We start from the raw sequence: 57,671 nt of genomic DNA, 5'->3' as shown, positions 1-57,671 counted from the left end.
CGGCCTGCTTGAGGTTGTCGTGCAGCCGCACCGCGACGTCCCCGATCAGCACCCGCTCGGCGGTGTGCTCGATCGCGTACTGGAACCACCCCGGCCGGTCCGGCGAACCGGCCGCGAAGTTGCGCACCGCCACCTCGGCCTTGTCGGCCGGGAACGGCGCGTCCCACGACTGGTACCGCGCCACCCCGGGATCCGACCGGTACTCCGACAGCCGCCCGGCGTCGGAGGCCCGGAACCGCCGCAGGATCAACCGCTCCGTCGCCATCAGCACCCGCCGAGGATATGTCAGCGCCTCGCCACTGACGCTCACGCCCGTCCGGCACCGCTTCGGCGGCGCGCCGCGCCGCCGGGACACGCCACCATCGGACGACCGGTTCCTGCGGCCCGGGAGGAAGCCGGCGCGGGAACCGGTCCGCGATCGTCGTGATCTGCCGGAATCCGGGCTCCGGAGTGCGGGCGCGCCCCGGAGCCCGGACCGTCAGGAGCCGAGCAGGATGTCGTCGACGACGATGTTGTCGCCGACCGACGGGGTGCCGCTGCTGGCGAACGCGTAGCCGAGCAGCCCGGTGACGCCCGCCGACGACGGCTGCACGCCGCTGGCGACCACCACGCCGTTCACGCTGATCGTGGCGCTGGTCAGGGTGGCCTGGACGCGGATCGTGCTCCACTTGCCGACCGGCACCAGGCCGGCCCCGGTGATCGAGGTCCAGCCCGAGGCGTCATGCCGGCTCAGGCCGCCGTCCGGGCGTACCAGCAGGTGGTACGCGTCCACCGCCGTACCGCCGCTGTTGCGTCCTTGAACGTCGAACAGGAAGGCGTTGGGCAGGGTCACCGGGTTGACCCGGAACTCCAGCGAGCGGGTGGTGGCCGCGGTGCTCACCGGCCACACCGCCTTCGCGATCAGCTCGGTGGAGGTGTCGTTGAGGCGCAGCGCGCGGCTGCTGCCGTTCACACCGCTGCGGGTGACCCAGGTCTGGGCGAGCTCGGTGAAGCCGCGCGGCCGGTTGTTCACCGGGTCGTTCTCGAACGAGTTGACAGTCGAGTACAGCTCCAGCTCGTTCAGGTAGGGGCCGTCCGCCACCACCTTGAGGTAGCGGGCGCGCACCGAGGAGAGCGGGAAGTACTCCAGCGCCAGATGCGTGCGGTTTGCCGCGTCGAGGATCGGGTTGCCCCAGTTCACGCCGTCGGTGGAGGCGTAGATCCGGGCACTCTCCGGGGCCCCGTTGCGCAGGCTCAGGCCCAGCCGGGTGAGCTGGTACTCGCGGTCCAGTTGCAGGGTGTACGTGCCGGCGCCGCCGTCCTCGCGGACCGCGCTGGACAGGTGGTCGGTGCTGCCGTCGAACGCGGCCTCCGGCCGGGTGGTCATGTCCGTGGTCACCTGCACCTGGCCGAGACGGTACTTGGTGGCCAGGTCGATCTTGCCGACGTCCGGGGTGAGGACGTCGATGAAGCGGCGCCAGATCCGGTGCCCCGCGTCGATCGTGTACCCACTGTCCCCCGCCGGGCAGGACCAGGTGATGTCGCAGTTGTCGCCGACCTGCAGCAGCCGGTTGCTCTCCACGCCGGCCACCGCGGTGTTGCCGGTGGAGCCGTGCGAGCGGTACCCGGTGGTCGGGCAGTTGCGGTAGGTCAGCTGGCCGACCCAGCCGGTGCCCTGCCCGTTGGTGGAGATGGCCACCCAGTTGTCCGGCCGGCCGCTGCTGAGCACCATCACCCCGTTCGGCATCAGCAGCAGCTGCGGGTACACCCCGAGCAGCTTCGGCTTGGCGTCGTCGAACTGGTCGTAGCCGTACGGGAAGCTGACTGCAAGATCCTGCAGAGGCGCCCAGGTGGCGCCGTTGTCGCTGGAGGTGGTCCAGCGCGGCGTGTCCAGGTTGTTGAAGTTGGAGCCGTTCCACACCTGGTGCCGGACCACCGAGAGCAGCTTGCCGCTGGGCAGCGCGGCGATGGCGGCCTCCGGGTAGCCGTTGGACCCGGTGCTGTCGTAGGCGATCCGGCCGCGCGTGCTGAAGCTGAGCCCGCCGTCGGTGCTCGCCGCCACGTACGAGGTGTGCTGCTGGTACCGCCCCGGGGCCTGATGACTCGCGCCGAAGATGGTGTAGTAGCTGATCAGCACGGTTCCGTCGCCGAGCTGCAGCGGCGCGCCGTGCGTGCGGATGCCGCCGTCCAGGTTCGGGCTCAGACCGATGACCGCCGGCGTGGTGGTCCAGGTGGCGCCGCCGTCGGTCGAGCGGTGCACGCCGAAGGTGGCAGTGGTCGTGGTCAGCGAGGTGGGGATGAAGTCGATCCCGAGCAGCGTGCCGTCCCGCAGCTGGGTGGTCGGGACGGCCGGGTCCTCGGTGTACGACGCCGCGGGGAACGTCACGCCCCCGTCGGTCGAGGTGACCTGCCCGGGCGGGGTCCGGTCGTCGCCCTCGTCGCGGCCCCGGGCGAAGGTGGTGACCACCGTCCGGCCGGTCGCCCCGTCCCGCGCGCTCACCTTGGGGAACGCGGCCTGCGAGCCGTCCCTGGTCTCGTAGACCGTGCCCAGCTCGCCGCCGGTGCCGACGTTGAGCACGTAGCCGGTCGCGCTCGGGCCGGTGCCGGTGACCGGCGACCCGTTGACAGGCGTCTTGCAGGTCGGGTCGTTGGAGGTGGCGGCCAGGGCCGCGGTCGGTGGGAGCGTCATCCAGCCGGAGACGGCGGCGACCACCGCGACCGTCAGCACTCCCGTGATTCTGCGTGGCATCGCCCGACCCTAGGGGAGTCGACCAATGCCGCGCACCTAGAGCTCCACCACATCCGCGATGATCACCGTCACGTTGTCCGGAGCGCCGTTCTCCAGCGTCCGGTTGATCAGCTCCGCGGCGCAGGTCCGCCGGTCCGCGTTGTCCCGCAGCGTCTGGGCGATCACCGCGTCCTCCACGTAGTCGGAGAGCCCGTCGCTGCAGAGCAGGTAACGGTCACCGACCCGGGCCGGGATCATCCGCCCCGCCGGGCGGAACGGGCCGCCCTGCACGGCCTGCGTGACCAGCGCGCGCTGCGGGTGCCGGCGGGCGTCGTCCGGGGTCAGCACGCCCTGGTCGACCAGCGCCTGCACGTACGTGTCGTCGCGGGTGAGCTGCTGGAAGTCACCCTCCCGGAGCAGGTAGCAGCGGGAGTCGCCGACGTTGAGCGCGGCCAGCCGCTCGCCGGAGAGCAGCAGCGCGGTCACCGTCGTGCCCATGCCGTCGCGGGCGTCGTCGTCCGAGACCGCCTTCTCGATCTGCTTGTTCGCCGTCTGCAGCGCCTCGATCAGATCCTGCAGCGGCTCCCCGGTGTCCGGTTTGTGATCGACCTCGCCGAGGGTCTGCACCAGGATCTCGCTGGCCAGCTCACCGGCGGGCAACCCACCCATGCCGTCCGCGACCACGAAGAGGCGATTACCGACGAAAACCGCGTCTTCGTTGTTGGACCGGACCAGGCCCTGATCAGTGGCGGCGACCGCCCGGACAGCAAGCGTCATGTAGCAAGAGTGCCAAAGCCGGAAAGGGTTGTCTCTAGTAAACGTGCACCTCCGCGTCCGGCGCGTCCAGGAATTCAGCGTTTCCGCAGGTGGCGACGGTGCACCCGGTCGGGCGGTTCACCCGCGGGCCGCGCGCGCCGCGAAGGGCCGGGGAAAACCTCGAACGGAGCCTTCCTGCGGGGCGGCGCGACAAGTCCCGGCGGCCTCGGTCACAATCGTCGGCGTGACGACAGCGATCCATCAGCGCATTGCCTCCGAACTCGGGGTCCGCGAAGGGCAGGTCACCGCGGCGGTCGAGCTGCTCGACGGCGGGGCCACCGTGCCGTTCATCGCCCGCTACCGCAAGGAGGTGACCGGCACCCTGGACGACACCCAGCTGCGCACCCTGGAGGAGCGCCTGGGCTACCTGCGGGAGCTGGAGGACCGGCGGGCCGCGGTGCTGGAGTCGATCCGCGCACAGGGCAAGCTGGACGACGCGCTGGAGCGGCAGATCCTGGAGGCCGACACCAAGGCCCGCCTGGAGGACATCTACCTCCCCTTCAAGCCCAAGCGTCGGACCAAGGCGCAGATCGCCCGGGAGGCCGGTCTGGAGCCCCTGGCGGACGGCCTGCTGGGCGACCCCACCGTGGACCCACGGGCGGCGGCCGAGGCGTTCGTGGACGCCGAGAAGGGGGTCGCCGACGGGCAGGCCGCCCTGGACGGCGCCCGCGCCATCCTGATCGAGCGCTTCGCCGAGGACGCCGACCTGATCGGCGACCTGCGCGAGCAGATGTGGACGCGGGGCCGCCTGGTCGCCAAGGTGCGCGACGGCAAGCAGACCGACGGCGCGAAGTTCTCCGACTACTTCGACTTCGCCGAGCCGTACACCAAGCTCCCCTCGCACCGCATCCTGGCCATGCTCCGCGGCGAGAAGGAGGAGGTCCTCGACCTCACCATGGAGCCGCACCCGGAGGAGGACGAGGGCTACTTCGAGGGCCGCATCGCCGGGCGCAACGGCATCTCGAACCAGGGCCGGCCGGCCGACAAGTGGCTGATCGACACGGTGCGCTGGGCGTGGCGCACCCGCATCCTCATCCACCTCGGCGCCGACCTGCGGGTCCGGCTGCGCGAGGCGGCCGAGGACGAGGCGGTCCGGGTGTTCGCCGCCAACCTGCGCGACCTGCTGCTCGCCGCGCCGGCCGGCACGCGCGCCACGATGGGCCTGGACCCCGGTTTCCGGACCGGCGTGAAGGTGGCGGTGGTCGACGCGACGGGCAAGGTGGTCGCCACCGACACGATCTACCCGCACGTGCCGCAGAACAGGTGGGACGAGTCCATCCACCGGCTGGCCGCGCTCGCCTCCAAGCACGACGTCGAGCTGATCGCGATCGGCAACGGCACCGCCTCCCGGGAGACCGACAAGCTCGCCACCGAGCTGATCAAGAAGCACCCGGAGGCGAAGCTCACCAAGGTCGTCGTCTCCGAGGCCGGCGCGTCGGTCTACTCCGCCTCCGCGTACGCCTCGCAGGAACTACCCGGCCTGGACGTGTCGCTGCGCGGCGCGGTCTCGATCGCGCGCCGCCTGCAGGACCCGCTGGCCGAGCTCGTCAAGATCGACCCGAAGTCGATAGGCGTCGGCCAGTACCAGCACGACATCTCCGAGGTGAAGCTGGCCCGCTCGCTGGACGCGGTGGTCGAGGACTGCGTGAACGGCGTCGGCGTCGACATCAACACCGCCTCGGCGCCGCTGCTCACCCGGGTCTCCGGGATCACCGCCGGCCTGGCCGAGAACATCGTGCTGCACCGCGACCAGAACGGCCCGTTCAAGAACCGCAACGAGATCAAGAAGGTGGCCCGGCTCGGCCCGAAGGCGTTCGAGCAGTGCGCCGGCTTCCTGCGGATCCGCGACGGCGAGGACCCGCTGGACTTCTCCAGCGTGCACCCCGAGTCGTACCCGCTGGTCCGCACGATCGCGGCGGACGCCGGCGCGGACGTCCGGACGCTGATCGGCAACAGCCCGCTGCTCAAGGGGATCCGGCCGGACAGGTTCGTCACCGACACCGTCGGCCTGCCGACCATCACCGACATCCTCAAGGAGCTGGAGAAGCCGGGCCGGGACCCGCGGCCGGCGTTCACCACCGCCACCTTCGCCGAGGGCGTCGAGAAGATCGCCGACCTCAAGCCCGGCATGGTCCTCGAGGGCCAGGTCACCAACGTGGCCGCGTTCGGCGCGTTCGTCGACATCGGCGTGCACCAGGACGGCCTGGTGCACGTCTCGGCGCTCTCCGAGAAGTTCGTGCAGGACCCGCGCGAGGTGGTCAAGTCCGGCGACGTGGTCAAGGTCCGCGTCCTCGAGGTGGACCCGGTCCGCAAGCGGATCTCGCTGACCATGCGGCTCTCCGACGAGCCGGGCAAGGGCCGGCAGCCGCGCGAGGACCGCGACCGCGGTGGTCGCGGCGGGCCGGGCGGCGGCCCGCGTGGCGGTCAGGTCGGACAGGGCGGCCAACGCGGCGGCCAGGGCGGCCAGCGCGGCGGTCAGCCGCGCCAGGGCGGCGGCCAGCGCGGCGGTGGGAACTCGTTCGGCAACAGCGCCATGGCCGACGCCCTGCGCCGCGCCGGCCTGGCGAAGGACTGAAGAATCCAGAACCGAGGGGCTTCCTTTCGTCGTACGAAGGGAAGGCCCTCGGTCAGGCCCAGATCTTGAGGTCGCTGAAGGCCACCTCGTACGGCCCCTCCTTGGGCGCCGCGGGATCGTTGAAGACGCCCAGCACCACCCGGCCCTGGGTCAGGCCCGGCTCGGTCAGCGCGGCCGTCCCCACCGCGGCGCCGTCCTGGGTCAGCTCCACCGAGCCGCCCCGCACCCGCAGCCCGATCCGGGTCGGCGCCGCGTACAGCGGGATCGGCCTGGCCAACGGCAGCGTCTTCTTCAGCGTCACCCGGTCCGCGCTGTGCACGGACAGATACGCGTCCTTCTCGCAGATCCGCACCTGGTAGCCGCCCTTGGCGTCGTCGAACCGGAACCAGATCGCGGCACAGCTGAACCGGGTGTCCAGGCGCACCCCGACCTCGGCGGACAGGTCGGCGAGCGGGTCGCGCGGCCCGCGGCAGCGGAACGTCCCGGTGGTCTCCCGCCGGGCCACCAGCGCGCCCTGGGCGAACGCGCAGCTGGCCTGCTCGTCGCTCTGCGCGGTGGCCTGCCAGAGCCCGGTGGCGGCCAGCTTGTCGGCCAGCAGCGGCGTCTGCCCGGACCCGGTGGCCGCCGCCTCCGGCGACCCGGCCGGCGTGGGCGTGTCCTCGCGGAAGTGGTCGCGCAGCAGCAGGCCGATCATCCCGACGCCGGCCGCGATGACCAGCACGGTGATCGCGGCGAGCAGCGCCGGCAGCACCCGGCGCCGGGGCCGCCCCGGCGCGCCCGCCCCGGCCGGCGCCGCCTCCGGCACGGCCTCGATGGGCACCGTGACGATCGAGTTCTCGCTGTAGCCGACCAGGCCGGGCGGGATGGCCAGGACCGGCGCCGCGGGTTCGGCGCCGGCCGGCGGGACCGGCCGCGCGTACCCGGTCACCGCCTGCGCCTCGACCGCGGCGGCGCGCAGGTCGGGCTGGTCCTCCAGCGCGGCGGCGGAGGCCGCCGGGCGGTCGCCGGAGATCAGCAGGTCGAGCAGTTCGCGGGCGCTGGGCCGGTTCGCCGGGTCCTTCTCCAGGGCGTGCGCCACCAGGTCGTGCAGCGGCTTGCTCAGACCGTCCAGCTTGGGCGGCTGGGTGAGGATGCGGGCCGCGGTGGCGGTCGGCGAGTCGGCGTGGAACGGCGTCCTGCCGGTCCCCGCGTAGGTCACCACGCTGCCCCAGGCGAACACGTCGGCGGCCGGGGTGATCGGGGTGTCCGCCTCGGAGTCGAAGCGTTCCGGCGCCATGTAGGCCACCGTGCCGACCATCTGGTCGGGGCGGGTGTTCCCACTGGTCGCGGTCATCGCGCGGGCGATCCCGAAGTCGATCACCTTGGGACTGCCGGGGGCGAGCAGCACGTTGCGCGGCTTGAGGTCACGGTGGATCACGCCGGCGCCGTGGATCGCGGTGAGCGCGGTGGCCACGCCGATCGCCACACTGTGCAGATTGGCCGAGGTCAGCGGGCCGCGCTGCTCGACCACGTCGGCCAGGGTGGGTCCGTCGACGAATTCCACGACGAGATAGGGCTGCTCGTGCTCGGGGTCGGCGTCGAGCACCTCGGCGGTGCAGAACGGCGGCACCTGCCGGGCACGCTCCACCTCGCTGCGGAACCGGCGGCGGAACTCGTCGTCGTGCGCCAGGTCCAGGCGTACCACCTTGACCGCGACCAGCACCTTGCTGTTCTGCTTGCGGCCGAGGTAGACAGTGCCCATGCCACCCTCGCCGAGGCGGCCCAGCAACTCGTAGTCGCCGAGCTCGCGCGGATCGTGCGGACGCAACGGTTGCGTCCGTTCGCCCGGCACCGTGCTGTCGACCATAGTCCTCGAGTCCCCCCAGTTCCCGCTCGCAGCACTGTATCGGGCGGGTTCACTGCCGAGTAGGCCCGGTGGCCGTCATGGCCGACCCTGAGAGCGGGTATCGGGGTCGGATCCGGGCGGTGCCGGATGGAAAGTGTCGTACCCGGGTAGCACTCTTGAGGCATCACCTCCCCACCCGGGAGGGCAACCAAGGAAAGTGGGAGACCCGCCATGAACGCCGTACACGACACGATGGCTCGCCAAGGCCTGGTCCGCCCGCGTGACGGCCGCATGCTCGGTGGCGTCTGCGCGGGCCTGGGGCGGCGCTTCGGGCTCGACCCGTGGATCGCCCGCCTGCTGTTCGTGCTGATCCTCTTCGTGATCCCGGGCAGCCAGATCCTGGTCTACCCGATCCTCTGGATCGTGATGCCGGCCGAGGAGCGCGCCTACCAGCCGCAGACCCCGCCGACCACCTGGTGACCCCCGAAGCCGGGGCGGCCCCGCCGCCCCGGCTTCCGCCTTCCCCCGGGAGCCGCTTCATGACCATCGTCGGCACGCTCATCGTCGAGGGGCCGCCGCGGTCCCTGACCACCCTCGCCCGCACCGTCACGATCACGGTGGACGGCGCGACGAAAGGCCGGGTCAAAGCCGGCAAGCGGCTCACCCTGGCCCTCGCGCCCGGCACGCACTCGGTGCGGGCGCAGGACGGGCCGCCGCTCCCGGTCCGCCTCGGGCCGGGGCTGATCACCCGGGTCCGGGTCGAGCGCGACGCCGCCGGGCGGACGCACCTCACCGAGATTGACCCGGGGTGACCGCGCGCCCACGATGGGCTCATGGCCAAAATTCTGCTTCTGACCGGTGACGCGGCCGAAGATCTCGAGGTGATGTACCCGTACCAGCGCCTCCTCGAGGAGGGGTACGAGGTGGACATCGCCGCGCCGGCCGCCAAGAGACTGCAGTTCGTGGTGCACGACTTCGTGGACGGCTTCGACACCTACACCGAGAAGCCGGGTCACACCTGGAGCGCCGACCTGGGATTCGCCGACGTGGATCCCGGCGGGTACGCGGCTCTGGTGCTGCCCGGCGGCCGCGCCCCCGAGTACATCCGCAACGACCAGGACTGCCTGCGGATCGTCAGACACTTCTTCGAGTCGGACAAGCCGGTGGCCGCCCTGTGCCACGGTCCCCTGGTCCTGGCCGCGGCGGGTGTCCTCGACGGCCGGACGGCGAGCGCCTACCCGGCCTGCGCGCCGGACGTCCGGGCCGGCGGCGGCACCTGGGTGGACAGCGCCGCCCAGGTCGACGGGGTGCTGGTGACCGGGCGGGCGTGGCCGGACCACCCGTACTGGATGCGCGAGTTCCTCAACGTCCTGCGGGCCAAAGCCCCGGCCACCTGAACCCCACTCCGCGACCGGCCGGAGGCGCCTCCGGCCCCGCGAAAGGCCCCCGGGCGCCGGCCGCGACCGCGCGGCTGGCAGCCAGGGGCGCCCCCGACCCCCTCACCGACCACAGCACGGCCGGCTTCCCGGCCAGCCGGGCCGCGTCGTAGGGGGCGCCGTCCAATGTCGTACCGGAGGATCTCGAGCTTTCCGGAATACCCGGCGCGGCAGCCGGTGGCGGCCCGGCGCACCGGGCCGCCAGCCGGGCCGGCGGCAGCGTCAGCAGACCGCGCCGGGTCGTCATCAGTGCGCCGCCGCGGCCGGGTCGATCAGGCGCAGGGCCAGCGCCGGGCAGACGTTCACCGCCTTGCGCGCGCCGTCCTCCAGCCACGGCGGCAGCGGCGTCTGCGGGAACGCCGGGAAGCCGTTGTGGTCCAGCCGGATGATCTCCGGGGCGACCGCCGAGCAGAGCCCGTGCCCGTCGCACCGCGACCAGTCCAGGGCCAACTTGCGGGCGCCCTTCTCGGCCGTGTAGGGCAACGGCAGGATGCCGCGGACCTGCTTGCCGCAGCCCTCCCCGTTGGCGTGCGCCTCGACGTCCTTGTGGAACACCTCCAGCGCGGAGAGCGCGAACCGCGACGTGCCGTCCGGGTGGCTGCACGCGCCCCGGCCCTTGACCAGGCCGGCCGCCTGGCGCACCTGCTCCAGCGCGGAACCGCCGAGCGACACCAGGGTGACCGCCCGGGCCAGGTCGGGCAGGCCGAGCCGGCACGGGCCGCACTGCCCCGCCGACTCACCGGCCAGGTACTGCACGACCTGGGCCACCTCGCCGAGCGGGCAGGTCTTGGAGCCGATCGGGATCAGCATGCCGGCGCCCAGCGTGCCGCCGACCTTGGCGAAGCCCTTGCGCGAGATGGTCACCGTCTTCGCCTGCTCGGCGCTGATCCACTTGCCGTGGTATCCGCCGACCAGCAGGCCTGGACCGATGTCCGCGCCGCACATGGTGAGCACGTCCATCAGCGGGGTGCCGCTGGGCGCCTCGACCACCGCGGGCGCGGTCGCCGAGCCGCCGACGGTCAGCATGACGGTGCCCGGCTCCTCCGGGATGCCTACCGAGTTGTACTCCCACGGCCCGAGCCGGGCCGCGATCGCCAGCTGCGAGTACGTCTCGGCGTTGGAGAGCAGGGTGGGCAGCCCCATCACGCCGTTGTCGCTGGACCGGACCTTGCGGCCGGGCGGGATGTGCGCCTCGCCGTTGATGCCGCGGACCAGCGCGCCGCCCTCCCCGGAGATGAACCGGTGCGGCACCGTGACGATCCGGGTCGGGCAGGGCATGTTCCGCTCGGCCAGGGCGGCGGTGAGCGAGTTCTGCCCGATGCCGTCGTCGGCGACGCCGATCACGATCTCCTCGGCGTCCAGGGCGGCGGCGGCCAGCGCCGCGCCGTCCAGGATCAGGTGCGGGCCCCGGGTCAGGATCGCCTTGTCCTTCCAGGACGGCGGCTCGCCCTCGGTGGCGTTGACCACGATCACCGGGGGCAGGTCCTGGCGCTTGCAGGAGTCGATCACGGCGCGCACCTTGCGGGCGAACGGGAACCCGGCCCCGCCCCGCCCGCGCAGCTCGATGCGGTCGGTGAGCCCGATCAGCTCACCCGAGGAGAGGGCCGCGAACCCGCCGTGCACCTCCTGGTGCGCCTGCAGGTCGAGGCGGCCGTACTCCTCGTAACCCGCGGTGATCCGCGGGACGCCGATCGAGGTGACCGGAGGAACCTGTGCGGTGCTCAATTCCGGTCACCGCGCAGCTGCGAGAAGTACGACTCGTCGTCGTCGCGGCCACGTCCCCGGCTGGCCGGGGCGGTGTCGCCGCGGGCCAGGTCGGCGGCCGGCCGGCGGCGTCGGGTGCCGGTGTCGACCAGGGCGTCGTCGTCCTCGCTGAGGTCGACGAACTGGCTGCGGCTGTGCCGGCCGTCGGCGCGGCGGCCGCGGGGCTCGTCGTCCTCCTCGTAGCGCGGGGCGCGCTGGCGGGGGACGTCCTCGTAGCGCGGCTCGTCGTCGGCGCGCCGGCGGCCCCGGGGACGTTCGTCCTCGTAGTAGTCGTCGTCGGCGTACCGGCGCATCCGGGTCTGGGTGTCGTCCAGGCGCATCCGGGTGCCCGTCTCGGTCAGCTCGTCGCGCCGCATCCGCGTGCTGGTGTCCTCCAGCGGGGCACGCGACATCCGGGTGCTGGTGTCCTCCAGCGACGACCGGGACCGGCGCGGGCGCGGCTCCTCGTCCTCGTCCGCGTACCGGCGGCTGCGCGGGCGCGGGCCGTCGTCGTAATAGTCGTCGTCACGGCGCCGTCCGCGCGGGGCCGGCTCGTCGTACCGGTCGTCGTCGAAGTCGCGGCGGGGCATCGCCCTGGTCGGCTCGTCGAAGCGGTTGTCCTCGGCCGGGCGGCGCTGGCGCGGGGCGGGCGCCTCGAAGTCGCGGTGGTCGGCGACCGGCGCCGGGCTGATCGGGGCCACCGCGGGGCTGACCGGCACGGGCGCCGGCGGCTCGGGCGCCACCGGGGGCGCGGCCGGGACCCAGTTGTTCACCGGCGGGGCGGTCTGCACCGGCGGCTCGGCGAGCTGCTGCTCGCGGCCACCGCCCCAGCGGTTGCGCGGCGCGCTGGAGGTGGGCACCACGTTGCCGGAGGACTTGGCCGCGCCGACGCCGGCCGCCGACGAGAAGTCCTTGCGACGGTTGAGGCTGACCGAGAGCCGGACGGCCAGGCCGATGAGCACCGCGAGGACACAGATGACGTAGCTGACGATGACCCAGGTGGCCGCCGCACGGCCGGCGCTGAGGCCGTGCACCAGGGCGATAGGCCACATCAGGTAGGACACCGAATGGATGGCGCGCCACATCCACGGCTTGCCGCGGCCGATGAACTTGGCCCGGATCAGGCCGCTCCAGGTGACCAGCACCATGATGTAGCCGGAGATCTGGCCCAGGCCGATGTAGAGCGTGTTGGTCGGCGTGATGAACGGGATGAAGATGTCGATCACGCGGATGTGCGACTCGACGGTCTTGGTCCACAGGTGGAACGCCAGCGCCGAGATCGCCATCACGCCGGTGGTCCGGTGGGTGGACTGCAGGAAGACCCGTTGCCTGATGGAGAGGACCAGGCGGTCGGTGGAGACCAGGCCGACCATGATGGTGATCGAGAGTGACACAAGGGTGAGGACACCCATGTAGTACTCCGCGTAGACGAAGAAGTAGTAGTACCCGACGCGGCCGGGCGCGGTCATCATCGCCACCGCCCAGACTGCCGCCAGGACACACACCACTAGCAGGATGATCGCGCCCGTGGGCACGGCGCCCTTACCGGTGGAACCGATTTCAACCGCCACCCTACTGGCGGGGCGCTCATTTTTCTTCGACCGGGCCATTGACTCCTCGTTTTCCGCAACGGTCACGTCCCGTGGGCGGTGGGACGCCGGCGTCCGTGGGGAACGCCCCGTGCTCAAGTTGTTCCGGACCCGTCCGTGGCGTGCTTTCCCCTGCGATGCCCCGGCCGCGTCCTCCCCGGATTACGTGCCGGGCGGGGCTTCGGATGAACGCGTGCGAAATTTCTGCGCGACTCTTTTGCGTGATCGACTCGCTACTTTTCGCATCTGCCGTGTGAGCTGGGCGAATGACGGTTTTCCCGATCTCTTAAGCAAGAAATAAGGTGCGCCGCCGAGTGACCGCCGCCACCGGGTGAACCATTCGGCCCCGTCCGGCGAACTTACTCCTGAAGGGGACGCGTCCGAAGGGGGATCGACGTGCGGCATCTCACCGCGCTGCTCTGGGCCACACTCGCCGGCGCCGCGCTGGGCGTGACCGGCGGAACGGCGTCGGCGCTGGCCGACGTACCGGGGTTCGGTGTGCGGGTCGCCGCGCCGGCCACGGTCAAGGCCGGCGGCACCACGAAGACCCTGACCGCGGTGGCCACCTCCGAGCAGCGCCGCTGCCAAAAGGTGCGGTGGACCCTGGTGGTACGCGGCGGCGACGTCCCGCTGGACCGGATCCGGGTGACCCGCTTCGAGGACACCGGCGAGTTCCCCACCCAGGTCAGCATCGACGGCGACACCGCGACAGTGGTGGACCGGCAGCTCGACCCGGGCTCGCTGTGCCGGGGCCGGACGGTGACCGGCAGGTGGCGGATCGGCGTCGCCGGCCGCGACGGCGGGCAGGTCCGGTTCGAGGTGCGGGCGGTCGACGTGGCCGGCACGGTGCTCGGCTCGGGCGCGGCGGCCAGCGAGGTGACCGGCGTGGTGGCGACCTCCTCCCCCAGCCCGAGACCGTCGAGGACCTCGGCGTCGCCGGAGCCCACCGAGGAGGAGGAACTCGCCACGGCGGGGCCGGGCATCCCCACCAACGAGACGACCAGCGCCGCGGCGCTCACCCCGGCGTCGTCGAACGACAGCAACCTGCTGGGCCCGGGTCTGATCGCCGGCGGCGTGTTCTTCTTCCTGGGCCTGGTCCTGCTGCTGCGGCTGCGGGCACGGACCCGGGAGGCGCGCCGCCGGGAGCGGACGGCGCCGACCGGGTTCTACACGATGCCGTAATCCGTACGGTTATTTCCATATCTGTTGGGTGATTTCCTCCCCGGACCTGACTTTTCGGACTACGGTGCCGCTACCGTGATCCACAACGTCACCGTCCACAGGGGAGGACTCTGTGACTCGTACCGCCACATTCGCGGGCGCGGTCGGCGCGCTCGCCCTGGCGTCCGTCGCCGTGCCCGCCGGCGTGTCCTTCGCCGGTCGCGCCCCGCAACCGTCCGTCTCCGAGTCGGCGCGCTCCCAGGAGGAGAGTTTCCTGGGTGGTGTGCCGCAGGTGCCGGCCGTGCTGGAGCCGCCCGCGGGCAACGTCCTGCGCGCGGTCCTCAAGGCCCGCGGCGTCCAGGTCTACGAGTGCAAACGCAGCACGTGGCAACCGCTGGAACCGGCCGCGGCGCTCACCGGCGTCACGATGAACCCGGTGAAGAAGGTGACGGCGGTCCACTTCCGCGGGCCGGCGTGGGTCTCGGACCAGGATGGATCGATGGTCGAGGGCCTCGATCCGGTGTCGGTGCAGGGTCAGGACGCCGCGGACGTTCCGCAGATGCTCTACAAGGCCTCCGGGAACCGCGGGGCCGGCCTGTTCGGGCCGGTCACCTACATCCAGCGCATCGACACGCACGGCGGCGCGGCGCCGGCGCCCTCGTGTGGCGGCGACGCCCCGATGGCGGTCCCGTTCCGCGCCGTTTACCGATTTTTCACGAAACAATAGGACTGAGCCACTTTCGTCGGCCCGAGCCCGACCAGCGCCGACTGAGCCCCTTTCGTCGGCCCGAGCCCGACCAGCCGCGACTGAGCCCCTTTCTTCGGCCCGAGCCCGACCAGCCCTCGGCAGCCCGGCGGCAGCGGCCCACCGTCACCTCCCGCACCCGGTTCGTCGTGACCGGCGCGGCGCCCTGCCGACTCCGGGCGCCAGCGCGCCGCCAACCCCCGGCTGGCACCAGGGTCCCTCAACCCCGTCGAAAGACCCCTGAATGCCAGCCGCCAACCGCGAGCCGCGCCACCACCCGGACCAGCCGTACGCTCGCGCCTCCGGCTGGTCGTGGACGGTGGTCCCGGGGGCGGCGAGACGAGGCTTCAGGTGACGGTCAGGACGATGGCTGTGGCGTTGTCGTGGCCGCCGGCGGCCAGAGTGGCCGACAGGAGAGCGCCCACCGGTTCCGGGATGGCCAGCAGGCGCGCCATCGAGTCGTAGTCGAGCTGGCCGGAGACACCGTCGGTGCACAGCAGCAGCCGATCGCCCGGACGCAGGGCCACGTCCAGCACATCGGGGTCCGGGGACCGCGGATGACCGGCGTAGCGGGTGAGGCGGTACCCGTCGGCGTGCGCGCGGGGGTCGGAAGCCGGATACCACCCGTGGACCAGGCCGAGCCAGGCGACGGTGTGGTCGACGGTGAGGAGTTCGAGCAGGCCGTCGCGCAGCCGGTAGGCGCGGGAATCGCCGAGTTGGACGATCCGCACCGCGTCACCGGACGCCCCACCCAGCGCGGTCAGGGTGCATCCGGTCAGTTCGGGGAGGGTACGGGCCACCGCCCGTACCTCCGCGTGCACCTGAGCGACGGCGGCCCGCAGCGCGGCCGGAGCCGGATCCCCGGACTCCCGCGCGAACGTCTGCACCGCGATGCGCCCGGCGGCCGCGCTGCCCTCCCCCGCGCCCATCCCGTCCGCGACGATCGCGAGTGGCCGCGCGGCGTCGAGGTGCAGCCGGTCGTAGTTGCGGTCGTAGCGGTTCCCGGTCACGCTCCCGGCCACGCCGGTCACCGTGCGCTCCCCGAGCCGCCACCGCGTCGTGCTCACGCCGGGCCGCCCGACGGTGAGCGGACCGCGACGCCGGTCATCCCGCGCTCCCCGAGCCGCCACCGCGTCGTGCTCACGCCGGGCCGCCCGACGGTGAGCGGGTCGCGGCGCCCGGCCCGCCGACGTTGGTCCGATTGGCCATGGTCGTCCGATTCGCCATGGTGGTCCGACCGGCCATCCCGTGTACTCCAGCTGGTGGTGACCGCCCGGCGGCAGGTCGAGGGCGACTCACGCTACTGCACCCCGCCGCCCCCGCGCCAGGAAGCGAAGCGGAACCCCCGCCCCGGGCATGATCGGGGCGGGGGTTCCGGTCTGGTGCGTTACAGCGCCGGGTACGCGTTCGCCATCAGCTGCTGGAACTGCGCCGAGAACCAGGCACCCGAGATCGGGGCGTTGGGCAGGGCGCCGCTCATGCTGTTGCCGTTGCGGGCGTTACCGGTGTAGGTCGGGTCGCACATCCGGTCGAAGCCCTTGCCCTCGTCGTTCGGGATGAGCGAGGAGGAGCCGTCCGACTCGCCCGGGGGCTTCACCCAGACGTAGGCGTCGATGCCCGAGGCCGGGGCGGCCTTGGGACGCTCGCCGAGGCCAGCACCGGACTGGTTGCACCAGTTGCCGGCGTGGATGCGGCGGTCGATGCGCGACTCGTTGACGTAGGTGTCCACGGTCGTCGAGGTGCTCGCCTTGGTCGGCCGCGCCGAACCGCCCCAGCCGTTGCGGGAGGTGTCGATCAGCATGCCGATGTTGCTGTTGAAGCCGACCGAGACCAGCTTCTGCCGGAACGCCTGGGCGAACGTCAGCTCATCGGAGTACTGGTTCCAGTCGAGCCACTTGGACTGCCGGATGTTCTGGCCGCCGACAGTGACGGTCGGCTGGATGTACGGCTCCTGCAGGGCCGAGTAGTTCGCCGTGTTGGTGATGAAGCCGGTCACGTTGTTGACGCTGCCGGAGGCCTGCGCGGCCTGCAGCATGATGTCCGCGGTCGGGCCGAAGTTCGAGTCCCAGCCGATCCAGCCGTGGTGGGCGGCGTCCACGTAGTTGTAGACGTTGCCGATCGCGCCGAGCTTGTTCAGGGCGTACCCGACACCCTGGACGTACCCGCCGTTGGCCTTCATCGTGTCGCACATCGCCGTGCCGCCGGCCTGGCCGGAGGTGTTGGTGACGATGTTCGGCAGCGAGTCGATCTCGACGATGTTGATGATGCGCAGGTTCTTGTACTTCGCGTCGCCCTCGATCGCGGCGATCGGGTCGATGTACTCGCTCTTGTAGCGCGGCAGGTCGTTCGGGCCGAGCTCACCGTTGGAGGCGAGCGCGGAACAGTCACGACCGGGCAGGTTGTAGATGACCAGCTGGATGTAGCCGGCGCCCTGGGCGACCGCGGCGTCCAGGTGGTCACGCAGGCCCATGGAGCCGTTCGAGCTGCTGTTGTCGGTGCCCTCGATGGCGGCGATCCGGTCCAGCCAGACCGCTGTCGGGTTGTTCGAGACGCGGCTGCCGCCGGGCTCGGCGTCGGCCTTCGCCTTCCACTCCGGGTTGACGTAACCCTTCGCCCCCGCGTACGGGTTGTCCACCTTGGGGCCCTGGTTACCCGGGTTCGACGGGCTGGTCGACGGCGAGGTGCCCGGGTTCGACGGCGAGGTGCCGGGGTTCGACGGCGAGGTGCCCGGGTTCGACGGCGACGGCGAGCCACCCACGCTGCCCGTGCAGGCGACGCCGTTCAGCTTGAACGTGCTGGGCGTGGCGTTGGTGCCGGAGTAGTTCGCGTTGAAGCCGAAGGTGGCCGTCGCGTTGGTGCCGAGCGAGCCGGCCCACGACGGGCTCGTCGCGGTGACGTTCTGGCCGGACTGGGTGACGGTGGCGCTCCAGCCCTGCGTGATCGTCTGGTTCCCGGAGAAGGTCCAGGTGACGTTCCAGCCACCGGAGATCGGGTCACCCAGGTTGGTGACCGTCACGTTGCCGGTGAAGCCGGTGGACCACTGGTTCACCGAATAGTTCACGCGACAGCCGGCGGCCGCGCTGGCCTCGGTCTGCATCGCGACCGCGCCGGCGCCGGCCAGCACACTGACGGCGGCCGCCGCCGTGAGGGCGCGGGCCCGGGGGGAGATGGGTCTCATGAGGACTCCTCGAGACGTACGGCGGCGCAATTGATCAGCGCCAATGGGAGCGGCGCCCAACGTATCGGTGGGGATCGTTGGCCGACGCGGACAGCATTACATGGGAGCGCTCCCAGCGCAATGATCCCGAAACAGCGGGGCAATGGAGAATTCACCCCTGCTGACAGCCGTCCGCGAGCCGCTCCGCGGCTCCGCCACCGTCACTCCGGCCGGGCATACCGGGCGCCGGCTCACACCGCGCGGACACGTTCCCGTCGCGGGAGACCGGCGTGCCGCGCCGCCGCTCCGGCCGCCGCGTTTGCGGCAGCCGCCGGGCTCGCGGTTGGTCGGCGCGATCGCGGTGGTACGGCCCCGGCCCACCGTCCTCTGGACGAGCGCCGCCACCGCCGACCGGACGCGCCGGCCGGCAGGGCCGCTCCGGCGCCCGCCCGGACGACCGGGCCGACCGCGACGTCCCGGGCCCTGGGGTCACCGGCACAGCGAGATCACCGTGAGCGGGGCGGCCACCAGGTGGATCAGCGGATATCCCGATCAGCACGGCGACCGGGAAGAGGCGCACGCCGACCACGAACCCGATCCGCACCGGGATCAACTCGGATCGGCGCCGCCACGCGAGCAGTCCCGCTCCCGGCGCGGACGCGCCGGGAGCGGGACGACGAGCAGAAGGCCAGGTGGTGCGGGCAACCCGTCAGGCGGTCAGGTATACCCCGCCGCCGGAGCGCTTGGCCTGGTACATCGAGGCGTCGGCGTCCTTCATCAGGGTGCTGAACTCGATGGCGTGCCGGGGGAACAGCGCCACCCCGATGCTCGCGCCGATCCGCACCGGACGGCCGTCGATCTCGAACGGCTCACGCAGCCGCTCACAGATCCGCTCGCCGACCCGGACCGCGCCGTTCTCGTCCGGGTTCGCGGTGACCAGCACCGAGAACTCGTCGCCGCCCAGCCGCGCCACCAGGTCGGGCTTGCGGATCAGGTGGTCCAGCCGCTTGGCGACCAGCTGCAGCAGCACGTCCCCGGCGTGGTGGCCGATCGTGTCGTTCACCTGCTTGAAGCCGTTGAGGTCGAGCAGCAGCAGCGCCATCCGGGTGCCGGTGGCCATAGCGATCTCCACCGCCTGCTCGCCCCGGTCCAGCAGGTGCTTGCGGTTCGGCAGACCGGTCAGCGAGTCGTGGAACGCCTGCCGGGTCAGCTCCTGCATGTGCTGCTGGTTGGCCTCACGCATCCGGGCGCTGTCCATGATCAGGGCGCCCTCGGCGGCGAGCTGCTGGGCCAGGATACGGTCCCGGGCGCTCCACTCACGGGTGCCCGTCGAGTCGCCGCACATCACCATGCCCACCGGGCCGAAGCCGGTCATCAGCGGCATCGCGATGAACGAGCCCAACCCGAGCGTCTGCGAGATGCCGCCGGTCCGGGTCTTGGCCGTGGCCGTGTTGGCCACCAGCACCGGCTCGCCCGACTCGACGGTGCTGCGCCAGACCGGCGACTCGATGGCGGACTTGCCGACCAGGTTGTCGCGCAGCTGGGCGAGCCGGTCGTCGTGGCAGCCGACGCCGTAGACGTACCGGATCCGGCCGTCGTTGTCGATCAGGTGCAGAGCGGCGTGCTCGGCGCGGAACGCCGTGGCGCAGGAGTGGGTCAGCAGTTGCGCCGCCTCCTCCACACTGCCCGCGGTCATGCCCTTCTCGAACAGTTCCTGGATCGTCGAGCTGGTGTGCGCCACGAACTGGCGGGCCTTCTCCGCGAACAGCGCCTGCAACGTGGTGGCGAAGTGCAGCGCGATCGTCGAGATGGTCTCCGGCCGCAGCTCGGCCAGCCGCTCGCCGGTGAGCAGCAGCACGCCGACGGTCTGCCCGCCGATACGCAGCCGGGCCGCCATCTGCTTGCCGCTGACCACCGGCGGCCCACCGGCCGCCGCCCGGAACACCTTGCCGGCGACCATCTGGTCACGCCGGCCGGGCTCGCCGAACTGGGCGGTCGCGGTCATCATGCCGCTCTCCGAGTCCAGTTCGAAGACGGTGGCCGCGGTCAGCCCGGCGATCTCCCCCAGGTGCGGGGTCATCACGTCGAGCACATGCTGCACCGACGGGGTGTCCTTGGTCATGAAGCCGACCAGTTCGGCCAACAGCAGCGCCTGCCGGTCCGGCGGCGCGGCCGTACCGCCGGTGGCCTCGTCGATCCGAGGACCGGCTGGGTGCAACTCGCTGCCCACGCTCATGGTCCTAGTGGTCGGCACCGGCGGGGCGGGGTTGAGCCACGCGGGCCCGGCGCCAGGTCGCAGTTCGGTTGCGGGACCCGCACAAGCCCTCATCCAGTACGACCCGGACGGCTGAAACTGGCGTATGACCTGGTAATCGACCTCGTGTGCGGTTAGCGTCGGTGGCGACCCGCGCGCCGGACGAGCCCCGCCCGCCTCCGGTCTGGGCCTGGCCATCGTCGACCCGCGCACCAAATGAACCAGAGGGCCCGTGGACGCGTACCGGAAGGCCGTGACCGTCGCCGCGGTCGCGCTGATCGTCTCGGCCGCCCTGGCCGCCGTCTTCCTGTCCCGGTTCGGCAGCGGCTCCGTCGCCGGCCGGTCCCGCCCCGGGCAGGACCCGGCGCCGGCCGCGCGGCCGCACACCGGTCTCGGGGCCCGGCCGGAATACTGGCCGGGTTCGTCCGGTCCGGAGGCGGAGCTGGAGTTCACCCACCGCGACGACCTGACGGCCCTGGAGCTGACCGGGCAGTACGCCGCCGAGCTGGCCACCGGTCGGTCCGGCGCGGGGCGGGTGCTGGCCGAGCATCAGCTGTTGCGGCGCTCGCTGGCCAGCGACGAGCATCCGGTGGTGCTGCTGCGGAGCACCGATCTGGCGCATCCGGCCGGCGAGGCCGGGTCGTGGCTGACGGTGGCGCTCGGCGACTTCCCTGATCCGCGGTCGGTGACCGCCTGGTGCGACACGGTCAGCGCGCCGCACTGCGTCCCCCGCCGCCTCGACCCACCACGCTGACCGGTTCCTCGGCCCCCGGCCCAGCCGCCCCGGGCCCCGACGCTCCCGCCCACTCCGCTGAGCGGCTCACCGTCGTTCCGGGCTCTTCCGGTGATCGGCGATACTGCCTGCGTGGCAATCGAGGCGCTGATCTTCGACTTCGACGGTCTGCTGATGGACACCGAGAGCACCCTGCTGGACAGCTGGCGCTGGGAGTGGCGCCAGCACGGCCTGGAACTGGACGAGACGGGCTTCTTCGCCGACCACGGCGGGGACGTCAGCGAACTGCGCTACGCCGCGCTGGCCCGAGCCGTCGGCGTCCGGTTCGACCGCGCGGCCAGCCACGCCCGCCGGATGGCGTACCGCGAATCGGTCCACGCCGGGCTCGGCCTGTCACCGGGCATCGCCTCGTGGTTGAACGAAGCCGCACGGCTGGGCCTGCGGCTCGCGGTGGCCAGCAGCTCACCGGCCTCCTGGGTCCGCGCGAACCTGGCCCGCACCGGCGACCTGACCCGCTTCGAGATCCTGGCCTGCGGCGACGAGGTGGCCGCGCACAAGCCGGACCCGGCGGTCTACCACCTGGCGCTGGCCAAGCTCGACCTGAAGGCGGACCAGGCGGTGGCCTTCGAGGACAGCCCGCACGGCGTCACCGCGGCCCGGACGGCCGGCCTGCGCTGCGTCGCGATCCCGAACCTGTTCACGCCGGAGTCCCGCTACGCCCACGCGGACGTCGTGCTGCCCAGCGCCGCCACCACGATCCTCAGCGAGGTCCTCGCCCGCGCCGCCCGCTTCTGACCGCCGGCCCCGGCGCCGGCGGGCGAGCGCAGGCGACAGCCGGCGACCAGCAGGCGCAGGCGGCGTCCGCGGACAGCAGTGCCTGAAACCCGGAGAGATCTACATTCCCCGGGACGCGCCGGACCCGATCGCTTACCGTGCGTCGAGGAGCGCGTCCTAGACTTCGGCGCATGCTCACCATGCAGGAGGCTCTGGCCCGGTTGACGGCGTACTGGACGGATCAGGGCGCTCTGATCGTCCAGCCGATGAACACCGAGGTGGGGGCGGGCACCCTGAACCCGGCCACCTTCCTGCGTGTGCTCGGTCCCGAGCCGTGGCGGGTCGTCTACGTGGAACCCTCGGTGCGCCCCGACGACTCGCGGTACGGCGAGAACCCGAACCGGCTGCAGACGCACACCCAGCTCCAGGTGATCCTCAAGCCCGACCCGGGCAACCCGCAGGAGCTCTACCTCGGCAGCCTGGCCGCGCTCGGCATCGACGTGGCCGCGCACGACGTGCGGTTCGTGGAGGACAACTGGGCCTCCCCCGCGCTCGGCGCCTGGGGCCTGGGCTGGGAGGTCTGGCTGGACGGGCTGGAGATCACCCAGTTCACCTACTTCCAGCAGGCCGGCGGGATCAACCTCGACCCGGTGTCCGTGGAGATCACCTACGGCATCGAGCGGATCATCATGGCGCTGCAGGACAAGCAGCACTTCAAGGAGATCGAGTACGCTCCGGGCGTCAGTTACGGCGAGGTCTTCGGCCAGTCCGAGTACGAAATGTCGCGTTACTACCTGGACGACGCGGACATCGAGGCGAACCGCCGGCTCCTGGAGCTCTACGCTGGCGAGGCGCAGCGGATGATCGACGCGGGCCTGCCCGTGCCCGCGCACAGTTACGTGCTGAAGTGCTCGCAGGCGTTCAACGTGCTCGACTCCCGCGGCGCGGTGTCCACGGCCGACCGCGCCGCCGAGTTCGGCCGGATGCGCCGCCTCGCCGGGGAGGTCGCCAAGCTCTGGGTGGCCCGCCGCGCCGAGCTCGCCCACCCGCTCGGCACCGCCGACGCCCCGTCCGCGGCCCAGCCGCCGGCCACGGTGCGGACCGGCGACCGGCCGCGCACGCTGGTCTTCGAGATCGGCACCGAGGAGCTGCCGCCGGCCGAGCTGCGCAGCGCCCGGGAGCAGGTGCTGCGCCTGGTCACCGAGGGTCTGGCCGGCACCCGGCTGGCGCACGGGGAGGTCCGCGTCTTCGGGACGCCGCGCCGGCTGATCGCGGTGGTGCCCGGGGTGGCCGCGCGCGAGGAGGACCACGTGCGCACGGTCAAGGGCCCCAGGGTCGGCGCGAACGAGAAGGCGATCGAGGGGTTCGCCCGCGGTCACGGGGTCACCCCGGACGCTCTGCGGACCGAGGAGTTCAACGGCGTACCCCATCTGGTCCTGCACAAGCAGGAGGCCGGACGCGCGGCGCCGCAGGTGCTCGCGGACGTGCTGGCGAAGGCCGTGGGTGGGCTGCGGGCCGCCAAGAACATGCGGTGGAACGACCCGAAGCTGGCCTTCAGCCGCCCGGTCCGCTGGCTGACCGCGCTCTGGGGCGGCGACGTGGTGCCGGTCGCGGTCTCCACGCTGGCCGCCGGCCGGCGGACCCGCCTGCTGCGCACCGCGAACCCGCCGGTGGCCGACATCGCGTCGGCGGAGACGTTCCTGGAGACGCTGGGCGTGAACGGCATCGTCGCCGACCACGACGACCGCCGCGAGCTGATCGTGATCGGCGCGCAGGACCTGGTCTACCCGGACGGGACGGTCGACGTGCGGGGCGAGGCCGCCCTGATCGACCAGATCACCGACCTGGTGGAGCAGCCGCTGCCGCTGCTCGGCACGTTCGACGAGGGTTACCTGACGTTGCCGGACGCGGTGCTGACCACGGTGATGCGCAAGCACCAGCGCTACCTGCCGGTCCGCGACGAGGACGGCAAGCTGCTGCCGATGTTCGTCACGGTGGCCAACGGCCCGGTCGACGTGGAGCTGGTCCGGGCCGGCAACGAGGCGGTGCTGCGAGCCCGCTACGAGGACGCGCGCTTCTTCTACCGGGCCGACCTGGACACCCCGCTCGCCGAGATGCGCGCCCGGCTGTCCCGGCTCACCTTCACCGACAAGCTGGGGTCGATGGCCGACCGCGCGGGCCGGATCGGCGCGCTGGCCCGTCAGCTGGCCGACCGGCTCGGGCTGGGCTCGGCCACCCTGGACCGGGCCGCCGAACTGGTCAAGTTCGACCTGGGCTCGCAACTGGTGACCGAGATGACGAGCCTGGCCGGCGTGATGGCGCGGGATTACGCGCTGCGGGCCGGCGAGTCGCGGGCGGTGGCCGAGGCGGTCTTCGAGGCGGAGCTGCCGCGCAACACCGGCGACTCGCTGCCGCGCACGGTCCCGGGCGCGCTGCTGTCCCTGGCGGACCGGCTCGACCTGGTCGCCGGGCTGGCCGCCACGGTGGGGCTGCCGACCGGCTCCAGCGACCCGTTCGCCGTCCGGCGCGCCGTGCTCGGCCTGCTCGCGGTGCACCGGTCCACAGCCGAGTTCGCCCCGCTCGACCTGCTGTCGGCGCTGCGGCTGGCGGCGGACGCGCAGCCGGTGCCGGTCTCCGAGGACGTGCTCACCGCGGTCGGCGACTTCCTGGCCAGGCGCCTGGAGCAGGCGCTTACCGAGGAGGGCCAGCCGGTGGACCGGGTGCGCGCGGTCCTGCCGCACTTCGCCCGGCCCTCGGTGGCGGACACGCTGCTGGCGCAGCTCGCCGACGCGGTCGAGGACACGGCGTTCACCTCGGTGGCGGCGGCGATCCAGCGGGCCCGGCGGATCGTTCCGGAGGGAACGGCCGCGGCCTACGACGTGAGCCTGCTGAAGGAGCCCGCCGAGCTGGCCCTGCACCAGGCGGTCAGCGCGGTGGTCCGGCCCGCCGTGCCGGACCTTCCCCAGTTCGTGGCGGCGACCCGAGGGCTGGTCGAGCCGGTGCACACGTTCTTCGAGGACGTGCTGGTCATGGCCGAGGATCCGGACATCCGGGCGGCGCGTCTCGGGCTGCTGGCGTCGGTCCGTGACCTCGGCGAGGGCCTGCTGGACTGGCCGCAGCTGCGTCTCTGACCGCGACCGCGCGCCCTCCGCCCGGCCCACCGGGTCAGGCCGGGCGGGGGCGCGCGGACCGTACGATCGCCCGCGACTTCTCCCCCGGCCGCATCGGCGCGCGCGGTCACGACCATTGGCCGGGCGTTAGCGGACACGCCACGAGATCGTCGCCTGGGTGACGAATCCGTCACCTGGACTTCCTCTCGGTGTATCCGGCCACCGGGGCCGGACCCGGAACCTCGTGGAGGACACAGTGGCAGATCGCCGTCAGGTGCTGCGCTTCGGCGCGGTGGCCGCCGCCGCCCCGGCGCTGGGTGGGGCCGTCGCCTCCCCCGCCTTCGCGCACGACAGGCCGGGGAACCGCAGGCAGACGCTGGTCGTCGGCCATCGGGGGGCGTCCGGTTACCGTCCCGAGCACACCCTGGCGTCGTACGAGCTGGCCGCCCGGATGGGCGCCGACTACCTGGAGCCGGACCTGGTCAGCACGAAGGACGGCGTCCTGGTCTGCCGCCACGAGCCGGAGATCGGCGGCACCACCGACGTCGCCTCGCACCCGGAGTTCGCCGACCGCAGGCGCACCGTCGTGCTGGACGGCGTCAGCGTCACCGGCTGGTGGACGCAGGACTTCACGCTGGCCGAGCTCAAGACGCTGCGCGCCACCGAGCGCATCCCCGGCACCCGCCAGCACAACACGCTCTTCGACGGCCTGTTCGAGGTGCCCACCTTCCAGGAGCTGCTGGACCTGCGCAAGCGCCTGGTCAAGGAGCTGGGCCGGGACATCGGCGTCTTCCCGGAGACCAAGCACCCCACGTTCTTCCGCGCCATCGGCCTGGAGCTGGAGACCCCGCTCGTGAGGATCCTGCGCCGCAACGGCCTGGACCGCCGCGGGGCGAAGGTGTTCATCCAGTCGTTCGAGGCGAAGAACCTGGAGACCCTCGCCGACCACCACCGCGTCGAGGTGCCGCTGGTGTTCCTGAGCAGCGCGGCCGGCAACCCGTTCGGCGACTCGCGCAGCTACGCCGACTACCTGGCCCCGGCCGGCCTCGAGGAGCTGGCGGAGTACGTCGACGGCCTCGGCCCGGACAAGAGCCAGATCATCCCGCGCAACGCGGACGGCACCCTGGCCACGCCGACCAGCCTGGTGAAGGACGCGCACCGGGCCGGCCTCAAGGTCATCCCGTACACCTTCCGCGCCGAGAACACGTTCCTGCCCGGCGAGCTGACGACCGGCGCCGACCCGACCGCGTTCGGCCGGGCGATCGACGAGCAGATCACCTTCCTGCGTACCGGCATCGACGGCCTCTTCACCGACCAGGCCGACATCGGCGTCCTGGCCCGCAGCCTCGCCTGATCCCGCACGGATCCCTCCGGGATCCGGCAGACGGCGCGGCCCGGCGGTTCTCCGCCGGGCCGCGCCGTTCCCGGAACCACACGTGTGTACGACCGAAGCGCTCACCAACCCACGAGCCGCCCCGCAAGCCAAGCCCACCCCGGCTGGCTCCCGGACGTCCCTCGACGAGGCCCGGAGACCCCTGACGCCCAGCCGCGTGCCGGCGGCTGGCCTCCGGAGGCCCCTGGCGTGGGTGAGACGCCCCTGCGGGGCGGCCGAGCGGGCCGTGGCGGGAGCGGACCCGGCCGGCCGGGTGTCCCGGGACCGCAGGGGGCTGAGCGGTCCGGCCTACTTGGGCACGATGGTGGGATAGACGTGCTCGAAGCTCAGCTTGTTGCCGAAACCGGTCGCCACGATGAACGTCAGGCCGAGCAGGACGCCGCCGACGACGATCGCGAACAGGAGGTAGCCGAGGGCCGTAGCCCACGGGCGCCTCGTTCCCGGGGTGACGCCGGAGGCGTCGACGGACGCCTCGCCCGCGCCCCACGCCAGCGACCGGATGCCGAGCGCGAACAGCGCCGGCAGCCCGGCGCCGAGGATCAGCCCGGCCAGGAGCACCCGCCACGCGCCGTCCAGCGCGAATCCGAGGTTGTGCATGTCGCCTCCGCTCAGTTCGCCGCGGCCACGCGGGCCGGATCAGAGGATGCCGCCAAGGAGGAAGCGACGCCCGCGGAGGCCGCCGCGGGCGAAGCCGCGACAAGAGCCGAAGGAGCCGCCGGGGCCGCGAGAGGCTCGGACGGCGACGCGGTGGGAGCCGGGGAGGACCAGTCGTCGTTGACGTTGGACGCGTCGACCCGGTGACTGCGGGACCGCCACCACATCCCGCCGGACGCCGCCACCAGCAGCAGGAAGACCACCACAGCGCCGCCCAGCCCACCGATCAGGTGCCCGGTCCACCACATGGCCGCACCGATCAGGCCGGCCGCCGGCAACGTGATCAGCCAGGCCGCCACCATCCGGCCGGCGACCGCCCAGCGGACCCCGGCGCCGGGCCGGCCGAGGCCGGAACCGAGCACCGAGCCGGTGGCGACGTGCGTCGTGGACAGCGCGAACCCGAGCTGGCTGGACGCCAGGATGACCGCGGCCGCGCCGGACTGCGCGGCGGTTCCCTGCGGCGGGTTGATGTCGGTCAGGCCCTTGCCCAGGGTCCGGATGATCCGCCAGCCGCCCAGGTAGGTGCCGAGCGCGATGGCCACGGCGCAGGCCACCTTCACCCAGAGCGGGATGTTGCCGGTGTCGCTCCAGTCGCCGCTGGCGATCAGCGCGAGCGTGATGACACCCATGGTCTTCTGCGCGTCGTTGGTGCCGTGCGCCAGCGAGACCAGCGAGGCGGAGCCGATCTGGCCCCACTTGAAGCCCCGCTCGGTGAACCGGGCCGCGATCCCGTTCGTGGCCTTGAAGATCAGCCAGGTGCCGGCCGCCGCGACCAGGGCGGCGATCACCGGGGAGAGCACCGCGGGCAGCAGCACCTTGCCGACCACGCCGTCCAGCTTCGAGCCGTCGCCGTTCCAGTTCACGCCGGCCCAGCCGAGCCCGGCCACGGTGGCCCCGATCAGCCCGCCGAACAGCGCGTGCGAGGAGCTCGACGGCAGCCCGACCAACCAGGTCAGCAGGTTCCAGACGATGCCCCCGACCAGCCCGGCCAGGATGATCAGGAGCAGCCCGGACCCGCCGTGGGCGAGCAGCTCGGCCTTCGGCGCCCCGGTCTTGTCCTGGATCCGCACCACCGCGTTGGTGACGGTGAGCGCGACCTCGACGGAGAGGAACGCGCCGATCAGGTTGAGCACGCCGGAGAGGGCTACGGCGGTCCGGGGCCGCAGGGCCTTGGTCGCGATGGAGGTGGCCATCGCGTTCGCCGTGTCGTGGAACCCGTTGGTGAAGTCGAAGGCCAGAGCCGTCACGACCACCAGCGCGAGGATCACGGATGTTTCAGTCACGCGGTGATCGTGAACGGTCCCGGGCCTCACTGCCATAGCAGCGAACGCAACGTGTCCAAGATTTCGCCTTCGTTAACCTCTCGTTTCCCTAATCTTCACTAAGTGTGATCGCTCAGTTACTCATGGCTCTGTCAACAAAGAACCGGTGAACATTCCGTACATCTTCCGTTCAGCCCGTCGGGGTGAGAACGACTGTCGCGGTGCCGGTCTGCGCCGGGTTTCCGGTGTCGGTGTACGACGCCACGAACACCGCCGTGAGGTTGTCGGCCCCGGCATGCCCGGCATCGACGAACGTGGTGATCGTGCCGGTACAGCCGGACGACGTGGAGAGCGGGTGCCCGTGCTGGTCGTGGCCGAGAATGTAGGTCACGGTCACGTCCGCGCAGTCCACCGGAGCGTCGTCGGTCACCGCCACCTGGTAGCTCACGGCCTGGCCGAACCGGAACGGCTGGCCCGCCACCGGGCTGACGAAGGTCACCTGCGGTGCCAGCGTGCCGACCGGCAGGATCACCTCGGCGGACGCCGAGCGGCCGGTGCTGTCGGTCACCTTCAGCGTCGCCCGGTAGGTCCCGTTCGCGGGGTACGTGTACGCCGGGTTCGCCGCCGTCGAGTCCACCCGGCCGTCGGCGTCGAAGTCCCACGCGTACCGCAGCGCGTCCCCGTCCGGATCGACCGTCCCGGCGCTGGAGAACCGCACGGTGAGCGGCGCCTGTCCGCCGCCCGGGCTGGCGCCGGCCTTGGGGATCGGTGTCCGGTTGCCTCGCACGTAGTCGATCCGGGCCAGTTGGGCGTCCGGATTCTCGCTGAAGTACCCGTCGCCGTACTCCAGGACGTAGAGCGCGCCGTCCGGGCCGAACTCCAGGTCCATCGGGTTGTCGAAGACGATGTCCGGCAGCACCGGGTCGATCCGCGTGACCTGGTGGCGCCGGTCCAGGTGGAACGCCTTGACGTAGTCACGGGTCCACTCGCCGAACAGCGGCAGCCCGTCGAACGACGACGGCCACTTGATCGGTGACCGCAACCGGGCGTCGTAGTCGTACGCCGGCCCGCCCATCGGCCCGATGCCGCCGGTGCCCAGCTCGGGGAAGGCGGTGCTGGCGCCGTACGAGTAAATGATCTCGGCTTTCTCCACCGGGGGCAGATCGCGCAGGCCGGTGTTGTGCGGCGACTCGTTCACCGGCCTGGCGCAGTCGAACGGCGCGCCCGGGACCCCGGTGGCGAAGTCGTGGTCCACGTAGGGCAGGTCCGGCGCCACGCAGTACGGCCAGCCGTAGTTGGCCGGCTTGTCGATCGCCATCCAGCGTCCCTGCCCGGCCGGGCCGCGCACCGGATCGGCGGCCTGCGCGTCCGGCGAGTAGTCGGCCAGGTAGACCACGTCGGTCACCGGGTCCACGGCGAACCGGAACGGATTCCGCAGGCCCATCGCGTAGATCTCCGGCCGGGTCTTCGGGGTGCCCGGGCGGAACAGGTTGCCGCGCGGGACGGTGTAGCCGCCGTCCCGGCCGACCTTGATCCGCAGCAGTTTTCCCCGCAGGTCGTTGGTGTTGCCGGCGGTCCGCTGGGCGTCGAAGACCGGGTTGCGGTCCGCCCGCTCGTCGATCGGGGTGAAGCCGCTGGAGAAGAACGGGTTGGTGTCGTCGCCGGTGGACAGGTAGAGGTTGCCGGCCCGATCAAAGTCGATCTTGCCGCCGACGTGGCAGCACATCCCCCGGTCGGTGGGCACCTCGATGATCTTCTGTTCGGTGTTCAACCGCAGCGCGTTGCCGGACAGCTTGAACCGCGACAGCCGCATGACGCCCCGGAACGGCGCGAAGTCCGCGGCCGTCCCCTCCGCGGGCGCGTCGCCCTCGTTCACCGACGGCGTGACCGGGTCGTCGACGGGCGTGTTCAGCACCGGCGAGTAGTAGAGGTAGACCCACTTGTTGCGGGCGAAGTCCGGGTCGATCGCGACGCCCTGCACGCCCTCCTCGTCGTGCAGGTAGACCGGGATCCTGGCGGCGAGCACGTTGCGCCCGGTGGAAGGCTCGTGGATGCGCACCTCGCCACTGCGGGCGGTGTGCAGCACCCGCCGGTCGGGCAGCACCGCGAGCGCGATCGGCTCCCCCGGGAAGTCGTTCAGGGTGACCTTCTGGAAGTCCGAGGACGGCGGCAACTCGTGACCCGGGTGGGCCACGGCCACGGCCGGGGCGGCCAGCACGGCCGCGCCGACGGCGCCGAGAAGAGCCGGGCGCAGCGACATCAGAACCTCAGACCCGCGAGGTACGCGTACCCCCGCCGAGCCGTGACCAGAGCTTGCGCGGGTGTGCGCGGTGGCGTCCCGGCGTCGTCGCGCTCGACGATGTACTCGATCAGGCCGGCCTCCTTCGCGCGCGCGAGGATCCGCCCGAAGTCGATCAGGCCGTCGCCCGGGTCGGCGAAGCCGCCGGCCACGTCGAGGTCCTTGACGTGCACCTGCCTGATCCGGCCGCGGTGCTCGGCGATCAGGTCGACCGGGTCGTGCGCCCCGCGGAACGCCCAGAACAGGTCCACCTCCAGGTGCACCAGGCGCGGGTCGGTCTCCCGGGCCAGGATGTCGAACCCGGTCAGGTTCGTCCCGTCCTGCCGGAGGAACTCGGCCTGGTGGTTGTGGTAGCCGAAGCTGAGCCCGGCCCGGCGGGCCAGCTCGCCGGCCTTGTTCAGGTCACGGGCGAAGGCCCGGTAGAGCGCCGCGTCCCGGATCGGGCCGTTCGGGCCCTGCCCGAAGAACGGGTGGACGATGAACGTGTTGCCGACGACGGCGGCGTCCGCGAGCGCCCGCTGCCAGGTGGCGGCGTCGAACGGCTGCGGGATGCCGACGTGGCCGGAGGTGGCGCGCAGGCCGGCGGCGTCCAGGGCGGCGCGGAACTGTGCCGCGCTGCGGCCGGCGAACCCGGCGTGCTCCACCCGGGTGTAGCCGATCGCGGCCAGCTCGGCGAGGCTCGCCTCGAGGTCGCTGCCGAGCTGGTCGCGCAGCGTGTAGAGCTGCACGCTGATCTGGTCCTTCGGAACCCGGTGCGCCCGGCCGTGCCCGCCCGCAGCGGCGGCGGACGGAACGGCGATCGTGGTGGCGGCGCTCGCCGCGGCGGCGGCGCCGAGAAGTTGGCGGCGGTTGAGTGACGGCTGCATGGCGGCCCCCTCTATCGATAAATCGATATCCCTGGGGGACGTTACCGAGATGTTTCGTCCGCGGTGAAGCCAAGTTTCTTCAGAACAAGCAAAAGTTCACCAGCCGCCGACAAAACCCGGACCGCTACGCCAGCTCCAGCACGTACGACTCGCCCTCACGCCGGAAACCCAGCCGGTCGTAGTACGGCGCGCGCATTCCGGGCGGGGTGATCACGGTGTGGCACCCGTGCTCGGCGAAATATCTGCTCTGCCGGTAGACGAACTCCCCCGGCGTGAAGTCCCGGTACCGCTGCGTCACGTAGTCCAGCTCCACCTGGGCGACCCCGTCATCCCGGACCCGGAACACCACCACACCGACCACCTCGTCCCCGCTGACCACCAGGAACGCCGCCGCCCCGGGGCTGTTCACCCGGGCCGTGTCGAAGCCGGGGGTGAACCGGGCGATGTCGTCGCGGTGCAGCCGCAGGGTGTGCGCCAGGAACTCGTCGTCGGTGCGCACCTCCACCACCTGGTACGCCTTGTCGTCGTGCCGGGTGGCCAGCATCCGCCACAGGTACCACACGTTGATCACGGCGAGCACCACGTTGAGCCCCACCATGGGCCACACGTGCAGCGCGGCGTTGAAAACGATCAGCACCAGGCAGCCGGCCAGGTTGAGCGCCCGCAGGCGCAGCAGCCGGGCCTGCAGCAGGGACCACACCAGCAGGGCCGAACCCGCCCAGCCGACCACGTCGAGCCATGTCACCCGCTGAGCCTAGGCCTCGTGTCGCGGCCCGGTCGAATCGGGATCAGCCGGGCCGCTCATCACCCCGGGGTCGGCGGGGCCGCTGGTCAGATCGGAATCAGCCGGGCGGCCAGGGCGACAGTGGTCAGATCGCCCTTGCGGAGTTTCTCGGCCGCGTCGGCCTCGCCCAGGCCCGCCAGCCGGACCGCCGAGGCGTCGATCAGGTCCTCCTCGCCGTCCAGCAGCCGACGGGCGATGCGGGCCTGCGCGGGACTCAGCTCCGCGTACGCACAGCGGTCCAGCGCCTGGACCGTCTCCTCGTCGAGCGTGCCGGCCAGGGCCCGCTCGGTGACCACCTTCAGCAGCCAGCCGGGCCACCACGAGTACCTCCCGACCACCTGGCCGGAGTGCAGGGCGACCGCCGGGTCCTGGCCGGCCGACAGCAGCTTCACCGCGAGTTCGGAGTCGAACCGCTCGAAGCGCAGCGCCGCCACGAAGCAGCGCAGGATCACCTGGGTCCGGAGGAACTCCTCGCAGTCGTGGCCGGCCTGGCCGGTCTTGCCCTCCAGCACGTGGATCAGGGCGCGGGCCTCCTGCAACCGGAACCCCTCGCCGGACCGCTCCTCGAGCCGCACCACCGTGGCGACCAGCCGCTCCACGCTCTTGCCGGCGCGCTCGGCCAGTTCCTCGCTGGCCGGCTTGTTCAGATGCCGGACCATCACGTCCAGCGCGATCTGCGCCTCCCGGCGCAGCAGCGGCGACGCGATCTTCGGGGTGATCTCGTCACCTAGACCCTCGGTGAGAATCGCCAGATCGAACTTCTCCGAGGCCTGCTGGAACTGCTCCCACCACGATGCCGGGTGCCGCTGCTGTTGAATCACGCAACCCAGAGTGAACCACCTGGCGAGGTGACGACAAGTGATTCTGGCATCACTCTGTGTGTTTGCTCTCGCCGGCGGCATCCGTCAGACCGGCCGGATCGAGCATCCCGGCCTTGACCACGGTCCTGCTCAGCGGCCGGGTCAACTCGGCCAGCCGGAGACAGCCCGCCGCGCCGAGCGTGGCGTAGGCGGGCTCGGCCAGCCGGTCGGTGGCCGCCTCCAGCCCCTCCCGCACCCGGCGCCCCTCCTCGGACAGCTCGTCGCCGGTCATCAGCCCGCGCTCGCGCAGCGCCTCGGTGGCCGCCGCCCACTGGTCCCGGCTCCAGCCCCGGGTGACCCTGAGGAACCGCCCGTCCACCGCGCCGGTGGCCACGTGCAGCACGATCGCCTCCAGCCCGCTGATCCCGGCCGCGACCAGGGCCGCGATGTGCCCGTCGCCGCGGAACTCGCGCAGCAGCGTCTGGGCGTGGAAGAGCACCAGGTGCGGGGCGTCCGGCCAGCTCAGCGCGGTGTGCGCGGCGAACAGCGGGCGGCCGTGCGGCAGCGTGGCCGCGTGCAGCGCCGCGGTGCGGGCCAGCTCGGCGGCCTCGGCCACCTCCGGCGAGGCCAGGGTCTCGGCGCCGAGCGCCCGGGTGAGCGCGGTGCCGGCGATCTCCAGCCGGGCCGCGACCATCTGCTCCGGGGTCACTGTCGCCCAGGCGGCAGGGAGGGCGCGGGCGATCATCGCGGGGTTGAAGTTGTAGAACGTCGCGGCCACCAGGGCCGGACCGGCCTCGCCGAACGCCGCCCCACGGGCGGCGAAGTAACCGGCCATCGGCTCCAGGCCCAGCCGGGCGTACACCTCGGCCGCCTCCGGCACGAGGTAGACCAGGGCGTGCAGCGGCTCGGTGACCCGCCACGCCAGCCGCGACGGCGCCTCGGTCACCGCGCCCACGAGAACCCCCCGGTGACCGCGTGCACGGCAGCCCCCCGGCTCCGGCCGCGGAGCCGTGCGGCCGGAGTTCCCCGGCCTCGGTCACAGCGCCCCGGGGAGACTCGCGCCGGAGTCCCGCCGCCTCGGTCACAGCGCCGCGGGGACCTCCCGGCGGCGACGGTCATGGGTTCCACGGGAGCTCCTCGGCTTCGGCGACGACGGGCGGGCCGCCGGAGTGCTCCGGGGCGGGCCGCTCGGACACCGTATGCCACTTCCCGCCGCGCCGCGCGGCCTCCCGGGTCACCATGTGCACCGGCAGCGGTGGCGACGGGAACGGCCCGGGGCCCCAGCGCACCCAGATCGCCACCCGCCCGGCGGCCGCCTCGGCGAGCAGTTTGTCCACCGTGCGCTGCCGGTCCAGCCGATCCACCTCGATCGCGACCGGCGCCGCGCCGGCCGGCCGGGCGCAGGCCACGTCCAGCACGGAATTCCCGCGCAGCGGCGCCGGCAGCGGGAAGACGCTGGGCGCCCGGCGATAGACCCGCCAGCGCCGCGCGGCGGCCCACTCCTCGACCGCGCCGATGATCCGCGCGGTCGCCTCGGCCTCGCTCAGGTCGGCGAACGAGAGCCGTTCCAGCCAGTCCCCGAGGGACCGCGCCGTCCCCGTACCGTCATCCGCCGTCTCCATCGCCCGCACATTATCCCCGCCCCACCGCCCTCCGCCGCGCACCAACCCGGCCGGCCCGCAGAAGTCCCGCAACGGCCTGACACACTCCCACCACCAGCCGCGCACCGCCCGAGCGCGTCAGACCGGGACCCGTGGTGGTCACCAGCGCCCGCTGGCCGGCACGAACCCCAGCCGGACAAGTCACGCCGGGACTCCCGGTCGTCACCGGCGCCCGGGTCCGGTGAGCATCCACAGCACGCGCCAGAGGGTGCCGGTCAGGGTGATGGCGCCGGTGAGCGCGGCGTGGCGCCAGGGCGGCTCATCCGGCGTACTCCCGACGGCGCTGCTTGTCGGCGTACATCCGCAGGTCGGCGGCGTGCAGGAGCTGGTCCGGCCGGTCCGCGCGCCCGGCGGCCACGCCGATGCTGGCGCCGACGGCGAGCCGCCGCCCGCCGATCTCGGTGGGCCGGGCCAGCGCCGTGCGCAGCCGGACGGCGATCCGCCGCGCTTCCTCGGCGCCCTCACCGGCCAACACGGCGAACTCGTCGCCGCCCAGCCGCGCGGCCAGGTCGGCCGGCCCGCTGGCGGCCAGCAGCTGTTCGGCCACGTGCCGCAGCACGGCGTCGCCGGCCGCGTGCCCGTGCGTGTCGTTGATCTGTTTGAAGCCGTTCAGGTCGACGAGCAGCACGGCCACCTCGGCGGTGCCGGCCGCGCGGATCCGGTCGGTGAACAGCCGCCGGTTCGCCAGCCCGGTCAGCTCGTCGTGGCCGGCCTGGAAGCGCAGGCGCTCGCGCAGCTCCCACTCCTCGGTCATGTCCCGGGCGTTGATCACCACGCCGCCGATACCGCGCTCCTCGACCAGGTTGCCGGCGACCACGGAGAGCCATCGCCAACTGTCGTCGTAGTGCTGTACCCGCATCTCGAAGGCCGCCTTCGCGCCCGGCGTGGCGTACACCCGGTCCATCTCGGCCCCGATCCGCTGCACGTCGCCGGGGTGGATCAGATCCAGCATGTTGCGGCCCAGGAAGTCCTCGGGCGCCCCGCCGATGATCCGTTCGACGGCCGGGTTCAGGTAGGTGACCAGCCCGTCGGTGCGTACGATCGCGGTGATGTCGGACGCGTGCCGCAGCAGCGCCTCCTGCCGGCGCTCCCGGCGGCGGATCTCGGCGAGGCTCTCGTCGAGCTGGTCCAGCAGCGTGTTGTTCTCGGCCAGCGCCAGCATCTGCCGTGCGACCACCAGCGCCACGTTGAGCAGCAGGCCGGCCAGGGCGCCCCAGGCGGACAGCCCGAGACCCTGCACCAGCAGCACGGCGACCAGGGCCGCGGCGCAGAGCACCGTCCCGAGGTAGGGCAGCCAGCTGTACCGCCGCCCGCGCCGGCCGGCCTGGTCGGTCCGCGGGGCCGGGCCGCGCCGCAGGTGCAGCGTCTGCAGGCGCGGCGACACCAGCGTCAGCAGGCACGGGATCAGGACCAGCAGCGCCGGCCAGGTGACCCCGTGCACGCTGGAGCTGGGCAGCAGGGCGTTGCTGATCGCCTGCACGGCGGTGGTGACCACGATCGGGACGGCGGCCGGCAGCGAGATCGGGCTGGACCCGCTCATCCCGAGCTTGACCGCGAGGAAGCCACCGATCAGCAGTACGCCGCAGCCGAAGCTCGCCGCCACGAAGCCGGCCGCCCCGTCCTGGGCCACGCTCGGGCGGGTGATCAGGCACCAGATCGCGACGCCGGCCGCGCTGTAGACGATGGCCGCGTCCAGGGCGACCCGGATCCGGGCGCCGCGCGACCAGAGCTGGCTGGGGTGCATCAGGCCGACGGCGCAGACCAGGATCGCGCCGAGCACGCTGAGGGCGCCCTGCAGCGGGTGCAGCACGAAATCGGTCATTCGCGGGCTGACCAGCACGTAGCCGAGCTGGACCGCGTCGCCGGCCGCGAAGAGCAGCCCGGCCATCGCCATCGCCCACCAGAACCGCCGGGTGGCGGCCGGCAGGCCGGGCATCCGGCAGGCCTGCCGGGCCAGCAGGTACGTGCCCAGGTCGGCGACTGGCGCGACGATCCAGCAGAGGATCAGCCGCTGCCGGTCGTTGCCCAGCTCCAGGGCATAGCAGCCGAACAGCACGATCGACACCAGGGCGATCGGCGCCACCACGCGGTCACGCCAGAACGGGGCCGGCATCAACCACCTCCCCGATGTCGGTGTGCCTGCCCCCGCATCGATCGGCGCGACGCTCCACGCGTTTAGGGTTTCCGCGCCCGCCCTTGAAGTGAACTTCGCCCGATGGTCATCATCGACCCCTTGGATTCACACATCTGAATGTTTGAACGAAGGGGACAGTCGATGCGACGAAGCGGTGCGACAGTGGCCGGGATGCTGCTGGCCACGACCCTCGCCACCCCGGCGCGGGCCGCGGTGTCCAACGCCGACCTGGCGCTGCGCTGGGCGCCGATCCATTACCAGGACGTGGACCAGACCGGCGACCACGCGCTGGGCGGCAAGTCCGACTACATCACCCGCTACGACTTCGACGGCGACCTGAACGGGCGCAACAACTGGGACAACGCCGGACAGGACGTCGCCGCGCACGCCTACTACTCGGTGGTGGAGACCGGCACGCACTGGTACCTGACGTACTTCTTCTTCCACCCGCGGGACTGGGTCGACCACCCGTTCTTCGAGACCGAGCACGAGAACGACGGCGAGGGCCTGCTGGAGATCGTCGAGAAGGACGGCACCGACTACGGCAAACTGCGCGCGGCGGTCACCGTGGCACACACCGACTTCTACTCGTACACCCCGGCCGGCAGCACCTGGGCCTCGGGCGGCGAGTCGATCGACGGGACGCTGCAGACGCAGAACAACCCGCACGACGGCCTCCAGCACCCGGTGACCGCGCAGGAGTCCAAGGGCCACGGGCTGAAGGCGTACCCGCAGTACACCATCGACGGGGACGGCCTGGTCTACTACCCGTCGACCACTGCCGAGACGCCGTCCGGCCCCAACGACCGGGACGTCCGGTACAAGCTGGTCGACATCTTCGCCTCGGGCGGGCTCTGGGCCCAGCGCAACAACGGCAACCTGTTCGCGGCGCTGGGCACCTTCGCCGGGGACACCACCGGCGGCTGCGGCACCGGCACCTGGGGCTGCGGCACCAACTCGGCGAACGCGCCGTGGGGCTGGGACGACGGCAACGACGTCCCGGCCCGCGGTGAGCTCGCCACCGACCCGGCGAAGCTGGCGGCTGCCTACTTCACCGTGCCGGGGCCGTTGTCGCGGACGTACACCGGCAACGGGTACTCCGTCGCCGCGAAGGCGTTGCGCGAGGCGGCCGAAACCCTCCCGCGGACGATCGACTAGCTCTCGACGTCGCCGGGCTCCGAGGGCTCGGCCGAGGGCGCGTCGGACGGCGTGACCGACGGCGCGTCGGACGGCGTGACCGACGGAGACGCCGAGGGCGCCGAGGGCGCCGGAGTGACCGGAGCGGTGGTCGGGGTGGCCGGAGCGGGCTTCGGCTTGCTCGCCTTGCCGGTCGCCTCGACCCTGGCCGCGGTGTACACCGCGTCGACCCGGGTGCCGACGATGGTCACCTGGTAGCCGGCGGCGAGCGCGGTCACCGCGACCCGCTTGCCGTTCAGCGAGACCCGGACGCCGGACGGCACGCCGATGGTGACCGTGCGGCCCTTCACGTCCTTGGTGCCGCCCTTGACAGCCACGGTGACCGACCCGGCGGTGGACGCGGTGACCCGGCCGGAGGCGGCGAACGCCACCTTCACCTTCTTCGGGGCCTTCTTCGCCGCGGCGGGCGCCGGGCCGGGCTTGGCGGCGTAGGCCACCACGCCGGTGGTCGCGACGGGAACCGTGACGGCCGCGGCCAGCGTGACGGCGACGGCGAGACGGCGCATGCGCATCGGGGAACTCCTCGTGCTCGGGGGAATCCCCACCATCGGCGGCGTGGGTTCCCGTCCGGTTGCCCGGCGGGGTGCCGATCGGTTGCCGGTTGACACGCGGGCCGCACTGGGCGAATGTTCCGGCATGCACGATGTCTGGCCGGCGCCGGGTGCCCTCCTGGTCTCGCGGTACCGCCTGGTCACGTTGCTGGAGACCGGCGGCATGGCGCAGGTCTGGCGGGCCACCGACGAGCTGCTCGACCGCCCCGTCGCGGTGAAGCTCCCGGCCGGCGACATCCGTGCCGCGCACCTGGCCTGGCGTGAGGCGCGCCTGGCCGCCCGGCTCTCGCACCCCGGCATCGCGTCCGTGCACGACTACCGGGAGGCGGTCCGCCCGGACGGCTCGGTGGTCCCGTTCGTGGTGATGGAGCTTCTGGCCGGCGAGACCGTGGCGGCCCGGCTCTGCGACGGCCCGATCCCGTGGCCGGCCGCGGCCGCGGTGGGCGCCGCGGTGGCCGGGGCGCTCGCCGCCGCGCACGCCGCCGGAGTGGTGCACCGTGACATCAAGCCGGGCAACGTGATGCTCTGCAGGGGCGGCGTCAAGCTGCTCGACTTCGGGATCAGCGCCGGCGTCGGCGAGCCGGACGACGACGACACCGGGGCCACCTTCGGCACCCCTGCGTACGCCGCTCCGGAGCGGCTGGACGGCAAGCCGGCCGAGCCGGCGACCGACCTGTACGGGCTCGGCGTGCTGCTCTTCGAGATGGTGGCCGGGGAGCCGCCGTACAGTGTGGACACCTGGGAGGAACTGGCGGCCGCCCAACAGCTCGGGCCCACGCCCCTGCCGGCCGGCCTCCCCGCCGCCCTGGCCGATCTGATCCACCGCTGCCTCGACGACGAGCCGGACCGGCGGCCCTCCGCGGCCGAGGCGTGGAAGGTCCTGGCCGAGCTGGCCCCGTCGGAGGACAAGAAGGCGCCGACCGTCCCGCTGCCGGGCGCGCGCCCCACCGGTCACGCCCGGGTCCCGGCGGCCGGCCTGCACGGCCGCATCACCCGCGGCCGCAAGATCGCCGTGGGGGCCGCGCTGGGCGCCACGGCTGTGGCGTTGCTGGCCCTGGTCCACGTGGTGTCCCGGTCCGACGACGACCTGGCCGCCCGGCCACCGGTGACGCCGTCGAACGCACCGACCGGCGTGACGCCGCCGGCGGCGGCCTCCGCGGCGCCCCGGCTGGAGCGGACCACCGTCACCACGGCGCCGACGCCGGAGAGGACCCTGACCGTGGACGCGGCGCTGGCCCGGGTCCAGGACGCGGTCGAGCGGGGCGAGAGCTCCGGCGGGATCCGCCCGGACGTGGCGCAGGACTTCCGCAACCTCCTCGGGCAGCTGGCCGTCCAGGACAATCCCGACATCCGCCGGCAGGTCGACCTGCTCCGCAGGAAGGTCCGCCAGCGCCTCGGCGAGGGCGGCCTCACCGCCGACCAGGCCGCCCTGCTCCAGGACCGGCTGTCCGATCTCGGCAGAGCCGGCGCCTGAGACCCGTGCCCGCGCCGCCGGGCAGGGCGCGCGGACGGTCACCGTCCACGGACAGCACGCGCGGTCGCGTGCTTTCGCGTGCGACCCCGGATACGTGATAGAAATCCGCGCCAGCAAGAATGCCCCGACGACGAGGAGGGACGCCGTGCCAGGCAGCGCACGCACGATCACCGGCAGTGGCGTGATCGTCCACCTCGCGGCCGGTTCGCGGTCCCGGCTCCGGGCGCACGCCGCCACGACCGGCCGACGTACCTCCCGGTTTGCGATGAAGGGCCTCCCCGCATGACCCAGCTCAACCGTCAGCTCTCCGGCTTCTGGCAGGACTACGCGGCCTTGCTGCTGCTGTCCGCCGGTCTGCTCGGCGTGGCCCTGCTGATCGGCTTCGCGATCTGGGCCAAACGCACCAGGAAGCCGCTGCGGCCGATCGCGCTGTCGTTCAGCATGAACCTGGCGCTGCTGCTCAACGCCGAGGGCATGTGGGTGATCGCCACCGACCAGCTGCACCTGCCCAAGGTGTTCGCGGTGCTGGTCTTCGCGGTCTTCGAGATCTGCTTCCTGACCGCCACCTCGCTGGCCGCCGAGCAGTACCGGCGGACCACTGTGTACGGCCCGGACGGCGAGATCCTGACGCCCGGTCACCCCGGCTCCATGCTCTACATCGCCGCCCTGATCGCGGCGGTCTCCGGCATCATCGTGGCCAGCAACGCGGTCACCGGCACCGAGAAGTTGCTGCGCCTGGCCGTGCCGTGCGTGATCTTCCTGATGTGGTGGGCGGCGCTCACCGCGGCCGGGCAGCGGGTGCGCCGCGGCCGGTTCGCGTACAGCCCGCGCCGGCTCGCCGAGCGGTGGGGCTGGCTGATCCCGGACGACGACCCGGACCTGGTGCGGATGGCCGCCGAGCGGCAGATGCGGCGGATGGTCGTCAACCACCACCGGGTCAGCGCCGGTCGGTGGCCGCGGGCCTGGTGGCGCAGCCGGTTGCTGAAGGACGCCCGGACCGCCGGGGACCCGGTCGTCGACGACGTGGTGGAGCAGCTGGCCCGGATCCAGCGGGTGATGGATCTGCTGGTGCCGGCGAGCGCCCGGCCCGCCGGGGCGATGCCCGTGCCGGCCGCCCGCACGCCCGGCACACCGGCCGGGGCCGAACCGGCCGGGACCGAGGCGGGCCAGGCCGGGACCGAGGCGATCGCCGCTCCGGCGGCCGGGACCGCGGAGGTCGAGCCCGCCACCGAGCCGGCCGGGCCCCCGGCCCGCCCCGTCCAGCCGGTGCAGTTCACGCCGCCGGCCACGCCCACGGCCCCGGCGGAGCCCGAGGAGGCCGGACCGGTCCGGCCCACCGTCGCCCGACTCGCCGCCCTGGTCAACTCGGCCCCCGACGCCCCCTCCCTGGGCGAGCGGCTGGCCGCCGCGGTGACCCCCGAGGAGATGCTCGGGATGCCGGCGCCCAGCCCGGCCGGCGCGGACGCCCCGGCCGAGTTCCCGGCGCCCCTCCGCCCCACCGGGGACCTGCCGGCCGGCGCGGTGCCAGCGGTGCTCGGCCCGATCCCGGTGTCCGCCGCGCCCCGCCCGTTCGTCGCGAACGCGCCGATCCCCCCGGTCCCGGCCGCCACGAACGGCGCCGGCGGGCACACCGCGGAAAACGGGAACAACGGCGCCAACGGCGCACCGGCCGTCCCGTCCTGGGCCGCCACCCCCACCGGCGCCCAGCGCGCCGTCAACATCGTCGGCTCGCCCTGGTGGCGCCTCGCGGTGGAACGCCTGAGCCGTCTGGTGGCCAACGAGATCAACGCCGACAACCTGCCGGAGATGACCTACCAGCGGGTCGCCGAGCTGGCCCGCACGCTCGCGCCGCGCGTCGCCGACCTCGGCGAGGGCGTCGTCCGCTCGTTCGTCAACGACTACGTCCGGGAGATGAACGGCGAGCCCGGCGACACCACGTACCCGTGGCGTGATCTTCTCCCGGAGCCGGTCGCCGCACCGGTCGGCTCGGCGGCCTGGATGGCGGCGATCGAGGAGCTGCGCTCCGCGCTGGTCGAGGAGATGGAGGGCAGCGACGAGACCGACCCGCGCGAGCTGGCGATGACGCTGGCGCCGAGCGTGCCGCGCCTCGACGACGCGACGGTCCGCGAGTTCGTCAGTGACTACCTGGCCGCGCTCGGCGGTCAGCCGTCCGGAAACGATCAGCCGTGGCAGCACCTGCTCCCGCGCCCGCAGGGTGGCCGCGGGCCGAGCGACGAGGAGATCCTCGACCAGTTCGGCCCGCAACTGCACGAGCACCTGCGCACCAACGGCAAGCTGACCCGGTACCGGGTGACCGCGGTGACCGGCATCAAGAGTCCGACCCGGGCGGACCGGATCAAGACCATCATCGAGGACCAGGCCGCCGAGAGCACGCCGGCCTGACCCGTCGTACCGGATCAAGCGGCCCTGGATCGTGAAAACGCGTCCGGGGCCGCGGTCGTCAATCCAGGAGCCAGCCCATCAGGTCCTGACCGTAAGGGGACACCGCCAACAGGATCAGAACCAGCCAGACCGTGGTGAGCACGGCGAGCCGGGCGAACGTCCGGCGATCACCCCGGCGCCAGCTCGGCACCAGGGTCACCACCCCGAACAGCAGCATCGCGATCCCCAGCGGATAGACGAACCAGGCGATCAGCCGGCACACCCCGAAAATCCAGACCAGCGGGTTCGCGACCGAATCCGGTCCCAGGCCGGGCAGTGACTCCTTCGGATCGCCCAGCCGCTCCAGGCCGGGATGCAGGATCGCCGCCGGGTCGCCGCTGCGCACGGCCGCCAGGATCAACACCCCGAAACTGCCGATGAGGTACGCGACGAGCAGCGCGAATTGCGTCCACACCACAGCCCGCCCGGCGGCCGGGGCCCGGTGCGGCCGGTCCACGTCAGTCACCCGGGCAATGTACCCGCACAGCTCTCCCGCCAGATCACCTCCGCGCGGGCGGGCTCGGACACCGGCACCGCGTCGTCGCCGAGCGCCAGCGCCATCGCCCGCTCCCCCATGTCCACCAGCGGCAAGCGGACCGTGGTCAGCGACGGGGTGACGTCCCGGGCGATCGGCATGTCATCGAAGCCGGTCACCGAGATCTGCCCGGGCACGGAGACGCCGCGCTCGCGCAGGGCGGCCAGCGTGCCCACCGCCATCGAGTCGTTGAGCGCCAGGATCGCGGTCAGGTCCGGCGTCATGGCGAGCAGTTCCCCGGCCGCGGCGGCCCCGCCGTCCCGGGTGAAGTCGGCGTAGACGATGTGCTCCAGCGCGACGTCCAACTCGGCGGCTGCCCGGCGGATGCCGGAGAGCCGGTCGGTGGTGGTGGTCAGCGCGCGCGGCCCGGCGATCACGCCGACCCGGCGGTGACCCCGGCTCAGCACGCGGCAGCCCAGCTCGTACGCCCCGGCCTCGTTCGCCGGGAGCACCGCGCTGCCGACCAGCTCGTGCCGCCCGATCACCGCGACCCGGCCGCCGCCCTGCTGGTACGCGTTGAGCTCACCGTTGAGCCGCGCGGTGAACGCCTCGTCGTGGTAGCCCGAGCCGGCCAGGATCAGCGCGTGCACCTGCTGGGCGCGCAACAGGGCGACGTAGGCCAGCTCGCGCTCCGGCTCCCGGTAGCTGTTGCAGATCACCAGCAGCCGGTCGTGCGCCGCGGCCTGCCGTTGCAGCCCCCGGGTGATCTCGGCGAAATACGGGTCGGAGACGTCGTGCACGATCACGCCGACCGCGGACTTGCGGGGCCGCGCCACGTTCTGCGCGTGCGCGTTCGGCACGTAGTGCAGCTCGGCGACGGCGGCCAGGACGCGCTCGCGGAGCTCGGGCGCGACCTTCTTGGCGCTGTCGTTGATCACGCGGGAGACGGTGGCGGGGGAGACCCCGGCCAGCCGGGCCACATCTGCCAGGGTGACCGCCATCCGCACAGCATAGAGAACGCCCTGCCGCTCGTGGCGCCACCCACCTCGTGTCCCGTCGATCGATCCTCGCACCCGGCTGGCCCGCGGCCCGCCACCGCGCGCCCCCACTGTCGCGCGGCCCGCACCGCGGCGGCCTGCCGACCGCCGCCCCGCCGCCCGCCGCTGGCATTGCCACCGGCCGGGCGGCCGGGGCGGGCTCGGCTCGGCTCGGCTCGGCTCGGCGGAATCTAGCGGCCCAGCAGGGAGAGCGTGTCGACGACCCGATTGGCGAAGCCCCACTCGTTGTCGTACCAGGCCACCACCTTCACCAGCCGCCCGCCGGCACCGGTCAGCAGCGAGTCGAAGATCGACGACGCCGGATTCCCGGTGATGTCGCTGGAGACCAGCGGATCCGCGGAGAACTCCAGGACCCCGCGCAGCGGACCACCCGCCGCCGCCTCGAAGGCGCTGTTGATCTCCTCGACCGTGACCGGCCGGTCCACGATCGCGTTCAGCTCCACCAGGGAGCCCACCGGAACCGGCACGCGCACCGAGTAGCCGGTCAGCTTGCCGGCCAGACGCGGCAGCACCAGCCCGATCGCGGTGGCGGCGCCGGTCGTGGTCGGAGCGATGTTGAGCGCGGCGGCACGCGCCCGGCGCAGGTCCCGGTGCGGCCCGTCCTGCAGGTTCTGCTCCTGGGTGTACGCGTGGATCGTGGTCATCGACCCGGTCTCGATCCCGGCCAGGTCGTCCAGCACCGATGCGAGCGGCGCGAGGCCGTTGGTGGTGCACGACGCGTTCGACACCACGTCGTGCGTGGCCGGGTCGTAGTCGCCGTGGTTCAGGCCGTAGGCGATGGTCAGATCGGCGCCCTTGGACGGCGCGCTGACCAGCACCTTCCGGGCGCCCGCGGCGAGATGGGCGCGCGCGTCGGCGGCCGCGGTGAACCGCCCGGTCGACTCCAGCGCGACGTCGACGCCGAGCTCCTTCCAGGGCAGATCCTCGGGGGTACGGACGGACGTCACCTCGATCCGGCGCCCGTCGACGAGCAGGTGGTCCTCGTGCGCCTCGACCCGGCCGGCGAACCGGCCCAGCGTGCTGTCGTACCGCAGCAGGTGGGCCAGGGTGCCGGAATCGGTCAGGTCGTTTATCGCGACGATCTCGACGTCGCTGCCGGCGGCCGCGCGCAGGACGTTGCGGCCGATGCGTCCGAAACCGTTGATGGCTACCCTGGTTGTTCCGACTGGGTTTGTCATGACCTCAGCGTCGCTTCCCGCGCTCCCGCCGGTCAGATGGCGGAGCGCCACGCTACGCAAGCTTGCCGCCAAACGTTTTCCGGTAGTCGCTCGGCGTCGTGCTGCGGAGCGCCACGCTACGCAAGCTTGCCGGCAAACGCCTTCCGGTAGTCGCTCGGTGTCGTGCTGAGGATCCGCTGGAAGTGCAGGCGCAGGTTGGCGCCGGTGCCGACGCCCACCCGCGCGGCGATCTGCTCGATCCCGAGGGCGGTGCGCTCCAGCATCTCCCGGGCCAGGTCGACTCGGGCCCGCAGCACCCACTGCATCGGGGTGTACCCGGTGTCCTCGACGAACCGGCGGCCGAACGTGCGCTCCGAGACGCCCGCGTGCCGGGCCAGCGTGGCCACGGTGAGCGGCTCCTCCAGGTGCGCCAGGGCCCATTCCCGGGTGGCCGCGAAGACGTCGCCGAGCGGCTCCGGGATGCTGCGCGGCACGTACTGGGACTGACCGCCGCTGCGGTACGGCGCAGCGACCAGCACCCGGGCGATCGCGTTGGACGCCTGCACGCCGTGGTCGCGCCGGACCAGGTGCAGGCACACGTCGATCCCCGCGGCCACTCCGGCCGAGGTGAGCACCTGCCCCTCGTCGACGAAGAGCACCTTGCCGTCGACTGTCACCTTCGGGTACTCCCGGGCCAGCGTGGCGGCCATCTGCCAGTGCGTGGTGGCCCGCCTGCCGTCCAGCAGGCCGGCCGCGGCCAGTGCGAACGCGCCGCCGCAGATGGACACCATCCGGGCGCCGCGGAACGCCGCCTCGCGCAGCGCGTCGAGCACGACCGGGTCGACCGGGCCGGCCGGGTTCATGAAGCCGGGCACGATGATCGTGTCGGCCTCGCCGAGGGCTTCCAGGCCCGCCTCGACGTGGAAGCCCAGGCCGTCGCGCCCCGGCACCGGTCCGGGCCGCGTCGCGCACGGGACCGCCCGGTAGTTCAGGCCGTGCCGTGACGCGAAGACCTGTGCCGGAATGCCGACATCCAGGGGTGAGGCGCCCGGCAGGAGAAGCATTGCCACCATGTGTCCCCGCATGTCACCACTGTGCCGGGCGACGCGGCACCCCCGGAAGTGGCGGTCCCGACCCGGATCGCAAGGATTCCGCCACCCGTACGGCCGAGAGCGCTCCCGCGGCTGCCGGGACGCCCACTAGAATCACTGGCCCGGCGGCATGGCGGTTGTACCTTGTCTCCAGCCGGTGACCGTGGAAAGGACGGCTGGCGATGAGGGACAACAGCAACCGCTCGGCGGGGCGGCCGACCCTGGAGGAGGTCGCCGCCCGGGCCGGCGTCGGCCGGGGCACGGTCTCCCGGGTGGTGAACGGCTCCGCCCAGGTCAGCCCCAAGGCTCGCAAGGCGGTGCAGGACGCGATCGACGAGCTTGGTTACGTTCCCAACCGGGCCGCCCGCGCGCTCGTCACCCAGCGAACCGATTCGATAGCCATTGTCGTCTTCGAGTCCGGTGAGCGCTTCTTCGCCGAGCCGTTCTTCGGCCGGATCGTCCAGTCGGTGTCGTCCGTGCTGGTCGCGCGGAACCTGCAGATGGTCCTCATGATCGCGCAGGCGCCGGAGGAGCGCCGTCAGCTGGAGGGCTACCTCACCCGCCAGCACGTGGACGGAGCGCTGCTGCTGTCGCTGCACGGCGACGACCCGCTGCCGGTGATGCTGGAGGAGCGCGGGGTGCCGACGGTGCGGGCCGGCCGGTCGGCGCATCCGGGCCTGAGCTTCGTCGACGCGGACAACCGGGGCGGCGCCCGGGCCGCCGTGTCGTACCTGCGGGAGCAGGGCCGCCGCTGCATCGCGACGATCACCGGCCCGATGGACATGGCGCCGGGCGTGGCGCGTTACCAGGGCTATCGCGACGTCGTCGGGGACGGCCCGGCCGCGGCCGGCGACTTCGGCGAGATCAGCGGCGCCATGGCGATGGAGTGGTTGCTGGCGAATCATCCACAGCTGGACGCGGTGTTCGCGGCCTCCGACATGATGGCCGCCGGAGCGCTGCGGGTGCTGCGCCGCTCGGGCCGCCGAGTGCCCGAGGACGTGGCCGTGGTGGGCTTCGACGACTCGGTGATCGCGCGGCACACCGATCCGCCGCTGACCAGCGTCTTCCAGCCGGTGGGGCAGATGGGCCAGGAGATGGTCCGCCTGCTGCTGGCGAAGCTGGACGGCGACGAGGCGGTCGAGCACGAGACGGTCCTGCCCACCCGCCTGATCCTGCGCGGGAGCGCCTGAACGGGAAAAGGGCCCCGGAGGGGCCCCTTTCTTTCCGGCTAGCGCCGGGTCACTGGTTCAGGCCGCAGGTGGACAGTTCCTCGGCGTTCAGGTCCGGCTTCGCCGCGGCACGCCCGATCGCCGTCTCCATCCGGTTGATCGTCGAGAACCGCTTGTCCTCCAGCGGGCCGAGAATCGCATTCTGAATGAAGTTCGCGCCACCCTGGCCGACGGTGCTCGCGAGGCGCTTGTTCGCTTCCTGAATCTGTGTGTCCAGCAGGGCCAGATTGCGCTCGATCTCGGCCTGCGCGGACGCCGGAACGGCCGGCAGCTTGTCCTCCACGGTCGGGCAGTTCACCGTCGGGACGCCATTCGCGGCGCCGTTTCCGGCGTTGGCGCCACCGGTCGCGGGCGCGCTCGGACCAGCGACCGCGGTCGGCTCCGGAGCCGCGTTCCCGCCGCCGTTCTGGTTCAGCCCACAGGTCGCGAGCGAGTCCACCGGCAGGTTCGGCTTGGCGGCGGTACGTCCGATACTGATCGCGATCCGATCGATCGTGGACGCCCGCTTGTCCTTCAGCGGGCCGAGGATCGCGTTCTGGACGAAGTTCGGGCCGCCCTGGCCGGCCGAGGTCGCCAGACGCTTGTTGGCCTCCTGGATCTGGGTGTTCAGCAGGGCCAGGTTCCGTTCCACCTCAGCCTTGGCCGAGGCCGGGACGGACACCAGCCGCGGCGCCACCTGGGGGCAGTTCACGGTAGGCACGGTGTCCGAAGTCGCCGCGTTCGCCACACCCAGCCCCACTCCGGCCAGGACCACCGCGACGCCCACGATGCCGGCCACCCGCCAGCGTCGGACGTTGGATCCTCCCGCGTTACTCCGGTAGCTCCGGTAGCGCTTCATTGTGCCGCCTTCCGTTCGGACCGTGTTTCTCATCCCGTCCTTACGGGAACGCTCCCAGCACGGATCGAACCAAAGGGAAACTTAAGGAACAGACCCCCGCGCATTTAAGGTCGCCCTTATCCCCGGGGTTGGCCGGGATTTTACGGGCCGGCCGGGGCGGCGCCCCGGCCGATCCACGTCACCTCGGCGAGAGCCGGCCGGCGCCGGATCGGGCGTCCACCACGGCCGGGACCTGGGCGGTCGGTGTGATCGGGCCGGGGCGCAGCGTCGGTGTCCAGCCGGCGTCCGTGCCCAGGTCCGGGTCGTACGTGGCGTTGTACGCGGCGAGCAGGCTCACTTCGGTGACCGGGCCGGTGCCGATCCGGGTCAGAGTGCCCTTCTCGGTCATCGCGGTGCCGCCCCAGTCGTGGACCACGTCGTCGAGCGGGATGTCCGCGCTGCGCAGGAAGAAGTTGTTCTCGGCGTACAGGGCGGAGTGGACGCCGACGCCCCAGGAGTACTCGTAGGTGTCCTCGTCCGTCGCGTAGTAGTAGTTGTCGTAGACGTCGACCTGGCCGAACCGGATCCGCGGGGCGCGCTGGCCGACGTTGGCGAACTTGTTGTGGTGCAGGGTGACCCGCAGCTTGCCGACGTCGGCTCCGACCGTGTTGGTGGAGCCGATCAGCATCGTCTTGTCGTGCTCCTGGAAGACGTTCCAGGAGATCGTCACCAGGTCGGACGCCCGGATCACGTCGAGCGCGCCGTCGTGTACCTGGTAGGGGCGCCCGAAGTGGAGCGGCTGCGCGGAGTCCACGTTGTCGCCGTCGCCGAACGTGTTGTGGTCGGCCCAGACGTGCGTGCCGCCGGTCAGCGTGATCAGGTCGTACGCGGAGTTCCAGTTGCCGTCCGCGCCGTCTGTCGGATCCCACACCGGGAAGCAGTCGGCGGCGTCCTCGAACGTCAGGTTGCGGATGATCACGTTGTCGGCACTGGAGACGAGCAGGTTCAGCCCGATCAGCCGGGCGTTGGCCAGACCGAGGATCGTGGTGTTGGAGGGCACCCTGAGCTGGACGTCGGCGGCCTGGTTCTTCGCGGACCGGGCGCGGGCCTCCTCCGGCGGGCCGCTCGGCCTGGTGGTCCGGCCCCAGACCGCCGGGTCGTAGGCGGCGAGGTACGCGTCCAGCGAGTACGCGGGGTCGGCGTACGCGGCGCAGTCCCCGTCCGGCCGCAGCGTGCCGGCGACCAGCACGATCCGGGGCGCGGTGTCGGTGCCGGCGAGCGCGGCGGCGAGCTGGTCCCGGGTGCGGACCACGAAGACGTGGTCGTCGTCGGCGGCGGCGCCGCCGGTGGTCCCGGCGGCCCAGCCGTCGTTCGCGGGGAGGACCTCCCGGGCGACGGCGGGGACGGTGGTGGCGGCCGCGGATGCGGGTACGGTGGCGACGCCGGCGAGGAGCAGGCCGAACGTCACCGCGAGAGCGGTTCTCCGGGGCATGGACGACTCCCGAGGTCAGGAAACGGGTTCCAGGTGCATCCACACGAAGACCAGCGGCTGGTCACCGCGGCTGATCAGGTGGTGGTCCTCGCCGGGTTCGAAGAGCAGCGCCTCGCCCGCGCGGAACCTGTCCACCTCGGCCCCGTCCGTCTCGATCACCCCGCTGCCCTGCACGATCACGAAGATCTCGGGCACGGTGTGGACGTGCCGCCCGGGTTCGTCATGCGTCCGGAAGTTCGGCTCGGGATAAACCCGGAACCCGCCCCTCTGTACGACGTGACCCGGCAGCACACTGGTGAACGTGGGCCCGCGGTGGTGCTCCTGGAACTCAGCGATGTTCAGCTTGCGCATGGATCCCGCCTTCCTCGGTCTCGAAGAGCACCCGGTGCGGCCCAACCGCCCAGGCGATGTCACTTTCGGACGGCAGGAGCCCGGTGGCGGCCACCTGCCGGACGAGTTGGTCGATCCCGGGCACGACCTTCCCGGTGCCGTCGGGATGCGGCCGGAGGCCGGGGAGCGGCGCCGGGGCGGGCGCCGCCACGATGGCCTCGGCGACGGCGGTGAAGGTCCGGGTCCGGTCCAGCGGGGCGATCAACTCGGCGCCGGAAAGCAGGTTCTCCAGCAACCCGACCCGTCCGGGGACTTCGCGGAACCGCTCCCCCGGCAGCCGCACCCGGTCCGTCGGGTACTCCAGCAGGGCATCACCGACCCGGATCTCCCCGGCCACGAAGACCTCGGACGCCAGGGTCACCGCGGCCACCAGACGCCGCCCGTCGGAACCGGTCAGCCGCATGAACGTACAGTCGTCGGTCTGAATGTCCCGGGTTTTGTATCGCTCCAGTTCCAGCGACACCGGCGCGAACCGGCCGGCCACCGCCAGCGCCTGCATCAGCGCATGCGCGAACGGGTTGACCAGCGCCCCGTCGAAGGCCGCCTGTTTACCGGCCCAGGGCGCCCGCCGGTAGTAGCTGTCCGGGCGCCACCAGGCGCCGGCCGCGGAGACCAGCGGCCCGTCGGGGGCCGCCTGCCGGAAAGCGGCGAGCGCCGCCGACCCGAGCGCCTGGAAGCCCACCTGGACGCGGCGCCCGGTGCGCCGCACCGCGGCCTCCAGTTCCGCGTGCTCGGCGACGGAGACCACCGGAGGCTTCTCCAGCAGCAGGTCCGCGCCCGCGGCCAGGCAGTCCAGGGCGATCGGCAGGTGCGTGTGCGGCGGCGTGCACACGATGACGGCGTCCGGGCGGACGGCCCGGAGCATCGTCTCGTGGTCGTCGAAGAACGGCACTCCGGGCTCCGGCTCCACCGGGTTCCTGTCGCACAGCGCGGCGATCTCCAGCAGCCCGCGCCCGGCGAGTTCCCGCAGCTTGCGCCGGTGCGACAGGCCGTGCCCGCCGGCGCCGACGAGCGCCACCCGGGCAGTCATCGCCCGGCCGCCGCGATCGTCCGCGCCGCGCCGTGCCGGGCCAGCTCCCCCGACCAGCGGATCAGCTCGGCGCGCAGCGACGCGTCGTCGGCGAACCCCGCCGGGAACACCTCGGAGAGCCCGAGCAGCGCGTCGACCAGCCCCTCCGGCGTGTCCGGCGCGGCCCGCACGATCGCCCGGATCCGGCCGGCCAGCGGGTCGTCGAGCGGCAGCGCGGACCCGTCGTCGGCGTATCCCCGCACGAACCGCATCCACCCGGCGAGCACCAGCGCCGCCCACGCCGGCACGGCGCCGGCCCGGCGCCGGTCGGCGATCGTCCCGAGCAGCCGGTGCGGCAACTTCTGCGTGCCGTCCATGGCGACCTGGTGCGTACGATGGCCGAGCTCCCGGTTGGCGAATCGTTCGAGCACCGTCTCGCCGTAATCGAGAACGGTCACTCCCGGCGGCGGGGTGACCGAGGGCGCGATGTCCTCGGCGAGGAACCTGCGCAGCAGCCCGTCCATGCCGGGCAGCTCCAGCACCGACGCGATCATCTCCCGGCCGGCCAGCGCGCCGAGGTACGCGCAGGCCGAGTGCACCGAGTTCAGCGCGCGCAGCTTGAGCGTCTCCCACGGGGCGACGTCCGTGGTCAGGATCGCCCCGGCGGCGCCCCAGTCGGGCCGCCCGCCCGGGAACCGGTCCTCGATCACCCACTGGTGGAACGGCTCGGCCACCACCGGCGCCCGGTCCGCGGCGCCCAGCGCGGCGGCCGCCCGGCGCAGGTGGTCCGCGCTGGTCGCCGGCACGATCCGGTCCACCATGGTGGCCGGGAAGTCCACGCCGTCGGGCAGCGAGGCGCCGGCCACCTCCAGCGCCTGGGCCACCATCCCCTGGATCCGGGGCCCGTTGCCCTGCAGGTTGTCACAGCACAGCACGGTCAGCGGGGCCGTGCGGGCGAGCAGCCCCCGGGCCAGCAGGGCGGGCACGCTCACCGGCGGGGCCGCCCCGGTCAGTTGGGCCCGCAGCTCGTCGTCGAGCAGCAGTCGCCCGTCCGGGCCGAGCCGGTACGCCTTCTCGGTCACGGTCAGCGACACGATCCGGATCCCGGGATCGGCGATCGCCGCGAGCACGCCGTACGGATCGCCGGCCGCATGGCCCAGTCCGGACAGGATCCCGACCGCACGGGCGTGGTCCCCGCCGTCGCCGCCGACCGTCAGCACACTGTAGAGCCGGTCCTGGGCCCGCAGTTTGTCGAGCACGTCCCGGGAGCGCGGCGCGACCCCGACGATGCCCCACTCGCCGCCGCTCGCCGCGACCGCGGTCTCGGTGTAGACGGCCTGATGGGCGCGGTGGAACGCGCCGAGCCCGAGGTGCAGGATGCCGGGGCGCACGTCCCCGGGGCGCACCGCGGGACGGTTCTGCGGGGCGAGGCGGTGCAGCGCGGCGAGGCTCAGCCCGGTGGTCACGGTCATGCCGGACCGTCCAGCCGGAAGACCTTCTTCGGCAGGTGGTACGCCAGGTCAGCGATGGTCTCGGCGGCCTCGTCGAGCGGCAGCCGGTCCTCGGCGACCAGCCGGGCCAGGAAACCGGCGTCGACCCGGCGGGCCACGTCGTGCCGGGCCGGGATCGAGCAGAACGCGCGGGTGTCGTCGACGAAGCCGGCCGTGTTGTAGAACCCGGCGGTCTCGGTGACCGTCTCGCGGAACCGGCGCAGCCCCTCCGGGCTGTCCAGGAACCACCACGGCGCGCCCAGGTAGAGGGCCGCGTACCCGCCGGCGAGCGGCGCGAGTTCCCGGGTGAACGTGGTCTCGTCCAGCGTGTAGAGGACGATCCGCAGGCGGGGGTCGTCGCCGTGGCGGTCCAGCAGCGGCCGCAGGGCCCGGACGTACTCGGTCGCGGACGGGATGTCGCCGCCGACGTCGCGGCCGTGCCGGGCGTGCAGCGCCCGGTTGTGGTTGCGCACCGAGCCCGGGTGCAGCTGCATGACCAGGCCGTCGTCCAGCGACATCCGGGCGAACTCGACGAGCATGTGTGCCCGGAACGCCTCGGCGTCCGCGGCGTCGGCCGCGCCGCCCAGGCCCTTGCGGTAGAGCACGGCCGCGTCCGCGTCGCTGAGGTCGAGGGTGGCCGCGGTCGGGTGGCCGTGGTCCGAGCTGGTGGCGCCGGCCGCGACGAACAGCTCCCGGCGGGCCCGCAGCGCGGCCAGGAAGCCGGGGTACGTGCCCACGTCCTGCCCGGTCAGCTCGCCGAGTGCGGCCACCCGCTCGGCCCAGCCGGCCCACTCCATGTCGACCAGGTTGTCCGGCCGGAACGTGGTGATCACCCGCCCGCCGGGGCCGCCCCAACCGTCGGCCGCGAGCTTGGCGTGCACCGCGAGGTCGTCGATCGGGCTCTCGGTGGTGGCCAGCACCTCGATGTTGAACCGGGTGAACAGCGCCCGCGGCCGGTACTCCGGCTCGGCCAGCCGGGCCGAGAGCTCGTCGTAGATCTCGTCGGCGGTCTCCGCGCCGAAGCGCTTGTCGAAGCCGAACACCTCGGCGAACACCTTCTCGGTCCAGAGCCGCGACGGCGTGCCGCGGAAAAGGTGCCAGTTCTCGGCGAGCAGCCGCCAGATCGCCCGGCCGTCGGTCTCCACCTCGCTGCCGTCGACGCTCGGCACGCCCAGCCGGGCGGGTGGGATGCCCTGGCTGGCCAGCATCCGGGTGACGTAGTGGTCGGGCACCACGAACAGCCGGGCCGGGTCCGGGAACGGCTCGTCGTCGGCCAGCAGCGCCGGGTCGACATGACCGTGTGGGCTGATCAGCGGCAGGTCACGGGCGTGGGCGTAGAGCTCACGGGCGATCTGGCGCTGGGTCGCCTCGGCGGGGAACAGTGTCAACTGAGCTCCTCAAGATCTAGGAGGTCGTGCACGCGGACGGCCTGTCCGGTTGCCAGGCTTTCGTTGGCGGCCAGGCCGGTGAGCAGGGCACGGGCGCCGGCCACGGCATCGGCGGAACGCCCGAGCGGATCGGCGGGCGGATCCGGGCGGACGAGGTCGGCGAGCATGCGGACATCGGCTCCACCGTGCCCCTGCCGGGAGTACCCGTCCACCTCGATCTCCCGCGGCGGCGCCCAGAACGGCCGGATCAGCAGCCGCCGCCAGCCCCGCTCGGCGGTGGAGAGGGAGCCGGGCTCACCCTTGACGCCGGCGGCCGAGGCCGGTGCGACGTGGTCGGTCTCGACGACTTCCAGTTCCAGGCGGCCACGGCTGCCGTTGAACATCACCCGGTACCCCTCCCAGGGCGCGTACGCCGTGAGGTGGTAACTCATCGAGGCGCCCCGGGCGTAGCGGACCAGGACCGCCATGTCGTCCTCGATCGTCACGCCCGGGGCGAAGACGTTGCGGTCGCGCAGGTAGCCGTCGTGCTGCTCGGCCCGCAGGTACAGCTCCCGCATCGCCGGCTCGTCGGCCATCCGCAGCGCGAACGGGTCGCCTTCGGCGGCGGCCGCGCCGTGCGCGCGGTCGTAGTCCCGGGCGTACCCGTGGCGCCGGCCCTGCTCGCCGTAGAAGAACAGCCGCCCGGCCGCGAAGACCTGGTCGGGACCGTCGTCCAGCCACCAGTTGACCAGGTCGAAGTGGTGGCCGGCCTTGTGCACCAGCAGGCCGCCGGAGTTGGCCTTGTCGCGGTGCCAGCGGCGGAAGTAGTCGGCGCCGTGCCGGACGTCGAGCAGCCATTCGAAGTGCACCGATCCGATCTCGCCGATCTGGCGCAGTTCGCGCTTCACGGCCTCGTGCAGCGGGTTGTAGCGGTAGTTGAAGGTGACCCGGACGCTGCGGCCGGTCCGGCGCGAGGTCTCGAGGATCCGCCGGCACGACGCGGCGTCCACGGTCATCGGTTTCTCGGTGACCGCGTCGCAGCCGGCTTCCATGGCCGCGACCAGGTACTGCTCGTGATAGCGGTCCACGGTGGTGACCACCACGACGTCGACGCGTTCGCGCCGCAGCATCTCGGTGAAGTCGGCCGCGTCGTACGCGGGAACCGGTTTTCTCCCGAGGTCCTCCAGCCGCCGGTTGTGGACCGCGAGCCGCGCCGGGTTGGTGTCGGCCAGCGCCACCAGCTGGGCGACGCCGGCGTGGTCGGTGAGCGCCCGGACGAACATCCCGGCGCGGGCGCCGGCCCCGACGAGGGCGAAACGAGTCAAGGCGCCTCCATTCGGCAAACGTTTGCAACAGATTAGGGAGCAGATGACGATGCAAGTCAATGCGTGGACGATAAATGTCCAATTTTGCCCCGGATACGTGATGATCCGGCACCAGAGGGGACATCGAAGGGCGTTGACACTTCAGCAACCGTTTGCATTAATGGCTCCACCAGAGAGAGCCGGATCACATTCCGAGGGGGTGGCATCGTGGCCGTGACCATCCGGGACGTCGCCAAGGCGTCCGGTGTGCACATCTCCACGGTGTCGCGCACCTTCTCGGCGCCGCACCTGGTCAACCCCGAGACACGCACGCGGGTCCTGGCCACCGCGGAGGAACTCGGCTACCGCCCGAACCGGGCCGCACGGGCGCTGATCACCGGACGGACCCACAACATCGGCCTGATCGTGGCCGACATCGCCAACCCGTTCTTCCCGCCCATGATCAAGGCGGCCGAGACCCATGCCCGGCGGCGTGACTACCACGTCTTCGTCGCCGACACCGACGAGGACCCGGTCGTCGAAACCGACCTCGTCCGGGCCTTGGCCAAGCAGGTCGACGGGATCCTGCTCTGCAGCCCCCGGATGAGCGACGACCAGATCGAGCAACTGCGCCGCGAGGTGCCCCTGGTCGTCGTGAACCGCCTGATCGACGGGCTTCCGGCGGTGGTGATGGACGTCGGCGCCGGCGCCCGCTCGGCGGTGCGCCACCTCGTCGGCCTGGGCCACCGCCACCTCGTCTACCTGTCCGGTCCGCGCGGGTCGTGGACCAACCGGGAGATCCGCAAAGCCGCCGGGGCCGCCGCCCGGTCCGGCGGAGCGGAACTCACCGTCCTCGGCCCGCACCAGCCGATCTCCTCGGCCGGCGCGGACGCCGCCGAGACGGTGCTCGCCACCGGCGCCACCGCGGTGCTCGCCTACAACGACCTGATGGCCGTCGGCCTGCTCCAGTCGTTGCAGGACCGCGGCGTCGCCGTGCCCGAGCGGGTCAGCGTCGTCGGCTTCGACGACATCGCGACCAGCGCGCTGGTCCGCCCCACGCTCACCACCGTGGCGAACCCGACCGCGGCCGCCGGGCGCGCCGCCGTCGACATGCTGCTCCAGCAGGGCGACGACGGCGCCACCGGACAGGTCAGCCTCCGGACCGACCTGGTCATCCGCAACTCCACCGGGCCCGGGCCGTACGCCCCGGCCGGCGCGACCACCGCTGAGGTCGCCGCATACGCCAAGGAGTGACCCAACCCCATGACCGCACCCCGCTTGTTCCGCGGCCTGATGGCCGCCGCGATCGCCCTGCCGCTGGCGCTGCTCGGCGCCTGCGGAGGCGACGATGATTCCAGCAACAGCGGCAAGACCGAGCTGACGTTCTTCTGGTGGGGCGGCGAGGCCCGCGCCAAGCTCACCGAGCAGGCGCTCGCCCTCTACACGCAGAAGCATCCGGGCGTCACGTTCAAGACCACCTGGCAGGCCAACCAGGGCTACTTCGACAAGCTGGCCACGCTCACCGCGGGCGACGGCGCGCCGGACATCTTCCAGATCGACGACAACTACCTCGCCGAGTACGCGACCCGCAACGTCACCGAGGACCTCACCAAGTACCAGGACTCGGGCAAGCTCGACGTCACCAAGTTCCCGGAGAGCCTCTGGAAGTACGGGGTCGTCGGCGACAAGCTGGCCGGCCTGGCGATGGGGGAGAACACCCAGGGCCTGGTGTTCAACAAGACCAAGCTGGAGGCGGCCGGGCAGGAGCTGCCCAAGACCGGCATGAGCTGGGCGGACTTCATCACCTGGGCGCAGCGGGCGGGCGCCGCCACGGGCACCGCCGGCACCATGGACCCGAGCGCCGACTACAAGGCGTTCTGGGTCTGGCTGCGGCAGAACGGCAAGGACTTCTACACCGGCAACCAGCTCGGGTTCGCCAAGGAGGACGTGCAGAAGTGGTTCGAGCTGTGGAAGGGGGCCCGGGACGCCAAGGCCACCCCGACCGCTGACGTGATCCACGAGGGCAACGCCACGGACATCACCAAGCAGCTGGTGGTCACCGGGAAGGCGCTCACCTCGTGGGTGTGGGCCAACCAGATGCCGGACATCCAGAAGAACACCAAGGACGAGCTGGGCGTCGTCGCCTACCCGGGCGACCCGTCCGCGCAGTGGGCCCGCGCCTCGATGTACCTCTCCGTCTACCGCGGCAGCAAGCACAAGGACGCCGCCGTCGACGTGCTGAACTTCCTCGCCAACGACCCCGAGGCCGGCAAGATCCTGGGCACCGACCGGGGGTTGCCGTCCAACCTGGACATCCGCACGTCGGTCGCCTCGTCCACCTCCGACCCGTCCATGAAGGCCTCGATCGCCCTCGAGGACGAGCTGGTCAGCAAGTTCGGCCCGGCGCCGACCGTGCCGCCGAAGGGCCACGCCACGGTCAAGACCGAGCTGATCAAGGCCGCCGAGGCCGCCCAGTTCGGCACCGCCGACCCGGCCAAGGCCGCCGAGCAGTTCCGCACCGCCGCCCAGGCCGCGATCAGCCGGTGAGCAACGTGGCTGTCAGCACCCGGCCGCCCGAGCCCCGGCCGCGGTCCGGTCCCGCCGCCCACCAGCGGCGGGGCCGGCCCACCCGGCACCGGGACGACGGCCG

47 protein-coding genes (2 of these 47 cut by a window edge) are annotated in these 57,671 nt (G+C 72.5%); 17 read left to right on the top strand and 30 right to left on the bottom strand.

Features of this window, described 5'->3' with window-relative positions; translation table 11 throughout:
• From Asi03nite_RS08365 to Asi03nite_RS08355, 3 genes are all read right to left on the bottom strand, one after another.
• On the bottom strand, positions 1–265 hold the beginning of the coding sequence (locus Asi03nite_RS08365; RefSeq protein WP_239102533.1) for a GNAT family N-acetyltransferase. 284 nt of this gene lie to the left of the window's left edge; only the first 265 of its 549 coding nucleotides appear in the window; the start codon lies at positions 263–265; its stop codon lies off the left edge, out of view.
• A 213-nt stretch (positions 266–478) separates the two neighbouring features.
• A complete protein-coding gene (locus tag Asi03nite_RS08360) occupies positions 479–2,728 on the bottom strand; it encodes a discoidin domain-containing protein (RefSeq protein WP_203677860.1) in 2,250 nt (749 codons plus the stop codon).
• A gap of 36 nt (positions 2,729–2,764) precedes the next feature.
• The gene (locus tag Asi03nite_RS08355) at positions 2,765–3,484 is read right to left on the bottom strand and encodes a PP2C family protein-serine/threonine phosphatase (RefSeq protein ID WP_203677859.1); all 720 of its coding nucleotides are present in this window, start codon (positions 3,482–3,484) and stop codon (positions 2,765–2,767) included.
• A 223-nt stretch (positions 3,485–3,707) separates the two neighbouring features.
• Here Asi03nite_RS08355 and Asi03nite_RS08350 point away from each other — a divergent pair, with 223 nt between their 5' ends.
• On the top strand, positions 3,708–6,098 hold the full coding sequence (locus Asi03nite_RS08350; protein ID WP_203677858.1) for a Tex family protein: 2,391 nt from the start codon (positions 3,708–3,710) through the stop codon (positions 6,096–6,098).
• A gap of 52 nt (positions 6,099–6,150) precedes the next feature.
• On the opposite strand, the gene Asi03nite_RS08345 is transcribed toward Asi03nite_RS08350, so the two are convergent.
• The gene (locus tag Asi03nite_RS08345) at positions 6,151–7,944 is read right to left on the bottom strand and encodes a serine/threonine protein kinase (RefSeq protein WP_203677857.1); all 1,794 of its coding nucleotides are present in this window, start codon (positions 7,942–7,944) and stop codon (positions 6,151–6,153) included.
• A 210-nt stretch (positions 7,945–8,154) separates the two neighbouring features.
• On the opposite strand from Asi03nite_RS08345, the gene Asi03nite_RS08340 reads away from it, so the two are divergent.
• From Asi03nite_RS08340 to Asi03nite_RS08330, 3 genes are read left to right on the top strand one after another with little or no spacing between them, the layout of a single operon-like run.
• Positions 8,155–8,403 (top strand): PspC domain-containing protein, encoded by a 249-nt coding sequence (locus tag Asi03nite_RS08340; RefSeq protein ID WP_203677856.1) that lies wholly within the window; start codon positions 8,155–8,157, stop codon positions 8,401–8,403.
• A gap of 59 nt (positions 8,404–8,462) precedes the next feature.
• On the top strand, positions 8,463–8,735 hold the full coding sequence (locus Asi03nite_RS08335) for a hypothetical protein (protein ID WP_203677855.1): 273 nt from the start codon (positions 8,463–8,465) through the stop codon (positions 8,733–8,735).
• 21 nt (positions 8,736–8,756) lie between these two features.
• Positions 8,757–9,320 carry a DJ-1/PfpI family protein gene (locus Asi03nite_RS08330; protein WP_203677854.1) on the top strand — a complete coding sequence of 188 codons (564 nt, stop codon included), beginning with the start codon at positions 8,757–8,759 and terminating at the stop codon, positions 9,318–9,320.
• A 285-nt stretch (positions 9,321–9,605) separates the two neighbouring features.
• Here the strand turns inward: Asi03nite_RS08330 and Asi03nite_RS08325 are convergent, their stop codons facing one another.
• Positions 9,606–11,084, bottom strand: coding sequence for an NADH-quinone oxidoreductase subunit NuoF family protein (locus Asi03nite_RS08325; protein WP_203677853.1), 1,479 nt, complete (start codon positions 11,082–11,084; stop codon positions 9,606–9,608).
• Positions 11,081–12,637, bottom strand: a complete 1,557-nt coding sequence (locus tag Asi03nite_RS08320; RefSeq protein WP_239102529.1) for a translation initiation factor III — start codon at positions 12,635–12,637, stop codon at positions 11,081–11,083. The genes Asi03nite_RS08325 and Asi03nite_RS08320 overlap by 4 nt, the downstream gene beginning before the upstream one ends.
• A 450-nt stretch (positions 12,638–13,087) precedes the next feature.
• On the opposite strand from Asi03nite_RS08320, the gene Asi03nite_RS08315 reads away from it, so the two are divergent.
• On the top strand, positions 13,088–13,873 hold the full coding sequence (locus Asi03nite_RS08315) for a hypothetical protein (RefSeq protein WP_203677851.1): 786 nt from the start codon (positions 13,088–13,090) through the stop codon (positions 13,871–13,873).
• Positions 13,874–13,985: 112 nt separating this feature from the next.
• Positions 13,986–14,579, top strand: coding sequence for a DUF3455 domain-containing protein (locus Asi03nite_RS08310; protein WP_203677850.1), 594 nt, complete (start codon positions 13,986–13,988; stop codon positions 14,577–14,579).
• Positions 14,580–14,944: 365 nt separating this feature from the next.
• Here Asi03nite_RS08310 and Asi03nite_RS08305 read toward each other — a convergent pair whose 3' ends face one another.
• From Asi03nite_RS08305 to Asi03nite_RS08295, 3 genes are all read right to left on the bottom strand, one after another.
• Positions 14,945–15,664, bottom strand: a complete 720-nt coding sequence (locus Asi03nite_RS08305) for a PP2C family protein-serine/threonine phosphatase (RefSeq protein ID WP_203677849.1) — start codon at positions 15,662–15,664, stop codon at positions 14,945–14,947.
• Positions 15,665–15,984: 320 nt separating this feature from the next.
• Positions 15,985–17,775 carry a glycoside hydrolase family 6 protein gene (locus Asi03nite_RS08300; protein ID WP_203677848.1) on the bottom strand — a complete coding sequence of 597 codons (1,791 nt, stop codon included), beginning with the start codon at positions 17,773–17,775 and terminating at the stop codon, positions 15,985–15,987.
• A 688-nt stretch (positions 17,776–18,463) separates the two neighbouring features.
• Positions 18,464–19,990 carry a sensor domain-containing diguanylate cyclase gene (locus tag Asi03nite_RS08295; protein WP_239102528.1) on the bottom strand — a complete coding sequence of 509 codons (1,527 nt, stop codon included), beginning with the start codon at positions 19,988–19,990 and terminating at the stop codon, positions 18,464–18,466.
• A 250-nt stretch (positions 19,991–20,240) separates the two neighbouring features.
• Here Asi03nite_RS08295 and Asi03nite_RS08290 point away from each other — a divergent pair, with 250 nt between their 5' ends.
• The 4 genes from Asi03nite_RS08290 to Asi03nite_RS08275 all read left to right on the top strand — a co-directional run bounded on the left by Asi03nite_RS08290 (position 20,241) and on the right by Asi03nite_RS08275 (position 25,979).
• Positions 20,241–20,762 (top strand): hypothetical protein, encoded by a 522-nt coding sequence (locus tag Asi03nite_RS08290; protein WP_203677846.1) that lies wholly within the window; start codon positions 20,241–20,243, stop codon positions 20,760–20,762.
• Between the two features lie 111 nt (positions 20,763–20,873).
• Complete coding sequence (locus Asi03nite_RS08285; RefSeq protein WP_203677845.1) at positions 20,874–21,536, top strand: HAD family hydrolase; 663 nt, start codon at positions 20,874–20,876, stop codon at positions 21,534–21,536.
• Positions 21,537–21,706: 170 nt separating this feature from the next.
• A complete protein-coding gene (locus Asi03nite_RS08280; protein ID WP_203677844.1) occupies positions 21,707–24,646 on the top strand; it encodes a glycine--tRNA ligase in 2,940 nt (979 codons plus the stop codon).
• Positions 24,647–24,881: 235 nt separating this feature from the next.
• On the top strand, positions 24,882–25,979 hold the full coding sequence (locus Asi03nite_RS08275) for a glycerophosphodiester phosphodiesterase (protein ID WP_203677843.1): 1,098 nt from the start codon (positions 24,882–24,884) through the stop codon (positions 25,977–25,979).
• Between the two features lie 327 nt (positions 25,980–26,306).
• Here the strand turns inward: Asi03nite_RS08275 and Asi03nite_RS08270 are convergent, their stop codons facing one another.
• The 9 genes from Asi03nite_RS08270 to Asi03nite_RS08230 all read right to left on the bottom strand — a co-directional run bounded on the left by Asi03nite_RS08270 (position 26,307) and on the right by Asi03nite_RS08230 (position 36,457).
• Complete coding sequence (locus tag Asi03nite_RS08270) at positions 26,307–26,615, bottom strand: hypothetical protein (RefSeq protein WP_203677842.1); 309 nt, start codon at positions 26,613–26,615, stop codon at positions 26,307–26,309.
• A gap of 11 nt (positions 26,616–26,626) precedes the next feature.
• On the bottom strand, positions 26,627–27,955 hold the full coding sequence (locus tag Asi03nite_RS08265) for an inorganic phosphate transporter (RefSeq protein ID WP_203677841.1): 1,329 nt from the start codon (positions 27,953–27,955) through the stop codon (positions 26,627–26,629).
• 169 nt (positions 27,956–28,124) lie between these two features.
• A complete protein-coding gene (locus Asi03nite_RS08260) occupies positions 28,125–30,194 on the bottom strand; it encodes a PQQ-dependent sugar dehydrogenase (protein ID WP_203677840.1) in 2,070 nt (689 codons plus the stop codon).
• Positions 30,194–31,099: a sugar phosphate isomerase/epimerase family protein gene (locus Asi03nite_RS08255; RefSeq protein ID WP_203677839.1), complete on the bottom strand. Its 906-nt coding sequence runs from the start codon at positions 31,097–31,099 to the stop codon at positions 30,194–30,196. Before Asi03nite_RS08255 ends, Asi03nite_RS08260 begins: the two co-directional genes overlap by 1 nt.
• A gap of 124 nt (positions 31,100–31,223) precedes the next feature.
• On the bottom strand, positions 31,224–31,844 hold the full coding sequence (locus Asi03nite_RS08250; RefSeq protein ID WP_203677838.1) for a hypothetical protein: 621 nt from the start codon (positions 31,842–31,844) through the stop codon (positions 31,224–31,226).
• A gap of 86 nt (positions 31,845–31,930) precedes the next feature.
• Positions 31,931–32,704 (bottom strand): hypothetical protein, encoded by a 774-nt coding sequence (locus Asi03nite_RS08245; protein WP_203677837.1) that lies wholly within the window; start codon positions 32,702–32,704, stop codon positions 31,931–31,933.
• A gap of 49 nt (positions 32,705–32,753) precedes the next feature.
• A complete protein-coding gene (locus Asi03nite_RS08240; RefSeq protein WP_239102527.1) occupies positions 32,754–33,629 on the bottom strand; it encodes an SCO6745 family protein in 876 nt (291 codons plus the stop codon).
• 169 nt (positions 33,630–33,798) lie between these two features.
• On the bottom strand, positions 33,799–34,305 hold the full coding sequence (locus Asi03nite_RS08235) for a hypothetical protein (RefSeq protein ID WP_203677835.1): 507 nt from the start codon (positions 34,303–34,305) through the stop codon (positions 33,799–33,801).
• A gap of 298 nt (positions 34,306–34,603) precedes the next feature.
• Positions 34,604–36,457, bottom strand: a complete 1,854-nt coding sequence (locus Asi03nite_RS08230; protein ID WP_203677834.1) for a sensor domain-containing diguanylate cyclase — start codon at positions 36,455–36,457, stop codon at positions 34,604–34,606.
• 162 nt (positions 36,458–36,619) lie between these two features.
• Between Asi03nite_RS08230 and Asi03nite_RS08225 the strand changes: the two genes are divergently transcribed.
• Positions 36,620–37,636 (top strand): hypothetical protein, encoded by a 1,017-nt coding sequence (locus Asi03nite_RS08225; RefSeq protein WP_203677833.1) that lies wholly within the window; start codon positions 36,620–36,622, stop codon positions 37,634–37,636.
• On the opposite strand, the gene Asi03nite_RS08220 is transcribed toward Asi03nite_RS08225, so the two are convergent.
• The gene (locus tag Asi03nite_RS08220) at positions 37,633–38,187 is read right to left on the bottom strand and encodes a hypothetical protein (RefSeq protein WP_203677832.1); all 555 of its coding nucleotides are present in this window, start codon (positions 38,185–38,187) and stop codon (positions 37,633–37,635) included. The genes Asi03nite_RS08225 and Asi03nite_RS08220 overlap by 4 nt on opposite strands.
• A 124-nt stretch (positions 38,188–38,311) precedes the next feature.
• Between Asi03nite_RS08220 and Asi03nite_RS08215 the strand changes: the two genes are divergently transcribed.
• Positions 38,312–39,700, top strand: coding sequence for a serine/threonine-protein kinase (locus tag Asi03nite_RS08215; protein WP_203677831.1), 1,389 nt, complete (start codon positions 38,312–38,314; stop codon positions 39,698–39,700).
• A gap of 282 nt (positions 39,701–39,982) precedes the next feature.
• Positions 39,983–42,103 carry an MFS transporter gene (locus tag Asi03nite_RS08210; RefSeq protein WP_203677830.1) on the top strand — a complete coding sequence of 707 codons (2,121 nt, stop codon included), beginning with the start codon at positions 39,983–39,985 and terminating at the stop codon, positions 42,101–42,103.
• Positions 42,104–42,161: 58 nt separating this feature from the next.
• Here the strand turns inward: Asi03nite_RS08210 and Asi03nite_RS08205 are convergent, their stop codons facing one another.
• The 4 genes from Asi03nite_RS08205 to Asi03nite_RS08190 form a co-directional block, all read right to left on the bottom strand.
• Positions 42,162–42,608: a hypothetical protein gene (locus tag Asi03nite_RS08205; protein WP_203677829.1), complete on the bottom strand. Its 447-nt coding sequence runs from the start codon at positions 42,606–42,608 to the stop codon at positions 42,162–42,164.
• On the bottom strand, positions 42,605–43,618 hold the full coding sequence (locus Asi03nite_RS08200) for a LacI family DNA-binding transcriptional regulator (protein ID WP_203677828.1): 1,014 nt from the start codon (positions 43,616–43,618) through the stop codon (positions 42,605–42,607). The genes Asi03nite_RS08205 and Asi03nite_RS08200 overlap by 4 nt, the downstream gene beginning before the upstream one ends.
• 227 nt (positions 43,619–43,845) lie before the next feature.
• Positions 43,846–44,853 (bottom strand): type I glyceraldehyde-3-phosphate dehydrogenase, encoded by a 1,008-nt coding sequence (gap, locus tag Asi03nite_RS08195; protein WP_203677827.1) that lies wholly within the window; start codon positions 44,851–44,853, stop codon positions 43,846–43,848.
• Positions 44,854–44,969: 116 nt separating this feature from the next.
• Positions 44,970–45,917 (bottom strand): GlxA family transcriptional regulator, encoded by a 948-nt coding sequence (locus tag Asi03nite_RS08190; RefSeq protein WP_203677826.1) that lies wholly within the window; start codon positions 45,915–45,917, stop codon positions 44,970–44,972.
• Between the two features lie 188 nt (positions 45,918–46,105).
• On the opposite strand from Asi03nite_RS08190, the gene Asi03nite_RS08185 reads away from it, so the two are divergent.
• Positions 46,106–47,113 (top strand): LacI family DNA-binding transcriptional regulator, encoded by a 1,008-nt coding sequence (locus tag Asi03nite_RS08185; RefSeq protein WP_203677825.1) that lies wholly within the window; start codon positions 46,106–46,108, stop codon positions 47,111–47,113.
• Between the two features lie 49 nt (positions 47,114–47,162).
• On the opposite strand, the gene Asi03nite_RS08180 is transcribed toward Asi03nite_RS08185, so the two are convergent.
• The 7 genes from Asi03nite_RS08180 to Asi03nite_RS08150 form a co-directional block, all read right to left on the bottom strand.
• A complete protein-coding gene (locus tag Asi03nite_RS08180; RefSeq protein WP_203677824.1) occupies positions 47,163–47,990 on the bottom strand; it encodes a hypothetical protein in 828 nt (275 codons plus the stop codon).
• A 178-nt stretch (positions 47,991–48,168) separates the two neighbouring features.
• Complete coding sequence (locus tag Asi03nite_RS08175; protein ID WP_203677823.1) at positions 48,169–49,461, bottom strand: pectate lyase family protein; 1,293 nt, start codon at positions 49,459–49,461, stop codon at positions 48,169–48,171.
• Between the two features lie 15 nt (positions 49,462–49,476).
• Positions 49,477–49,812: a cupin domain-containing protein gene (locus Asi03nite_RS08170; protein ID WP_203677822.1), complete on the bottom strand. Its 336-nt coding sequence runs from the start codon at positions 49,810–49,812 to the stop codon at positions 49,477–49,479.
• Complete coding sequence (locus tag Asi03nite_RS08165; RefSeq protein ID WP_203677821.1) at positions 49,790–50,881, bottom strand: Gfo/Idh/MocA family protein; 1,092 nt, start codon at positions 50,879–50,881, stop codon at positions 49,790–49,792. Before Asi03nite_RS08165 ends, Asi03nite_RS08170 begins: the two co-directional genes overlap by 23 nt.
• On the bottom strand, positions 50,878–52,332 hold the full coding sequence (locus tag Asi03nite_RS08160) for a mannitol dehydrogenase family protein (RefSeq protein WP_203677820.1): 1,455 nt from the start codon (positions 52,330–52,332) through the stop codon (positions 50,878–50,880). Before Asi03nite_RS08160 ends, Asi03nite_RS08165 begins: the two co-directional genes overlap by 4 nt.
• Complete coding sequence (uxaC, locus tag Asi03nite_RS08155) at positions 52,329–53,738, bottom strand: glucuronate isomerase (protein WP_203677819.1); 1,410 nt, start codon at positions 53,736–53,738, stop codon at positions 52,329–52,331. Before uxaC ends, Asi03nite_RS08160 begins: the two co-directional genes overlap by 4 nt.
• Complete coding sequence (locus tag Asi03nite_RS08150; protein WP_203677818.1) at positions 53,735–55,042, bottom strand: Gfo/Idh/MocA family protein; 1,308 nt, start codon at positions 55,040–55,042, stop codon at positions 53,735–53,737. The genes uxaC and Asi03nite_RS08150 overlap by 4 nt, the downstream gene beginning before the upstream one ends.
• Before the next feature lie 207 nt (positions 55,043–55,249).
• On the opposite strand from Asi03nite_RS08150, the gene Asi03nite_RS08145 reads away from it, so the two are divergent.
• The 3 genes in view from Asi03nite_RS08145 to Asi03nite_RS08135 are tightly spaced (at most 9 nt apart) and all read left to right on the top strand, a layout consistent with a single transcriptional unit that may run on beyond the window.
• Positions 55,250–56,275, top strand: a complete 1,026-nt coding sequence (locus tag Asi03nite_RS08145; protein ID WP_203677817.1) for a LacI family DNA-binding transcriptional regulator — start codon at positions 55,250–55,252, stop codon at positions 56,273–56,275.
• A 9-nt stretch (positions 56,276–56,284) separates the two neighbouring features.
• Positions 56,285–57,568 carry an ABC transporter substrate-binding protein gene (locus tag Asi03nite_RS08140; RefSeq protein ID WP_203677816.1) on the top strand — a complete coding sequence of 428 codons (1,284 nt, stop codon included), beginning with the start codon at positions 56,285–56,287 and terminating at the stop codon, positions 57,566–57,568.
• A gap of 5 nt (positions 57,569–57,573) precedes the next feature.
• Positions 57,574–57,671 carry the beginning of a carbohydrate ABC transporter permease gene (locus Asi03nite_RS08135; protein ID WP_203677871.1) on the top strand. 877 nt of this gene lie beyond the right edge of the window, so the window shows 98 of its 975 coding nt (coding positions 1–98); its start codon is at positions 57,574–57,576; the stop codon falls past the right edge of the window.

This window comes from Actinoplanes siamensis (assembly GCF_016862395.1).
Taxonomy (GTDB): Bacteria; Actinomycetota; Actinomycetes; order Mycobacteriales; family Micromonosporaceae; genus Actinoplanes; species Actinoplanes siamensis.
This window is presented reverse-complemented; position numbering and strand designations above follow the sequence as displayed.

What these genes read in the sequence shown, in the direction of transcription:
- Asi03nite_RS08215 (WP_203677831.1), top strand. Translation starts at nt 38,312, where the DNA reads ATGCACGATGTCTGGCCGGCGCCGGGTGCCCTCCTGGTCTCGCGGTAC.
- Asi03nite_RS08345 (WP_203677857.1), bottom strand. Translation starts at nt 7,944, where the DNA reads ATGGTCGACAGCACGGTGCCGGGCGAACGGACGCAACCGTTGCGTCCG.
- Asi03nite_RS08255 (WP_203677839.1), bottom strand. Translation starts at nt 31,099, where the DNA reads ATGCAGCCGTCACTCAACCGCCGCCAACTTCTCGGCGCCGCCGCCGCG.
- Asi03nite_RS08220 (WP_203677832.1), bottom strand. Translation starts at nt 38,187, where the DNA reads ATGCGCATGCGCCGTCTCGCCGTCGCCGTCACGCTGGCCGCGGCCGTC.
- Asi03nite_RS08160 (WP_203677820.1), bottom strand. Translation starts at nt 52,332, where the DNA reads ATGACCGTGACCACCGGGCTGAGCCTCGCCGCGCTGCACCGCCTCGCC.
- Asi03nite_RS08340 (WP_203677856.1), top strand. Translation starts at nt 8,155, where the DNA reads ATGAACGCCGTACACGACACGATGGCTCGCCAAGGCCTGGTCCGCCCG.
- Asi03nite_RS08335 (WP_203677855.1), top strand. Translation starts at nt 8,463, where the DNA reads ATGACCATCGTCGGCACGCTCATCGTCGAGGGGCCGCCGCGGTCCCTG.
- Asi03nite_RS08210 (WP_203677830.1), top strand. Translation starts at nt 39,983, where the DNA reads ATGACCCAGCTCAACCGTCAGCTCTCCGGCTTCTGGCAGGACTACGCG.
- Asi03nite_RS08260 (WP_203677840.1), bottom strand. Translation starts at nt 30,194, where the DNA reads ATGTCGCTGCGCCCGGCTCTTCTCGGCGCCGTCGGCGCGGCCGTGCTG.
- Asi03nite_RS08180 (WP_203677824.1), bottom strand. Translation starts at nt 47,990, where the DNA reads ATGAAGCGCTACCGGAGCTACCGGAGTAACGCGGGAGGATCCAACGTC.
- Asi03nite_RS08140 (WP_203677816.1), top strand. Translation starts at nt 56,285, where the DNA reads ATGACCGCACCCCGCTTGTTCCGCGGCCTGATGGCCGCCGCGATCGCC.
- gap (WP_203677827.1), bottom strand. Translation starts at nt 44,853, where the DNA reads ATGACAAACCCAGTCGGAACAACCAGGGTAGCCATCAACGGTTTCGGA.
- Asi03nite_RS08300 (WP_203677848.1), bottom strand. Translation starts at nt 17,775, where the DNA reads ATGAGACCCATCTCCCCCCGGGCCCGCGCCCTCACGGCGGCGGCCGCC.
- Asi03nite_RS08175 (WP_203677823.1), bottom strand. Translation starts at nt 49,461, where the DNA reads ATGCCCCGGAGAACCGCTCTCGCGGTGACGTTCGGCCTGCTCCTCGCC.
- Asi03nite_RS08170 (WP_203677822.1), bottom strand. Translation starts at nt 49,812, where the DNA reads ATGCGCAAGCTGAACATCGCTGAGTTCCAGGAGCACCACCGCGGGCCC.
- Asi03nite_RS08355 (WP_203677859.1), bottom strand. Translation starts at nt 3,484, where the DNA reads ATGACGCTTGCTGTCCGGGCGGTCGCCGCCACTGATCAGGGCCTGGTC.
- Asi03nite_RS08295 (WP_239102528.1), bottom strand. Translation starts at nt 19,990, where the DNA reads ATGAGCGTGGGCAGCGAGTTGCACCCAGCCGGTCCTCGGATCGACGAG.
- Asi03nite_RS08190 (WP_203677826.1), bottom strand. Translation starts at nt 45,917, where the DNA reads ATGCGGGGACACATGGTGGCAATGCTTCTCCTGCCGGGCGCCTCACCC.
- Asi03nite_RS08280 (WP_203677844.1), top strand. Translation starts at nt 21,707, where the DNA reads ATGCTCACCATGCAGGAGGCTCTGGCCCGGTTGACGGCGTACTGGACG.
- Asi03nite_RS08230 (WP_203677834.1), bottom strand. Translation starts at nt 36,457, where the DNA reads ATGCCGGCCCCGTTCTGGCGTGACCGCGTGGTGGCGCCGATCGCCCTG.
- Asi03nite_RS08360 (WP_203677860.1), bottom strand. Translation starts at nt 2,728, where the DNA reads ATGCCACGCAGAATCACGGGAGTGCTGACGGTCGCGGTGGTCGCCGCC.
- Asi03nite_RS08200 (WP_203677828.1), bottom strand. Translation starts at nt 43,618, where the DNA reads ATGGCGGTCACCCTGGCAGATGTGGCCCGGCTGGCCGGGGTCTCCCCC.
- Asi03nite_RS08185 (WP_203677825.1), top strand. Translation starts at nt 46,106, where the DNA reads ATGAGGGACAACAGCAACCGCTCGGCGGGGCGGCCGACCCTGGAGGAG.
- Asi03nite_RS08270 (WP_203677842.1), bottom strand. Translation starts at nt 26,615, where the DNA reads ATGCACAACCTCGGATTCGCGCTGGACGGCGCGTGGCGGGTGCTCCTG.
- Asi03nite_RS08225 (WP_203677833.1), top strand. Translation starts at nt 36,620, where the DNA reads ATGCGACGAAGCGGTGCGACAGTGGCCGGGATGCTGCTGGCCACGACC.
- Asi03nite_RS08330 (WP_203677854.1), top strand. Translation starts at nt 8,757, where the DNA reads ATGGCCAAAATTCTGCTTCTGACCGGTGACGCGGCCGAAGATCTCGAG.
- Asi03nite_RS08235 (WP_203677835.1), bottom strand. Translation starts at nt 34,305, where the DNA reads ATGGAGACGGCGGATGACGGTACGGGGACGGCGCGGTCCCTCGGGGAC.
- Asi03nite_RS08165 (WP_203677821.1), bottom strand. Translation starts at nt 50,881, where the DNA reads ATGACTGCCCGGGTGGCGCTCGTCGGCGCCGGCGGGCACGGCCTGTCG.